Genomic DNA, 57,671 nt, shown 5'->3' with positions numbered 1-57,671 from the left:
AGCGGAATGTGAAAAAGAACACAGACGTTCGGATCCTGGCCGCCCTGGCGGAGGAGCTGGACGCCGTGGAGATTTTCGTGGGACTGCCGCGCACCATGAAGGGCGAAGAGCACGCCTCGGCCAGGATGGCCGCAGATTATGCACAACTGCTTGTCCGGGCTCTGCAGGGTGCCGGCTCCGACGTGCCCGTGCGGCTGATTGACGAGCGGCTCAGCACCGTGACCGCCCACCGCAACCTGCATGAAGCTGGCATGAGCAGCAGAAATCACCGTACAGTAGTTGATCAGGTTGCGGCGGCAGGTATTCTGCAACATGCGCTTGATATGCAAAAGGCCAGGGGAACGGAGGTCGGAAACCGCGTGTACGCGGAGTCTGCGCCGGGGCCGACCGGGGACGGCGCACAGACCGACCCGGCAGTACAGACGCACTCTTCAGAACATGGAAGGCTACAGTGAGCCCGGTCAACAGTGATGACTCCTCCGGTGACGCCCCTATTGGTGCTGACCGAGCGCTGACGCGCAAAGAAATCCGGGCCCGGGAAAAGCTCCTGGCGACGCAGGGACACAACGTGATCCCGCCGCAGGCTTTTGAGACCGGACAGGATGTTCCGACGCCGGCACCGGCACGGGCACCGGAGGGAGAGCTGCCGCAGGCCGCCCCGGAACTCCCCGAAGCAGCACCGACCGTGCACGAAGACGCTGCAGCTGAAGAGCCCGTGCACAACGAAGCCGTCCACGAAGTGCCCGTCCACGAAGAGCCCGTCCACGAAGAGCCCGTGCACGAAGAGCCCGTGCACGAAGAGCCCGTGCACAACGAAGCCGTCCACGAAGAGCCCCTGCACGAGGAAACAGTGCAGGACGTTCCCGCCGACGAAGAGCCCGTCCGCGACGACTTCACGCGGATGATCCCCATCCACTCAGAGCCCGTCCACGAAGACGCCGGCCACGGGAACGCCGTCTATGCGTCGGCAGGCCAGCTTGGCCACGACGCCCGCCACGACGCGGTTGCGCATGGCGCCGGCCCCCACGATGGCTATGCTCCTCACCCCCACGACGAGGCTCACCATGTTTACGACGACTCCGGCGAACACCTGGCACAGGGCCACCCGGACGCCGAATATCACAGCGAACCCGGCCACGAGCTGATGGCCGGAGCGGTCCGCTACGACAAGGTTCCGTCCAAGAAGGTCCGCCGCCGCCGCCGCTTCCTGGCCCTGGTGCTTACCCTGACGGTCTTCGTCGTCGCAATCGCCGTTGGCGCGCAGTTCCTCAAGCCCCTCCTGGGCATGGACACCGTGGCCGATTACCCGGGCCCGGGGACCGGCGACGTCACCATCACGGTCGCACCCGGCGCCGGGCCGAGGTCCGTGGCCACCGAGCTGCAGTCAAAGAAGGTCGTGGCGAACGCGGACACGTTCCTCAAGGAATTCACCGCTTCCGGCGGTGCCCTGAACCCCGGCACGTTCTCGATGCGCCAGGAAATGAAGAACTCCGATGCCGTGGACGTCCTGCTTAACAAGGACCAGGGCAAGGTCATGTACTTTGCGCTCAGCGCCGGGCTGCGGATCAGCGAATCCCTGCAGGCGATTTCCGAGGGCACCGGGATTTCGGTTCCGGAGCTGAAGGCGCTCAGCGATGCGCCCGCCCAGTTCGGCGTCCCGGCGAAGGCCAAGAACCTCGAGGGCTACCTGGCGCCGGGGGAGTACCGCTTCCCGTTGGGCACCTCCGCCAAGGACATTCTGCAGAAGCTCGTAGGCAACACCCTGGATGAACTCAAGGCCCAGGGGGTCACCGATGCCGCGAAACAGTACGACGTCGTGACGGTAGCGAGCATCGTGCAGGCCGAAGGCGGCCAGGCCGAATACGGTGACGTCGCCGGCGCCATCTACAACCGCCTCAAGCCGAACAACACCGAGACGAACGGGCTGATCCAGTCCGATGCCACGGTCACCTATGGCCTGGGCATCCGCAGCTTCCACATCGACGAGGTCCAGAAGGCTGACAAGTCGAACCGGTACAACACCTATGCCAACCAGGGGCTGCCCGTCGGGCCCATTGGCTCTCCCGGCAAGACGGCCATTGACGCCGCCGCCAAGCCCAAGACCAACAGCTACCTCTACTGGGTCACCATCAACCTGGACACCAAGGAGACCAAATTCTCCAAGACCCTGGCCGAACACAACGGATACGTGGAGCAGTACAACGCCTGGTGCGAGGCCAACCCGGGACGCTGCGTATGACGCTGCGGGCGGCCGTCCTCGGGCATCCCATCAGCCATTCGAAGTCGCCGGCGCTGCACCGCGCCGCCTACGCGCACCTGGGCGTGGACATCGCCTACTCCGCCATTGACGTGACAGAGGCCGACCTGCCGGATTTCATGCGGCAGGTCAGGGTTGAGGCGCGCGCTGACGGTTTCTGGCGCGGGCTCTCGGTCACGATGCCGCTGAAATCGGCCATGGTGGCGGAAGTGGACGAGGTCCGGGGAGTGGGGCGCGCACTCGGCGTCGTCAACACCGTTGCCTTCGAATCCGGCGGCGGCAGAGCTGACCACACGCGGTTGGTCGCCTACAACACGGACGTCGCCGGGATCGTCAATGCGCTCCGGCACGCGGGGGCCGCCCCGGCGCCCACCGCCGTGGTCCTCGGCGGCGGCGGGACCGCGGCTGCTGCCATCGCTGCGCTCAAAGAACTGGGCGCAGTGTCTGCCGAGGTGTTCGTGCGCGATCCCAGCCGCGCCGCCGAAGCCCGCGCGGCCTCCGCCGCCGTGGGGCTCCCCGTCCAGGTGCTTCCCCTCGCCGGTGCGGCCGCCGCCGTCGCCGCGGCCGACGTCGTCATCTCCACGCTGCCGCCCCGCGCGGCAGACCCGCTTGCCGTGGAACTGGCAGATGCGCTTGCCGCGGAACTGGCACAAGAGCCGCCAGCCCCGCCGGCAGAATCCGTGCCTCGGAACGATGCCGCCGGACGACGGCGGACAACACCCTCGGGCGGCTCGGGCCGCCCGGGCGTCCTCCTGGACGTCGCCTACGATCCGTGGCCCAGCCGGATCGCCGCGGTCTGGCAGGAAGCCGGCGGCACGGTGGTCCCGGGACTTGAAATGCTCATCTACCAGGCGGTGGAGCAGGTCCGGCACTTCACCGGACTGGGCGAGGCCCTCCCGGCCGGAGTCATAGATGTGATGTGTGACGCAGTCGGGGCGCCCCGACGGGTGTTCTAACCGCTCGACATGGCAGGATGGAATGTATGTTGCGTTGGTTGACTGCCGGAGAATCCCATGGCCCGGCACTGGTCGGAATAATTGAAGGCGTGCCCGCCGGTGTGGAACTCACCAGCGCCCACATCAGCGAGGCCCTGGCCCGCCGGCGGCTCGGCTACGGCCGCGGCGCCCGGATGAAATTCGAGCAGGACGTGGTCACGATCCTCGGCGGAGTCCGCCACGGCCTGACCCAGGGCGGCCCTGTCGCCGTCCAGGTCGGCAACACCGAATGGCCCAAATGGGAACAGATCATGTCCTCCGATCCCGTGGAGCCGGAAATCCTGGCCGACCAGGCCCGGAACGCCCCACTGACACGGCCCCGGCCCGGCCACGCCGACTTCACCGGAATGCAGAAATACGGCTTCGACGAGGCCCGCCCGGTCCTGGAGCGCGCCAGCGCCCGCGAGACGGCCACGAGGGTGGCGCTCGGCACGGTCGCCGCGGCGTTCCTCAAGCAGCTCGGAATCGAACTCGTCTCCCACACCGTGTCCATCGCCAGCGTTGCCGTGCCGGAAGGCCGGCCGCTGCCGGTCCCGGGCAACGTGATCGCCCTGGACGCCGATCCGCTGCGCTGCTTCGACCGCGAAACCTCGGACGCCATGGTGGCCGAGGTCGACGTCGCGCACAAGGAAGGCGAAACCCTCGGCGGCGTCGTGGAAGTGCTTGTCTACGGGCTCCCGCCGGGACTGGGCAGCTACGTCCACTGGGACCGGCGACTCGACTCGCGCCTGGCTGCGGCACTGATGGGCATCCAGGCCATCAAGGGCGTTGAGGTCGGCGACGGCTTCCGTACCGCGGCGCGCCGCGGCTCGGCCGCCCACGACGAGATCGTCAAGGACGCGGACGGCAAGATCATCCGCACATCAAACCGCGCGGGCGGGATCGAGGGCGGCATGAGCATCGGCGATGTCCTGCGCGTCCGTGCCGCCATGAAGCCGATCGCCACCGTGCCCCGCGCGCTCAAGACGGTCGACGTCAGCACGGGGGAGGCGGCCAAGGCCCACCACCAGCGCTCCGACGTCTGTGCCGTCCCCGCCGCCGGCGTCGTCGCCGAGGCCATGGTGGCCCTCGTGATCGCCGAAGCCGTCACCGAAAAATTCGGCGGTGACTCCGTACAGGAGACCGCCCGCAACATCAAGGGTTACCTGGACAGCATTCCGGCGTCCCTGGACTCGATCGGCCACTAGTGCCGGCCGGGAACACCGGCGGGCTCTCCGCCGCGGCAACGCACATTGGCCCGGTGGTGCTGATCGGACCGATGGCCGTGGGCAAATCGGCGATCGGACAGCAGCTCGCGCAGCACCTGGGGTGCGCCTTCGTGGACACCGACGCCCTCGTGGTGGCCCAGCACGGGACGATCGCCGAGATCTTCGCCAGCCGGGGCGAGCACGCCTTCCGTGAGCTTGAGGCGCGGGCCGTGGCGCAGGCCATTGAGGAAGCCCTGGGGAGCACCACCGTCATCTCGCTCGGCGGCGGCGCTGTCCTTGACTCCGGTACGCAGCAGCTCCTGGGCCGCTGTACCGTTGTTTACCTTGAGTGCGACGCCCAGACTGTGGCGGAACGCATCGCCAGAAATTCGGGCCGGCCGCTCCTGGCCGGCGACGCCATGGGCCGGTGGCGGACCTTGTTCGCCACCCGGCGGCCGGTCTACGAACGTCTCGCCGACCTCGTCCTCGATGTCCGGACCGGCAGCGTGCCGGAGCTGGCCCACCGGCTGGAAGATGCGCTGGGGGAGCACACCGTGTCGAAGACCGCGGCCGTGCCTACCCCGGCGGCGACAAAGGAAGTTGAATAGTGAGTACCGAATCAACCGTCATCAAAGTCACCGGACAAACGCCGGGTGAGAACTACGACGTCGTAGTGGGCCGTGGCCTCCTGGCAAGCCTGCCGGGCCTGCTGGGTGAACGCGTCAAGCGCGTCCTGGTCATCCACCCCCGGGCGCTTCGGCTTACCGGGGACACCGTCCGGGAAGAGCTGGCCGCCGCCGGTTTCACCGCACTGACCGCAGAAATCCCCGACGCCGAAGAGGGCAAGCACATCGAGGTCGCCTCCTTCTGCTGGCAGGTGCTGGGCCAGAACGACTTCACCCGCTCCGACGCCGTCGTCGCCGTCGGTGGGGGCGCCGTGACGGACCTGGCCGGCTTTGTCGCCGCGACCTGGCTGCGCGGCGTCAAGGTCATCCACATGCCCACGAGCCTGCTGGGCATGGTTGACGCCTCGGTCGGCGGCAAGACCGGCATCAACACCGCCGAGGGCAAGAACCTGGTGGGCGCGTTCCACCCGCCCGCCGGCGTCCTCGCGGACCTCGACACGCTGGAGACGCTGCCGAAGAACGAGATCATCTCCGGCATGGCTGAGGTCATCAAATGCGGCTTCATCGCCGACCCGGCCATCCTGGACCTGATCGAAAAGGACCCGTCCGCGGTCTCCGATCCCCGCTCGGACCTGTTGCGGGAACTGATTGAACGAGCCATCAGTGTTAAGGCCCGGGTAGTCTCCGAGGACCTGAAGGAAACCGGCCGGCGCGAGTTCCTGAACTACGGCCACACCCTGGGCCACGCGATCGAACTCGCCGAGCGCTACTCCTGGCGCCACGGCGCCGCCGTCTCCGTGGGCATGATGTTCGCCGCCGAACTCGCCCGCAGCGTGGGCCGGCTCAGCGACGCCGACGCCGACAGGCACCGCAGCATCCTCGAAAGCCTGGGGCTTCCCATCACGTACCGCCGCGACCGCTGGCAGGCCCTCCTGGACGGCATGCGGCGGGACAAAAAGTCCCGCGGTGACCTGCTGCGTTTCGTGGTGCTCGACGGCGTCGGCAGGCCCGGCATCCTCGACGTCCCGGACACGTCACTGCTGTTTGCCGCCTACCAGGAGATTGCCTCCTGATGAACATGATCAAGGGCGGCACCAGCGAGTGGCCGGACGCGGGATTGCCCGGGGTCCGGATCAACCCGCAGTCCCTGATGCCCCAGATCGTCAATGACGAGGTCCTGGCCGAGGCGTTGGCGGCCTCCACCGACCCCGGGGACCGGATCCTGGTCCGGCTCGTCGAAGGGCACGCGGGCGAAGCCGCCGAGCTCCTCGCCGAGGCGCGCTACAAGGACCCCGGCTCGCTCCGGCTGCGGATCTTCGAAGCGGACGTGCTCCGGGTTTCGAACCGGTTCGACCGGGCCGTTGAGGTGTTCCGCCAGCTCCTCGCCGAGACCCAGGGCACCCTGGAGGAGGCGGCCGTCCGCCAGCACCTCGGCCGGTCCTACTTCGCCGGCGGGAACGTTGGCGCCGCCGTCGAATCCTTCGCCAAGGCGCTGGATTTGCGCGTGGCCGGGTCCGCCGATGCGGCCCTGATCTACGCGTCCACGGTGGCGCTGCAGCGCGCGCGGGACGTGCTGGAACAGCAGTCCTGAGCCCCCGTCAGCCAGCTGTCCGCGGGAACCGGTAGAATAGATCTTGGATTTTTGACAAATACGCGTTGGCGGGCCGCTTGGCATGCCGGCCCGGCATAGAACGTCTGGCCGATAGCACCGGCCCGATGGAACCAGAGAGAAACTAAGAGGATACAGTGGCAACCACTAACGACATCAAGAACGGAACCGTCCTTAAGCTTGAGGGCCAGCTTTGGAACATCATCGAGTTCCAGCACGTCAAGCCCGGCAAGGGTGGCGCGTTCGTGCGCACCAAGATGCGCAACGTGATGTCCGGCAAGGTCGTCGACAAGACCTTCAATGCCGGACTGAAGATTGAGACCGCCACCGTGGACCGCCGCGACTACCAGTACCTGTACCAGGACGGCGCCGACTTCGTCTTCATGGACACCTCGGACTTCGACCAGCTCACCGTCTCGGCCGCCACCGTCGGCGACGCCACCAACTTCATGCTCGAAAACCAGATGGTCAACATCGCCATCCACGAGGGCAACCCGCTCTACATCGAGCTGCCCCCGAGCGTCGTCCTCGAGATCACCTACACCGAGCCGGGCCTGCAGGGCGACCGCTCCTCGGCCGGCACCAAGCCTGCCACCCTCGAAACCGGGTACGAGATCCAGGTGCCGCTGTTCGTCGAGAACAACACCAAGGTCAAGGTCGACACCCGCGACGGCAGCTACCTCGGCCGGGTCAACGACTAGTGAGTGCGCGCGGTAAGGCCCGGAACCGGGCCCTCGATGTGCTTTTTGAGGCCGAGCAGCGCTCTGCCTCGGCGTTCGACGTCCTGAAGTCCCGCCGCGAGCAGACCGACCAGATCGTCAACCCGTACACCCTCGAAATTGTCGAAGGCGTGGTGTCGCACCAGGTGGCCATCGACGAGTTCCTCGAGACCTATTCGCAGGGCTGGACCCTGGAGCGCATGCCCTCCGTGGACCGCATCATCCTGCGGATCGGCACCTGGGAACTGCTCTACAACGACGACGTCCCGGACGGCGTGGCAGTCAGCGAAGCTGTGGCCCTGGCCAAGACGCTCTCCACGGACGAGTCGCCGTCGTTCATCAACGGCCTGCTGGGCCGGTTGCAGCAGCTGAAGCCTTCGCTGCTGGCCTGAGACCCCGCACCGCAAAGAACCCCGCCCAGGACATCTTGGGCGGGGTTCTTTCGTTAGCCGACGGCGGCGGCCCGGAGCGCGGCGATCTCGGCGAGCTGGTGCTGCTCATCGCGTTGGTGCGCCGGCACGTCCCGGCCGCTGAGAATCCGTTGCCGGGTGAAGGCAAGCTGGGTGGCTGCATCGAGCAAAGACCTCATCTGTGCGCCCCGCCCGACGGACTTTGCCCAGCGCAGCGCAGAACGGCGGCCCGCGGCGGTGGCCAGCATTTCCACCTCGGCCGTGGTGAACCAGCCCGCGGCCGCGTATTCCATAAGCCGCTGGCGGGTGAGCCTGCGCTCCGCCACCCGCAGCAGCACGATGACCAGGACCGCCAGCACGAAGATCGGCACCTGCACCAGCAGATACTGGGCCAGGAAGTCCTGGCCCATGCTGTTCCAGCCGCTGTGCAGCAGCATCGCGGGGACGAGGCCGACGACGAACGCCAGCACGGACAGGCCGGTCCGCCCGCGGGTCGCGGCGAGGCCCATGATCAGGCCGGTGGTTCCCGTGAAGATTGCGTGGGCGAAGGGGGACATGACCCCGCGGAGGAAGAACACCACCGCGAGGTCCGTGCCGGGGTCGGACGATTCGGCGATGGCGCGGCCGAAGTAAAGGATGTTCTCGGTGAACGCGAAGCCTGCCGCGATGGTGAAGGCGAACACCACGCCGTCCACCGGTCCGTTGAAGTGCCTCGGGGCGAAGAGCAGGAGCACCAGCAGCCCCAGGGACTTGGCGAATTCCTCGACCACCGGCGCCTGGACCGTCACCGCGAACGTCGTATAGTCCAGTCCCGAGGCAGGTCCCGCCACCAATGAAAAATAGGGCTGGATCAGCATCGTCACCGCTATCGAGACGACAGCTCCCCAGGCAAAGGCGAAAAGCAGCAGCGGCTTGGGCTCAGGCTCCCAGCGGTCGATGAAGCGCACCGTCAGCAACACGGTGCCCAGCGGAATCAGGGAGGCGATGAAGCCAATGACAAAGCCCGAGATTCCGGTCCTTTCCAGGAGGAAGGGCAGGACCAGGAAGAGGCTGATGAACGCGAGGAATCCGCCGGCCAGCACGAGGCCAAGAACGCCGGCGGAACGGCGGCCGCCCGCGACCGCCGGAAGGACGGGAGGGAATGCCGGCTCGAACTGGCCGCGGCTGTTGGCAGGGGCCCTCCGGTAATCCGCCGGCTGGACGTGCCCCAGCCACGTCGGGTTGGCCTGCTGGGGCAGCGGCCGCTCACCGGAGGCGCCGGGGTGCTCATGCCCGTGGCGCGGCTCGTTCGTCGTCATGGAACCGAGCCTATGTCCGTGTGAGGTTAAACGCATTCCGGCGGCGACGGGGCGTCAGCCCCGCTGTGGTAATTTGAAAGAGCAAATAATCCTTTTTTAATTCCGTCCCGTGAGGCGGGGAAAGGGGAGACGAGCTTTGACTTCTGTGCCCTCAGCACCGGGTCCGGCGAAGGTGATGCTCACCCGGGTTGTCCTCAACCAGGCTGACATCGACCGCGCCCTCACTCGTATCGCCCATGAAATTCTCGAGGCCAACAAGGGCTCCCAGGACCTCGTCCTGCTGGGCATCCCGCGCCGGGGCTATCCCCTGGCCGTCCGCCTCGCCGCCAAGATCGCTGCCGCCGACCCCACCGTGGACGCCGCCGCGATAGTCGGCCAGCTCGATGTCACCATGTTCCGCGATGACCTCTCGCACCAGCCCACCAGGCCGCCGTACCCCACCCAGCTCCCGCGGACCGGGATCGACAACAAAGTTGTTGTGCTGATCGACGACGTCCTTTACTCCGGACGCACCATCCGGGCAGCCCTCGATGCCATCATCGACCTCGGCCGCCCGCGGATTGTCCGCCTGGCCGTGCTGATCGACCGCGGCCACCGGGAACTGCCCATCCGCGCGGACCACGTCGGCAAGAACCTGCCCACGTCCTCGTCCGAGAAGGTCCGCGTCCGCCTCGAGGAAACAGACTCTGTGGACGGCGCCCCCATCAATGAAGTGGTCATCGAGGCCACCGCATGAGGCACCTGCTCTCCACCGAAGACCTGAGCCTGCATGACGCCATCCGCATCCTGGACACCGCCGAGGAAATGTCGGCCGTGGGGGAGCGCGAAGTCAAAAAGCTCCCCGCCCTGCGCGGGCGCACCGTGGTCAACCTGTTCTTCGAGGACTCCACCCGCACCCGGATCTCCTTCGAAGCCGCCGCCAAGCGGCTCTCCGCCGACGTCATCAACTTCGCCGCGAAGGGCTCCTCCGTCTCAAAGGGCGAGTCACTCAAGGACACCGCCCAGACCCTCGCCGCGATGGGCGCCGACGCGGTGGTTATCCGGCACTGGGCCTCCGGCGCCCCGCACCGGCTCGCTGCGACCGACTGGATCGACGCCGCCGTCATCAACGCCGGCGACGGCACCCACGAACACCCCACCCAGGCGCTGCTGGACGCGTTCACCATGCGCCGGCACTGGTCGAAGCTCGCCGGCACGCCGTCGGCCGGGGCGGACCTCACAGGCATGCGCGTCGCCATCGCCGGCGACGTGCTGCACTCCCGGGTGGCCCGCTCCAACGTCTGGCTGCTGCGCACCCTCGGCGCCGAGGTCACGCTCGTCGCGCCGCCCACGCTGCTGCCCATCGGCGTCGAAAAATGGCCGTGCGCCGTCAGCTTCGACCTTGACGAGACCCTCGCGCAGGGAGTGGACGCCATGATGATGCTCCGGGTCCAGGGCGAACGGATGAATGCATCCTTCTTCCCGACCACCCGCGAGTACTCGCGCCGCTGGGGCTTCGACGACAACCGGCTCCGGGCCCTGGACAGCCTCGGGCTCAAGGACACCATCATCATGCACCCGGGTCCGATGAACCGCGGCCTGGAGATCTCCGCGGCCGCGGCCGACTCGCCCCGCTCCACCGTGCTGGCGCAGGTCCGCAACGGCGTCTCGATCCGCATGGCGGCGCTGTACCTGCTGCTTTCCGGGGAGAACCGCGAACCGGCCGCCGCACCTGTATCTGTATCTGCCGCAACCTCCCCCGCCGCCAATCCGAACCTGACTTATTCCCACCAGGAGAGCCACTGATGGCCGAACAGCAACAGCACGCAGACAACAGCGGCGCCTACCTCATCCGAGGCGCCGCGATCCTGGGCGGAGCAGCCGAGGACCTGCTGATCCGGGACGGCGTGATCGCCGCCCGCGGCCGGCAGTTGGACGCCGACAGCGCCGGGGTGAGGGACGCAACAGTAATTGACGCCACAGGCCTCATTGCGCTCCCGGGCATGGTGGACATCCACACCCATCTGCGCGAACCCGGCCGCGAAGACGCCGAAACCGTTGAAACCGGCACCCGCGCCGCCGCGCTGGGCGGCTACACGGCAGTCCACGCGATGGCCAACAGCACCCCGGTGGCGGACACCGCCGGCGTCGTCGAACAAGTCCTCACCCTTGGCCGGACCGCCGGCTGGGTGGACGTCCGCCCGGTGGGCGCCGTCACCGTGGGACTCGCGGGGGAGCAGCTCGCCGAACTCGGCGCCATGGCCGACTCCCGCGCGCACGTGCGGGTGTTCTCCGACGACGGCATCTGCGTGCACGATCCGGTGCTGATGCGCCGCGCACTCGAATACGTCAAGGCGTTCGACGGCGTCGTGGCCCAGCACGCCCAGGAACCCCGCCTCACCGCCGGCGCCCAGATGAACGAGGGCGAGGTCTCCGCCGTCCTGGGCCTGGCCGGCTGGCCGGCCGTCGCCGAAGAGAGCATCATCGCCCGGGACGTGCTGCTGGCCCAGCACGTCGGCTCCCGCCTGCACGTTTGCCACGTCTCCACGGCAGGGTCCGTGGAGATCATCCGCTGGGCCAAGTCCCGCGGCGTCAACGTCACGGCCGAGGTCACCCCGCACCACCTCTGGCTCACCGATGAGCTCGCCCGCAGCTACGACCCGGTCTACAAGGTCAACCCGCCGCTGCGCACCGACGCCGATGTCCAGGCCCTCCGCGCCGCCCTGGCCGACGGCACGATCGACGTCGTCGGCACCGACCACGCCCCGCACCCGAGCGAACACAAGGAATGCGAGTGGGCGCAGGCGGCCATGGGCATGACCGGGCTGGAAACCGCGCTGTCCGTGGTGCAGCACACCATGATCGAAACCGGCCTGATGGGCTGGGAAGACTTTGCCCGCGTGACCTCCACGGCGCCGGCCGCCATCGGCCGGGTCCAGGACCAGGGCCGCCCGCTCGAGGCCGGAGAGCCCGCCAACGTCATACTCGTGGACGCGGCTGCGCGCTGGACCGTGGACCCTTCTAAGATGGCAACCATGGGCCGTAACTCTCCGTTTGCCGGCCGGGAACTGCCAGGGAAGGTAGTGGCGACGTTCTTCAAGGGCCACCCGACCGTTCTCGACGGAAAACTCAACACCCCGTACCGGTGGCCGGTCGACGCCGTCGACGCCGGACCGGCGGGCCGCCGCCCATGACGGTCAAGGACCTTTCCCTGCTCTTCACCCTCGTCCTGATCGGCGTCGCGCTTACCCTCATCGCCGTCGGCTGGCGCAACCGCCTGCGCCGCCAGTCCGACGTCGAGCCCCTCCCCGAGGTTCCCGCCGGGCTTGGCGCCCCGCTGGCCGTCGGCGACGGCCAGTACGTCGCATCCACCACCGCCGGCGACTGGCTGGACCGGATCGCCGTGCACAACCTGGGCATCCGCACCAACGCCAAGCTCAGCGTGCACCCCGAAGGCGTCCTGTTCGAGCGCTCAGGCGCCGGCCCGGTGTTCATCCCGGCCGGACGCCTCACCGGTGTGCGGCAGGAAAGCGGCATGGCCGGAAAGTTCGTCGAGAAAGACGGCCTGCTGGTGCTCAGCTGGATGCTCGGATCCCACGAGCTGGACACCGGCTACCGGACCCGCCGTGCCGAGGACAAGGCCGTGCTCCTCAGCACCCTCCAAGATTTGATCTCCGCAGCCCCTCAGGCAGAAGCCGATAGTGGAAAGTAACAACGTGACGGACCCCAAAGTGACAGCAAACCCCACTGCACCCGCTGCAGCAGCATCCACCCCCGCAGTCCTCGTACTCGAGGACGGCCGGTTTTTCCGCGGCACCAGCTACGGCGCCACCGGAACGGCGCTCGGCGAGGCGGTCTTCGCGACCGGCATGACCGGCTACCAGGAGACCATCACCGACCCCTCCTACGCGCGCCAGCTCGTGGTCCAGACCGCGCCGCACATTGGAAACACGGGCGTCAACACCGACGACGCCGAGTCCCGCCGCATCTGGGTGGCCGGCTACATCGTCCGCGACGCCGCGCGCCGGCCCTCCAACTGGCGTTCCGAACGTTCCCTGGATGACGAGCTCGTCGAGCAGGGGATCGTCGGCATCCAGGGCGTCGACACCCGCGCCATCACCCGCCACCTGCGCGAACACAAGACCATGCGCGCCGGCATCTTTTCCGGCGACGCCGCCCGCGCCACGGACAAGGAACTTCTCGACGCCGTCCTGGCCAGCGCGCCGATGGAAGGCTCACGCCTCGCCGAGGAAGTCAGCGTGGACGCCGCGTACACGGTGGAGCCCAAGGACTTCGGCTGGGACGGCGAGCCGCGGTTCAGCATTGCCGCCATCGACTTGGGCATCAAGCGCATGACCCCGGTCCGCTTCGCCGAGCGCGGTGTCCGGGTGCACGTGCTGCCCGCCACGGCAACCCTCGCCGACGTCCAGGCCGTCAACCCCGACGGCTTCTTCATGTCCAACGGCCCCGGCGACCCGGCCACCGCGGACAACCAGGTGGCGCTGCTGCGCTCCGTGCTCGATGAGAAGATCCCGTACTTCGGCATCTGCTTCGGCAACCAGATCCTGGGCCGCGCCCTCGGATTCGGCACCTACAAGCTGCGCTACGGCCACCGCGGCCTCAACCAGCCCGTGATGGACCGCCGCACCGGCAAGGTCGAAATCACCTCGCAGAACCACGGGTTCGCCGTCGACGCCCCGCTCAACGGCGCCACCCAGGCCCCCGAGGAACGCTTCGGCCGGGTCGAGGTCAGCCACGTGAGCCTCAACGACGACGTCGTCGAAGGCCTCGCCTGCCTCGACATCCCGGCCTTCTCCGTGCAGTACCACCCCGAAGCTGCCGCCGGCCCGCACGACGCCGCCTACCTCTTCGACCGCTTCATCGAGCTGATGGCGGACGCTTCTTCAAAGACAGAGACAGGCACAAAAACTGCCACCGATTCCAAGACTGAGGACAAGAAGTAATGCCCAAGAGAACTGACCTCAAGAGCGTCATGGTCATCGGGTCCGGCCCGATCGTGATCGGCCAGGCGGCCGAATTCGATTACTCCGGCACCCAGGCACTGCGCGTCCTCAAGGAGGAAGGCCTGCGGGTCATCCTCGTCAACTCCAACCCGGCCACGATCATGACGGACCCCGAGTTCGCGGACGCCACTTACATCGAGCCGATCACCCCCGAAGTGGTGGAGAAGATCATCGCGAAGGAGCGCCCCGACGCGCTACTGCCGACCCTTGGCGGCCAGACGGCCCTCAACACGGCCATCGCCCTGGACAAGAATGGCGTCCTGGAGAAGTACAACGTTGAGCTGATCGGCGCCAACATTGCCGCGATCGAGCTCGGCGAGGACCGCGAGAAGTTCAAGGGCGTCGTGGAGCGCTGCGGCGCCGAGTCGGCCCGCAGCCACATCATCCACACCATGGACGAGGCACTCGCCGCAGCCGGGGACCTCGGCTACCCGATGGTCGTCCGGCCCTCCTTCACCATGGGCGGCCTCGGCTCCGGGCTGGCCTACGACGAGGGCGACCTGCGCCGGATCGTCGGCCAGGGCCTGCAGTACAGCCCCACGTCCGAGGTGCTGCTCGAGGAGAGCATCCTCGGGTGGAAGGAATACGAGCTCGAGATGATGCGGGACAAGAACGACAACGTCGTGGTGGTCTGCTCCATTGAGAACTTCGACCCGGTCGGCGTGCACACCGGCGACTCCATCACCGTCGCCCCCGCACTGACCCTGACCGACCGCGAATACCAGCGGCTGCGCGACATCTCGATCGCCGTCATCCGCGAGGTCGGCGTCGACACCGGCGGCTGCAACATCCAGTTCGCCGTCGAACCGGACACCGGCCGCGTCGTCGTGATCGAAATGAACCCGCGCGTCTCCCGCTCCTCCGCCCTCGCCTCCAAGGCCACCGGCTTCGCGATCGCCAAGATCGCCACCAAGCTGTCCCTCGGCTACACCCTGGACGAGATCCCGAACGACATCACCCAGAAGACCCCGGCGTCCTTCGAACCGACCTTGGACTACGTGGTGGTGAAGGTCCCGCGCTTCGCCTTCGAGAAGTTCCCGGCGGCGGACCCCACCCTGACCACCACCATGAAATCGGTGGGCGAGGCCATGGCCATGGGCCGGAACTTCACCGAGGCGCTGCAGAAGGCCCTGCGCTCCCTGGAGCAGAAGGGCTCCCAGCTGGACTTCAGCCACGTCCCGGAATGGGAAGTTGCTGAGCTGATCGAGAAGGCCAAGCGTCCCACCACCGACCGCCTGCACCAGGTCCAGCGCGCCCTGCTCGGCGGCGCCACCGTGGAACAGCTCTTCGAGGCCACCAAGATCGACCCCTGGTACCTGGACCAGCTCCAGCTGCTGAACGAGATCTCCCTCGAAATCCGGCAGGCCGCGGCACTGACTCCGGAGATGCTGACACGCGCCAAGCGCCACGGCTTCTCCGACGAGCAGATCGGTGCCCTGACCCACAACTCCGAGGACGTCGTCCGCGGCGTCCGGCAGGCCCTCGGCATCCGTCCCGTCTACAAGACCGTGGACACCTGCGCGGCCGAGTTCGCCGCCTACACCCCGTACCACTACTCCTCCTATGACGAGGAGGACGAGGTCGCGCTGCACGCCAAGCCGTCCATCATCATCCTCGGTTCCGGCCCCAACCGGATCGGCCAGGGCATCGAATTCGACTACTCCTGCGTCCACGCCTCGATGGCGCTGCGCAAGGCCGGCTACGAGACCGTCATGGTCAACTGCAACCCGGAAACTGTCTCCACGGACTACGACGTCTCCACCCGGCTCTACTTCGAGCCGCTCACCCTGGAGGACGTGCTCGAGGTCATCGCGGCCGAGGAGCGCACCGGCGGCGTCATGGGCGTCTTCGTCCAGCTCGGCGGCCAGACCCCGCTGAAACTGGCCCAGCAGCTCGCCGACGCCGGCGTGCCGATCCTCGGCACCTCGCCGGAGGCGATCGACCTCGCCGAACACCGCGGCGCCTTCTCCCGCGTACTTGACAAGGCCGGGCTCGTCTCGCCGAAGAACGGCACCGCAGTGTCCTTCGAGGACGCCAAGAAGATCGCCGACGAGATCGGCTACCCGGTCCTGGTCCGCCCGTCCTACGTCCTCGGCGGACGCGGCATGGAGATCGTCTACGACGAGCCCAACCTCTCCCGCTACATCGCCAACGCCACCGAAATCACCCCGGACCACCCGGTGCTGATCGACCGCTTCCTCGAGGACGCCGTCGAGATCGACGTCGACGCCCTCTACGACGGCACGGAGATGTACCTCGGCGGCATCATGGAACACATCGAGGAGGCCGGCATCCACTCCGGCGACTCGGCCTGCGTGCTGCCGCCCATTACCCTGGGCGGCAACGTGCTGGAACGGGTCCGGACTGCCACCCTGGCGATCGCCGAGGGCGTGGGCGTCCGCGGCCTGATCAACATCCAGTTCGCCCTGGCCTCCGACGTGCTCTACGTCCTCGAAGCCAACCCCCGCGCCTCACGCACCGTGCCGTTCGTCTCCAAGGCCACCGGTGTCCAGATGGCGAAGGCCGCGGCCCTGATCGGCACCGGCGTCACCATTAACCAGCTCCGCAGCGCCTACAAGATGCTGCCCGAGAGCGGCGACGGCTCCTCCCTGCCGCTGGACGCCCCGGTCTCGGTCAAGGAAGCCGTCCTGCCGTTCAGCCGCTTCCGCACCCCCGAGGGCAAGGTGGTCGACTCCCTGCTCGGCCCCGAAATGCGCTCCACGGGCGAGGTCATGGGCATCGACAAGCACTTCGATACGGCCTTCGCCAAGAGCCAGGCGGCCGCCAACAACGCGCTGCCCACCGAGGGCAAGATCTTCGTGTCGGTGGCGAACCGGGACAAGCGCTCGGTCATCATGGGCGTCAAGCGGCTCTCGGACCTCGGCTTCGAGATCGTCTCCACCGGCGGCACGGCCGACGTGCTGCGCCGCAACGGCATCCATGCCACCCCGGTCCGGAAGGTCGCCGAGGGCTCCAGCGCCGAGGGCGAAGGCACCATCGCGGACCTCATCATCGCCGGCGAGATCGACATGGTCTTCAACACCCCTTCCGGCGGCGAGGCCCGCAGCGACGGCTACGAACTGCGTGCCGCCGCGACGTCGATCGGCATCCCGTGCATCACCACCGTGGCCGAGTTCAACGCCGCCGTCCAGGCGATCGAGGCGCTGCGCACCTACGAATGGTCCGTCACGAGCCTGCAGGAGCACGCCGCGAACCTGAAGGCCCTGCAGGATGCCTGAGGCCTCCACCGCCGAAACGGCAAGCCGGGAGTCCTTCGGCTCCCGGCTGGGGCGGGCCATGGCGGACCGGGGCCCGCTGTGCGTCGGCATCGACCCGCACCCGGCACTTTTGCAGCGCTGGGGTCTGACTGACGACGCCGCCGGGCTGGAACGCTTCTCGCTGACCGTCCTGGAGGCCGTGGCCTCCCTCGCTGCCGCGGTGAAGCCGCAGGTGGCCCTGTACGAGCGGCACGGCTCGGCTGGAATCGCCGTACTCGAACGCACCTTGGCCGCGGCGGCGGAAGCCTCCGTGCTGAGCATTGCCGACGCCAAACGCGGGGACATCGGCTCCACCATGGCCGCCTACGCCGACGCCTGGCTGCGGGACGGCTCAGCCCTGGTCGCGGACTCGGTCACGCTGAGCCCGTATCTGGGCTTTGAGTCGCTCCGGCCCGCCCTGGACCTGGCGGCCGAGACCGGGCGCGGCGTGTTCGTCCTCGCGCTGACCTCGAACCCGGAAGGTGCCTCGGTCCAGCACGTCGGCGGGGCGGACTCCGTCGCGCGGCGGATCACGGAAGCGGCAGCGGCGGAGAACCGCCGCTACGACGGTTCCCTCGGTTCAGTGGGCCTCGTGGTCGGCGCCACGGTGGGCTCCGCCCTCACCACACTGGATCTCGACCTGGCGGCGGTCCGCGGGCCCATCCTTGCCCCCGGGCTGGGTGCCCAGGGCGCCACGGCCGCGGACCTGCGCCGCACCTTCGGTGCGGCCTACCCCCAGGTTCTGGGCACCTCGAGCCGGGACATCCTCGGCGCCGGACCGCAGCTGCAGTCCCTCCGCGATGCCGCACGGCGCACCCTCGACGAACTCCTCGCCGCCTAGCGGCAGCCGCCCAGCCGGCCCGGGACCGGCGCTGCCGGACCCGGGCCGCGGGCTGTCCCGTTCGGGGACTGAGTTGTCCCGCTCTGAGTTTCCCGTCCTGAGGTTTCCCGTCCTGAGTTTTCCCGTACCGGGGCAAGCAGATTTCCATTGATTTCTGCCGCCGCCAGACTGTAGGTTCGGGGCAAGAGCATGAGTGCCCCGTCCCGCCATGCAGGGAGGACTTCCAGTGAGTTTGAGACCCCTCACTCCGCAGGAGCGTTCCGACGCCCTCCGCAAGGCCGCTGCCGCAAGGGCCACCAGGGCCGAGGCAAAGGAGCACCTCAAAACGGGAGAACTAAGCATCGCCAACGTCATCAGCGCCGCCGAAACCGACGACGCCATTGCCCGCATGAGAATCGTGGAGCTGCTCGAAGCCCTGCCCGGGATCGGCCGGGTCCGGGCGGCGGCCATCATGGACCAGCTTGGCATCGCGCAATCCCGGCGGGTCCGCGGCCTGGGAATCCACCAGCGCCGCGCGCTGGTAGATTTTATTGACGACAAATAGCCCGGTCCGCCGAGCTGCCACCACCGCCCAAAGGAATATGTGACCAAGAAACCGGGACTGACAGTCCTCGCCGGCCCGACGGCTGTTGGCAAAGGCACCGTGTCCACCTATATCCGCGATAACTATCCTGAGGTGTGGCTGTCCGTTTCGGCTACCACCCGGGCTCCGCGGCCCGGGGAAATCGACGGAGTGCACTACTACTTCAAGTCGAAGGAAGAGTTCGAGTCCCTGGTGGCTGCAGGCGAATTGCTCGAATGGGCCGTGGTGCATGGGCAGAATACCTACGGCACCCTGAAGAGCACGGTCAACCAGGCCATCGCCGAGGGCCGCCCGGTGCTGCTGGAAATCGATCTGCAGGGAGCACGCCAAGTACGGCAGGCCGTTCCGGATGCGCAGTTCGTGTTCCTTGCGCCGCCCAGCTGGGACGAATTGGTGCGCCGGCTTGTGGGCCGCGGCACGGAAAGTGCCGAGGAACAGCAGCGGCGGCTGGAAACCGGTAAAGTAGAGCTTGCTGCTGAACCGGAGTTCGACCACACCGTTATTAATGACGACGTTCGCCGGGCAGCGGACGAGCTTGTTTCACTCATGGGGCTGACCCCCCACCCGCGCTAGCCGCGGGAAGCCATCAGCCCGTTAGAATTTGGAGAATTCGTGTCCACGAACCTTGAAGGAATCATCAACCCGCCGATCGACGAGCTGCTGAAGGCCGCCGACTCGAAGTACGGACTGGTGATTTTTGGTGCCAAGCGCGCACGCCAGATCAACGCGTACTACGCCCAGCTGCACGAGGGCCTGTTTGAGTACGTGGGTCCGCTGGTCGACACCAAGCTGAACGAGAAGTCCCTGTCGATCGCGCTGCGCGAGATCAACGAAGGCAAGCTCGTCTCCACGCCGATCGAAGCGACAGAGTAATTCCCTCCGCGGGAAGAGCCAAGTAAACAGACTGCCTGTTGACGGAGATCACGTGCGCATAGTCCTCGGAGTCGGGGGAGGGATTGCCGCCTACAAGGTGGCATCGCTCCTCCGGCTTTTTACTGAAGCCGGGCATGACGTCACGGTCATCCCCACCGAGGCGGCCACCCGCTTCGTCGGCGTCGCCACGTGGGAGGCCCTGTCCGGGCACCCGGTGAGCAACAGCGTGTTCGACGCCGTCCACACGGTCAACCATGTCCGGCTCGGCCACGACGCCGAACTGATCGTCGTGGCCCCCGCCACGGCCGATCTCCTGGCCCGCGCAGCCACCGGACAGGCCGATGACCTCCTCACCAACACCCTGCTGATGGCCGGCGACTGCCCGGTGCTCATGGCCCCGGCCATGCACACCGAAATGTGGCAGCACCCCGCCACCGTAGCCAACGTCGAAACCCTGCGCAGCCGCGGCGTCACCGTGCTGGAACCCGCGATTGGCCGCCTGACCGGCGCCGACTCCGGTCCCGGCCGGTTGCCCGAGCCCGAGGCGATCTTCACCGCCGCACTGGCTCTCGCCGGGGCATCTGTTGCTGCGGCAGGGGCACTGGCCGACCCTGCCGCGGAGCAGGACGTGAACGCGGTCCTGGCCGCAGGTCCGTCAGCGGCACAGCCGGTGGTCCCGCCGTTGGCCGGGCTCACGGTGACCATCAGCGCCGGCGGCACCCGGGAACCGCTGGACCCCGTGCGGTTCCTCGGCAACCGCTCCTCGGGCAAGCAGGGCGTGGCCCTGGCCGCAGCCGCCCTCGAAGCCGGCGCCCGCGTCCGCCTGCTGGCCGCCCACATGGAGGTCCCGGCGCCCGCCGGTGTCGAGGTCGTCCAGGTCGAGACTGCCCTGGAACTGCGGAAGGCGGCGCTGCATGCGGCCGCCGACTCCGACGTCGTCATCATGGCCGCCGCCGTCGCGGACTTCCGCCCGGCGGACGTCTCCGGGACCAAGATCAAGAAGCGCGACGACGTCGCCGATCCGGTGATCAACCTGGTGCGCAACCCCGACATCCTGCGGGAACTCGTCGAGGTCCGCGACGCCGCGTCCCGGGATCAGCTGATCGTCGGCTTTGCCGCCGAGACCGGCGACGCCGGGGGCGACGTCCTCGAGTATGCCCGGGACAAGCTGCGCCGGAAGGCCTGTGACCTGCTGGTCGTCAACCAGGTGGGCCGGGACATGGTCTTTGGCGAAGACACGAACTCCGTAGTCATCCTTTCCCGCGACGGCTCCGAACCCCAAGAGGCGTCGGGTTCCAAATCCGACGTCGCCGCCGCTGTGATCGACCGGATCAGCGCCGAGCTGAGCCGGGCTGTACCGCCGGCGTAGCCCGGCGTAACCAACATCTCCTTAGCATGGGGACACACGCCGCCGGACGTCCGATTTCCAACCAGTAAGGTAGTTGAGTGACTTTACCGCTGCACATCCCCGCCTTCCACGGGTCCACGCCCGCCGCGCTCCGGCTCTTCACGTCCGAGTCGGTGACGGAGGGCCACCCCGACAAGATCTGTGATCAGATCAGCGATGCGATCCTTGACGCCCTGCTCGACAAAGATCCCGAGTCCCGGGTTGCCGTGGAGACGCTGGCCACCACCGGGCTGGTCCACGTCGCCGGTGAGGTCACCACGGACGCCTACGTCGAGATCCCGCAGATTGTCCGGGAGACCATCCTGGGCATCGGGTACGATTCTTCGGCCAACGGCTTCGACGGCGCCCGGTGCGGCGTCTCGGTATCCATCGGCCAGCAGTCCAACGACATCGCCGGTGGCGTGTTCAACTCGCTCGAAGCCCGCGAGGGACGCCAGGAGGACGACTACGACCTCCAGGGCGCCGGCGACCAGGGACTCATGTTCGGCTACGCCAGTGACGAGACGCCGTCCTACATGCCCGTGCCGATCTGGCTCGCCCACCGGCTCTCCGAGCGCCTGACCGAGGTCCGCAAGAACGGCGAACTCGCCTACCTGCGCCCGGACGGCAAGACCCAGGTCACGGTGGGCTACGACGTCGACCGGCCGGTCTCGGTCGAGACTGTCGTCATCTCCAGCCAGCACGCCGAAGGCACCAGCCTGGACCGGCTCCGGGCCGACCTCGCCGAGCATGTGGTGGGACCGGTCATGGCGCTGTCCAACCTGGACACCTCACGGACCCGCAACATCCTGAATCCCGCGGGCGCCTTTGTCATTGGCGGCCCCGTGGGCGACGCCGGCCTCACCGGCCGCAAGATCATCGTCGACACCTATGGCGGCATGGCCCGCCACGGTGGCGGCGCGTTCTCCGGCAAGGACCCGTCGAAGGTGGACCGCTCGGCCGCCTATGCCATGCGCTGGGTCGCCAAGAATGTGGTGGCCGCCGGCCTCGCCAAGCGCGCCGAAATCCAGATCGCCTACGCGATCGGACAGGCCCGCCCGGTGGGAACCTACGTTGAGACGTTCGGAACCGAAACCGTGGACCCGGCACGGATCAGCGCCGCGATCGCCGAGATCTTCGACCTGCGCCCCCGGGCCATTATCGACGCCCTCGACCTCAAGCGTCCGATCTACGCCAAGACCGCCGCCCACGGGCACTTCGGCCGCGAAGACCCGGACTTCACCTGGGAACGCCTGGACCGGGTGGACGAGCTGAAGGCGTTCTTCAACGCCTGAATTTCGGCCACGACGTTTGAGCCCGACTCGTCGGCGCGTTTTTGTCAGTCCTGTGTGATGCACTGTAGCCAGGCCACCCTCCAGTGGCCTGGCTACAGTGCATTTGGGAAAACAGTGCATTTGTCGAACGATCCCGAGGGAGGTGCGAGCCGTGAGTCCCAGTCCTGCCGGCGGCGCGCCCGGCGAACCCCAGCAGCTGTCCCTTCTCCAGGGCTTTCCCGCCTCCGCCGCGGAAGCCTCCGGACCCGCCCTCGCTGCGCAGCTGCCGGTGGCGCGGGTGCTGATCGAATCCTCGCTGCCACACCTGGACCGGCCCTTCGATTACAGCGTGCCTGCCGCCCTCGACGCCGAGGCCGTGCCCGGCGTCCGGGTCAAGGTCAAGTTCAACGGGCAGGAACTGGCCGGATACCTGCTGGAGCGCACGGCCGGGTCCGACGCCGGACACCCCCTCGTGCCGCTGCACAAAGTGCTCTCTCCCGTCCCAGTCCTGACCCCTGCGGTGGCCGAGCTCGCCGGCCGGATCGCCTCCCGTTACGCAGGAACGGTCAGCGACGTCCTGCGCGTTGCCGTTCCGCCCCGCATGGCCAAACTCGAAAAGGAATTCGCCCCGGACGGTCGGCTCGACCCCGCGCTGTTCGGTACTGAGATGTTCGGTCTTGCGACCGACGTGTCGCTTCCGTCCCCGGCCGCTGGCAGCGTCTGGGCCACGTACCGCAACGGTCCGGCGTTCCTCGCCCACCTCGCCGCGGGGGAGTCGCCCCGGGCCGTGCTGACCGCCCTCCAGGGGTACGGGCCCGGCGGCTGGCCGCGGATGATCGCGGAAGCGGTGGCCGCGGTCCGGATCTCCGGCCGCGGCGCCGTCGTGGTGGTGCCCGACTACCGGGACCTCGACCGCGTGGAGTCTGCCCTGCTGGAACTCCTCCCTGCCGGCGACGTCGCCCGGCTCACCGCGGACGACGGCCAGACGCCGCGCTACCGCAGTTTCCTGCGCGTCCTCAGCGGCGCGGCCGGGGTCGCCGTGGGCACGCGGTCCGCGGCCTACGCGCCGGTGCCGAACCTCGGGCTCGTGGTCTGCTGGGACGACGGCGACGACCTCCACATCGAGCAGCGCTCCCCGTACGCGCACTCCCGCGAAGTCCTCCTGCTCCGCGCGGGCCAGGAGGGGGCCGCGTGCCTGCTCGCGGCCCATTCACGCAGCACCGAAACGGAGCGGCTGGTCGCCTCCGGCTGGGCCCAGGCCGTGGAAGCGGAGCGGACCGTCGTCCGCCGGACGGTCCCGCGCGTCCTAAACACGGCCGACAGCTATGAACTCGAACATGACCCGCTTGCCCGCATCGCCCGCCTCCCCGCGGCGGCCTGGCGGGCCGCCAAGGAGGGCCTGGAACGCGGTCCGGTCCTGGTCCAGGTGGCCCGCGCCGGCTACGCCCCCTCGCTGGTGTGCGAAACCTGCCGGGAACCGGCGCGCTGCACCGCCTGCAGCGGGCCCCTGGCGATCGCCGGTCCGGGCGGGAGCAGCGCCGTGCCGCAATGCCGCTGGTGCTCGTCCCCGGCCCCGGCATGGCGGTGCGGCACGTGCAACGGTGCCAGGCTCCGGCGTGGCGCTACGGGAGCCCTGCGCACGGCGGAGGAGCTGGGCCGGGCGTTTCCGGGAAAACCGGTCATCACCTCCTCCGGAGACCAGATCAAGGCCACCGTTCCGGAGACGAAAGCCCTCGTGGTTGCCACCGTCGGTGCCGAGCCGGTCGCCACCGGCGGGTACGCCGCGGCCCTGCTGCTCGACGGCGACTCGCTGCTGCGCCGGGAAAACCTGAGGGCGGGGGAGGACGCAGTCCGCCGCTGGTTCAACGCGGCGGCCCTGGTGCGGCCGGCACCCGACGGCGGCCTGGTGGTCATTACCGCCGACGACGCCGCCGGGGTTGGTGCCCTGCTGCGGTGGGATCCGGCCGGGTACGCCAGCCGGGAACTGGCACTGCGGCAGGAGCTGCAGCTGCCGCCCGCCGTGCGGGTAGCCTCCGTCACCGGCGGAAGGACCGCCGTCGGACATTTCACGGAGGCCATCCAGCAGCGGCTGGCGGCGCAGGGAACCGTCCTCCGGACGGCCGGGCCCGCGCCCCTCATCCTGCCGGCGGCCGCGGAGGCCGGCCGCACGCCGCCGCGGGATTCTGCGCCGCGGGATTCCGGCGGGGAGGTCCGGACCCTGCTGTTCATCCCCTACGCCCAGGCCGCGGACGCCACGGCGGTCATGCGGGCCGTCAAGGCAGCAGCCGCAGCCAAGCGCAGCGACGACCCGGTGCAGCTGCGCCTGGACGGCGTGGACGTCCTCTAAAATTCCGCTGCGTCCTTGCGTCCTTGCGTTCCTGCGTCCTTGCGTCCTTGCGTCCTTGCGTCCTTGCGTCCTTGCGTCCTTGCGTTCCTGCGTCCCTGCGTTCCTGCGTTCCTGCGACCTCCTTGATGCCGAGGATACGGAAGCTGGGTCTGCATCATAAGAACACTCGCCATTTTCGACGTGTCGCCAACGGCCATTCGCCACAGCTGGCCGGAATGGCGGCTCCCATTGCGGCCCTCTGCGGCAAATGGGTGCTTCTCGACGCGCGGCCCCGGCGTCATCCCGGCCTCGATGCGGGTGCGGCGCGGAGTGGCCCTCCGCGCCGGCGACTTACAGCCGTCCCGGCTATTTCCGGTCGCGAGGGCGGCCCCGGAGCGCGACGGCCTCTTCGGCGACGGCCACGAGCCGCCGTGCCGACTCGTCCCAGCTGAAGTCACCGGCCCGCTCCACTGAGCGGCTTGAACGGGCCTTCCACAGTGCGGGGTCTTCGAGCTCGCGCACTGCCTCGGCAAACTCCGACGGCGAGTCGGGATGCACGTAGCTGACGGCGTCGTCGCCGACTTCCCGGAAGATCGGGATGTCGCTGGCGATCACAGGCGTGCCGTGCGACATGGCCTCGACGAGCGGCAGGCCATAGCCCTCGGCCCGGGACAGGCTGATCAGGGCGGTGGTGCGCGCCAGGAGGGCCTCGTACTCGGCGTCGGTCACGCCGTTGTGGAAGACGATGTTTGCGCCCTGCGGGGCCAGGGCCTCGAGCTCGGCCCGCCGCTCCGGGGTGATGCGGCTGAGCAGGTGGAGGGTCATGTCCGGGAGTTCCGCCATGCCGCGGACCATGGTTTCCACGTTCTTGTAGGGCATGAACGAACCCATGTAGAGCAGCGTCTTGTCGGCCCCCGCCCCGGGGTCGCGCGGTGTGTGGCGGTCCTGGGGGGCGTTGCCGACAATCCTGACGGGACGCCGGGTGAGCCGGTACTTCGATATCAGGGCCGCCGTGGTGGAGCTGATGGTTGCCACGATGTCCGCCCTGTTCAGCAGGAGCCGCTGGGGCCAGAAGGCCTTGTGGTAGAGGCGCCACAGGATCCGGACGGGGGCTGGCAGGAACCCGGGAGGGGTGGGGTGCTCGTAGTAGATGAGGTCGTGCAGGGTCAGCACCAGGGCGTACTTCCGGCCCCAGCTGCCCATGGTCTGCATGGGGCACACCACCACGTCCGCGCCGAGCTTGTTGACCCTTGCGGCCACGAAGAGCTCGGCCGGGGACAGCGGGCTGTTGATCACGGTGTACGGGACATCGGGCAGGAGCGCGAGCTGGCGGGGGTCGCTGATCAGCATCGAGACGTCGGCGATCTTGGCGGCCGCCGCGATCAGGCTGGCGCCGTAGCGGCTGATGCCGTCGTGCTGGTCCAGCCGGGTGAAGCGGGCATCAATGAGAATCTTCATGCGGCGTGGTCCTTTAGGAAGCGTCGGATGTAGCGGGCTGCCGGTTCAGGGGTTTCGTAGTGGATCAGGTGCCCGACGCCGGGAATGACTTCCAGCTTCCCGTCCGGAAGCCGCGCCGCGAGTTTGTGCTGGTCCGCCAGCATGGCGATCTCGTCCTTCTCTCCCGCGATCAGCAGCACGGGCAACGTCAGTTCGCCGGCCACCTCAGTGACGTTGCTGCCGACCGAGGCCTTGAAGGCCTCAAGCAGGCTGTCCCGGTCCGCGAACGAAGAGAAGTAGGCGCTGTGCTGGGCGTGCACGAACCGGCGGATGTCCTTGTCCCCGGTCTTGGCCATGGTCACGCTCATCACCCGCACGATCGCCTGGCTGCGCAGCAGGGCCAGTCCGGGCCGCTGGGGAAGGCGCGCCGCAGCCTCGTAGTACAGCACGGCAAGCTTCGTCATCAGGCCCTTGGGCCCTTCAAGGGCGGGCGCCGCGATGGGATTGACCAGGATCAGTTCGGCCACGGCGCCGGGATTGGCTGCCACGAAGTGGCTGGCGATGATCGAACCGAATGAATGTCCCAGCAGGACCGTATCCGCGCCCAGGCCCAGCGCGGCCATGAAATCGCCGAGGAAACTGCCGTAGGCACGAACGCTGTGCCCGGTCCCCTCGAAGGCTGCCGAGCTGCCGAAGCCCGGCAGGTCCGGCATGATCAGGCGCATGTCCGTCAGCTGGTCCGCTACCCGGAGCAGGCCGTGGTGGTCGCCGCGGAAACCGTGTACCACCAGGATGGTGCGGGTCTCAGGGGTGACGCGGACGGGTTCGTAGACCCAGTACGCGATCCTGGCGCCGTCAACCTCGACGGACGCGGCACGGGTGCGGGCGTCAAGTCCGCCGCTGAACAGGGGCGTGCGTGAGGACCCGGTATCCACTTGTTCCATTGGTTCGAATCCTATGCGACGTTGTCGGGGTGGGAGCCGGTCCGGAAACCGCGTTCGAGGCCGCCGATCTCCGACATGTCCAGCGGGGTGAGCTCAAAGTCGAAAACCTCAAAGTTTTCGCGGATCCGCCCGGACGAGCTGGCCTTGGGGATGGCGATGTTGCCAAGTTGCAGGTGCCAGCGGAGGATGATCTGCGCCGGGGTGCGGTCGTGTTCGGCGGCGAGGGCCAGGATCACGGGGTCCTTCAGCACCTGGCCGCGGCCCAGGGGGCTCCACGCCTCAGTACGGATGCCGTGGACCTCGTGCTGTTCCCGCAGTTCGTCCTGCTGCAGCCAGGGATGAAGCTCGATCTGGTTCACGGCGGGTACCACCTCCGCCGTTTCCAGGAGCCGGTCCAGATGCTGCGGCTGGAAGTTGGAGACGCCGATTGCACGGACCTTGCCCTCGCGGTACAGCGTCTCCAGGGCCCGGTATGTTTCCGGGAACAGGCCACGGCGCGCGCACGGCCAATGGATCAGGTAGAGGTCGATGTATTCCAGACCGAGGTTGGAGATGGAGGTGTCGAACGCCCGCATCGTGGCGTCGTAGCCGTGGTCGTCGTTCCAGACCTTCGTGGTGACGAAGAGGTCCTGGCGGGAAACGTAGGGTGCGGTTTCCCCGGGGCCTCCGCCCGTGCCCTCAAATCCGGACAGGGCACCGATTCCCTTGCCGACGCCGGTCTCGTTGCCGTACATGGCGGCGGTGTCGAAGTGCCGGTAGCCGGCCTCGACCGCCATGGTCACCAGGCTGGCGGCGTCGGCCGGGGGGACCTTGTACAGCCCGAATCCCAGCCGGTCGATCAATACGCCGTTGTTCAGGGTCAGCTGGGAGGAGAGTTTCATGACAATGACTTTACCTACTGGCGCTGGCGAGCGACGGACCGCGGCTGCCGGCGGCCGCATCGGTCGCCGTGCACCGCGGCCGCTCAGGACAGTCCGTCGAAGCGGACGAGCCGGCGGGCGCTGGCCTCATCCAGGATCAGGTCGGTGGCCAGTCCTGCCGCCAGGGCGCCCCGGAGCCCGTTGATTTTGGAGGCTCCGGACACGACGCAGATGCGGCGCCGCACCTGGCGGAGCTGGGCCAGGTCCGGGCCGGTGGACCGCTTGTTGAGCGTGATGCCGTCCGAGGACCCGTCCGCGCGAAAGAAAACCGTGGCAACATCACCCACCACATCGGAGTTCGCGAGGACGCTCAAGTCGTCTTCATCGAGGTAGCCGCCGGCGTAGACGTGGCTGGGATAGTCGGCGTCGACCGATCCGACACCAAAGATCGCGATGCTCATCCGGGCCTGCAGCTCCAGGATCCGCTGAACACTGCGCTCATTCCACATGGCCGTTTTGGTCGCAGCGTGGTCGAAGAAGGCCGGCACGGGAAACTGTTCCACCCGTGCACCGTAGGCGCTGCCGAACCGTCGCATGATGTCGGAGGCGTAGGTGATGCCGGTGGTCTGCATGTTGCCGGCGCCGTTGAGCTGGACGATCACGCTGTCGTGGGTGATCTTGCGGGTCAGGTGCCGGCTCACGGCGCTCAGGGTGGAGCCCCACGCGACGCCGATGATGGCGTTGGAGTCCACCAGCGGTCCGATCGTCCGGGCGGCCTGCATGGCCACCCGGTCCAGTGTTTCCGCCTCATTGAGGGTGTCCACCACCGGAACAACATGTACATCCACCTTGTATTCGGCGCGAATCATTCCCTCGAGTTCGGGCCCGGTGTCCAGCGGGCTGCGGATCTGGATCTGCACCAGACCCGAATCGCGTGCCGCCGCCAACAGCCGCGAAACCGTGGACCGGGACGTCCGGAGCTCGCGGGCAATGGCGTCCATGGTCAGGTCCTGGAGGTAATACAGCTGGGCCGCGCGGAGGGCGTCGGACTGGCGTGAATGCGTCATGAAATTTCCCGTCTGCACGTTTGTGCATAGTGCTTGACTCCATTTTCCATTAGTCCAAAGAATAGTGTTGAACGGCGCCGCGCCACGGGCGTGCCGCACAGAACCAAACCCAAGGGAGCAGTTTTGGGACAGAAGGACTCAGCCGGCACACCGGCGAACGATCGCGCCTCGGTGCAGAAGCTGCGGACGCGGCGGCACGCACAGGTTTTGATCATCGGCGGCGGCATCAACGGGGTGGGCACGTTCCGTGACCTGGCGCTGCAGGGCGTCGACGTGGCGCTCGTTGAGCGCGGCGATTACTGCCAGGGAGCCAGCGGCGCCTCCTCCCACATGATCCACGGCGGCATCCGGTACCTCGAAAACGGCGAGTTCCGCCTCGTCCAGGAGTCCGTGGTCGAACGCAACAGGCTCCTGCGGATCGCACCGCACTACGTCAAACCGCTGCAGACCACGATCCCGATCTTCAGCACCTTCTCCGGAGTCCTGGCCGCCCCGATGCGCTTCCTCACCCACAAGCAGGGCAAGCACACCGAGCGCGGAGCGTTCCTGATCAAGCTCGGCCTGAGCATGTACGACTTCTTCTCCCGCGACGGCGGCACGGTTCCGCGCCACCAGTTCCGCGGACGCAAGAGCGCCCTGGCCGAGCTGCCCCGCTTGCACCCCGGGATCAAATACGCGGCCACCTACTTTGACGCCTCGGTCCACAACCCCGAGCGCCTCACCCTGGATGTGCTCCAGGACGGTGAGAAGGCCGGCGGCGGCATGGCCCGGGCCAGCAACTACGTCTCGCTCGTCTCGACAGGCGCCACAGGCGGAACCGGCACCGCCAGCGCCACGGGCGGAACCGGAACCGGCACCACAGTCCAGCTGTGCGACGAGCTGACCGGCGAAGTGTTCGATTTCACCGCCGACGTCATCGTGAACACCACCGGCGCCTGGGTCGACCTGACCAACGAGGCGATGGGGGCGGCGTCGTCGTTCATGGGCGGAACCAAAGGTTCGCACATCGTGCTGGACCATCCGGAGCTGCTCGCGGCGTGCAACGGCCGGGAAATCTTCTTCGAACACACCGACGGCCGGATCGTGCTGATCTATCCGATGGGGGACCGCGTCCTGGTCGGCACCACCGACGTCGACGCCGACATGGCCCAGGACGCCGTCTGCACCGAGGCGGAAATCGACTACTTCTTTGACCTGATCGGCCACGTGTTCCCGGGCATCCCCGTGGACCGGGAACAGATTGTCTACACGTTCTCCGGTGTGCGCCCGCTTCCGAGGCATGACGCCACCCAGCCCGGGTTCGTCAGCCGGGACTACCGGATCGAACGCCGTGCGGCGGCGGGCGGGGCCGTCCTCAGCCTCGTGGGCGGCAAGTGGACCACGTTCCGGGCCCTCGCCGAGCACCTGAGCAACGACGTCCTGGCCGAACTCGGCATGGAACGGAAGGTCTCGACGGCGAAGCTCGCCATCGGCGGCGGCGCCGGGTTCCCTGACAGCGAGGACGGCATCCAGCGCTGGATCAAGGCCCACATGTCGGCCGGCCGCGACGCCGCCCGCGTTACCGGGCTGCTGACCCGCTACGGGACCCGCGCCGAGGAAGTCATCCGTTTCCTGGATGCGGACCGGGCAGGTGCGCCGGACAGGCTGCTGCACTCAACACGCGAACTCAGCACGCGTGAATTGGAGTTCATGGCGGCGCACGAGCAGGTCGGACACCTCGTGGACGTCCTCATCCGCCGCACCTCGTTGGCCTTCCGGGGACTCGTGACCGGGGAACTGCTGAACGAAGTTGCCGATATACTTTCGGGCCCGCTCGGCTGGGACGCGGCTCGCCGGGCCAAGGAGATCAGCCACACGCAGGAGGTGCTTCAGCGGTTCCACCGCGTCCAGGTCCACAGCCTGGTCGCCTGATACAGCTTGCGTGCCCGGGCAGGGAAGCCCGGGTGCAAGCACTGCGCGGTCCGCCCCGGCGGCCGGCGCAGTGGCTGGTCGGCAGCACCAACATGCTGCCGGCTCCACGGCCATTCAAACTCGCGAAGGGCCGACAACAGAAAATAGAGGAGTCAAAGATGTCTCTTGGAATAGTATTCCTGTCCGAAGTATTCGGAACCGCAATGCTGACCCTGCTGGGTTGCGGCGTTGTGGCCAACGTTGTGCTCAAAAGCACCAAGGGCAACAACGGCGGGTTCCTGATGGTGACCTGGGGGTGGGGCCTTGCCGTCTTCTCCGGTGTCTATGTTGCTTCCATCTCAGGTGCGCACCTGAACCCCGCGGTCACCCTTGGTCTGCTGCTCAACGGCAAGAGGTTGTACGCTCCCGGCGTTCCGGTTGACTTCGCCTCGACCCTGACGTACTTCGGCGGTGAACTGACCGGTGCCTTCCTGGGTGCCGTCGTCATGTGGGTGGCCTACCGGCAGCACTTTGACGTCGAGTCCGAGCCCGCCGGCAAGCTGGCCGTTTTCTCCACCGGCCCCGCGATCCGCTCCTATCCGTGGAACCTGGCCACCGAGATCATCGGCACCTTTGTCCTCGTGTTCGTCATCCTGACCTTCGGCGGGACACCTTCCGGGCTCGGCCCGCTGGCGGTCGCCCTGCTGGTTGTCGGCATCGGTGTTTCCCTCGGTGGTCCCACCGGGTACGCCATCAACCCGGCTCGTGACCTGGGCCCCCGCGTTGCGCACGCCCTGCTCCCCATCAAGGGCAAGGGGTCCTCCGACTGGAGCTACTCCTGGATCCCGGTCGTGGGACCCCTGATCGGTGGAGGCCTTGCCGGACTTGTGGCAGCCGTCGTGCCGATCATCCCCCCTGTACTCCCGCTCTAACCATTAGTTCAACTGCCACGCTAAAAAGACAAGGACGTCAATATGAACCAGTACGTAGTCGCCATCGACCAGGGCACCACGAGCACCCGAGCCATCGTGTTCGACCACAGCGGCAGCATCGTCTCCTCCGGCCAGATGGAGCATGAGCAGATCTTCCCCCAGCCCGGCTGGGTGGAGCACAACCCCGCTGAAATCTGGAACAACACCCGCGAAGTGATCGGCTCGGCCCTGTCCAAGGCGAACCTGACCCGGCACGACATCGCCGCCGTCGGCATCACCAACCAGCGCGAAACGGCGGTGGTGTGGGACAAGACCACCGGCGAGGCGATCTACAACGCCATCGTGTGGCAGGACACCCGCACCCAGCCGATCGTGGACGAACTCGCGAAGGACGGCGGCGTAGAACGCTTCAAGCAGAAGGTGGGCCTGCCACTGGCGACCTACTTCTCGGGCACCAAGATCAAGTGGATCCTTGACAACGTCGATGGTGCCCGGGCCAAGGCGGAGGCCGGCGACCTCGTCTTCGGCAACACCGACTGCTGGGTGCTCTGGAACCTGACCGGCGGGACCGACGGCGGAGTGCACGTCACCGACGTGACCAACGCCTCACGGACCATGTTCATGGACCTTGAGACGCTGTCATGGGACCAGGAGATTCTGGACGCGTTCGGCGTCCCGGCCTCCATGATGCCGGCTATCAAGTCCTCCTCCGAGGTCTACGGCACGGTGCACACCTCCCAGTTGCTGCGCGAGGTTCCTGTGGCCGGCATCCTGGGCGACCAGCAGGCGGCCACGTTCGGGCAGGCGGCGTTCGATGCCGGGGAAGCCAAGAACACCTACGGCACGGGCTGCTTCCTGATCTTCAACACGGCCGAGGAGATTATCCATTCCAAGAACGGGCTGCTGACCACCGTCGGCTACAAGCTCGGCGACGCGGCGCCGCACTACGCGCTGGAGGGCTCCATTGCCGTCACCGGTTCCTTGATCCAGTGGCTGCGGGACAACCTCGGCATGATCAGCAGCGCCCCGGAGGTCGAGACCCTCGCGGCCTCGGTTGAGGACAACGGCGGCGTGTACATTGTGCCGGCGTTCTCCGGCCTCTTTGCGCCGTACTGGCGCTCGGACGCCCGCGGCACCATTGTGGGCCTGACCCGATTTGTTACCAAGGCCCATATCGCCCGCGCGGCGCTGGAGGCCACCGCCTTCCAGACCCGTGAGGTCCTCGACGCCGTCAACGCCGACTCCGGCGTCCCGCTGACGGAGCTGAAGGTCGACGGCGGCATGGTCGCCAACGATGCCCTCATGCAGTTCCAGGCGGACATCCTCGGCGTGCCGGTCATTCGTCCGAAGGTGGTCGAGACGACCGCGCTGGGCGCAGCCTACGCGGCCGGCCTGGCGGTCGGATTCTGGAAGGACCTGGGCGAGTGCTCGGCCAACTGGGCCGAGGACAAGCGGTGGGAGCCGCAAATGGATCAGGCCGAGCGGGAACGCCAGATGCGCCTCTGGAAGAAGGCCGTCACCAAGTCCATGGACTGGGTTGACGACGACGTCCGGTAGGGGCGCACCCTGACCCGCCGACCGGGCACGGCTTCGGCGGACAATGAAGAGCTCCGGCCAGGGAAACCTAGCCGGAGCTCTTCGCTTTCCCGCGTCCGCCTCGTCCCTCAGGACACGGGCCGCGTTGACGTGGTGGTCACGACAGCACGCGGCGTCTTGGCGTAGACGTCCTTACTGACTGTGTAGCCCCTGCTGTCGAGCTCCAGGGCACGTTTGTTGATGAGAGCCAGTTCCGTGGTGTTCAGCTTCCTGATTTTGACCAGATCCATGAACTCCTGGTCCTCGCCGCCGACGGCCGTCACTTTGATGAGCCCGGTCCCGGCTGAGTAGAACTTGCGCTGGTGGCCCGCGCTTGGCGGATCCAGCGGGTTGAACTCATCGATCACCATGACATCGTTGTAGCAGCCCGTGGGGACACACACGCGCAGGTGCTTGTACTTGACGTCACCGCAGTCCAGGAAGTCCACGCTGGGGGCGTAGGCCTGGACGTAGGCAGGGGTATTCCGGTGCGGCTCGGCCTGCATCGCGATGCCGGCCTGGGCCTTGTCGATGCCGCTGATGAACGTGCTGGGCGCGCCGACAAGCTTGCCGTTTTCGTACTCCTCCGGATACTCGCCGAAGAGCCAGACCGTCCCCTTCGTCGTCTGGGCGAAGAAGGCGAGCTCGGACTCCACCAGTACGCCGTCGGAGTAGTCCCGGTCCCAAATCGCGATCGTCTTGACCCCGTCGATCACTTTGGTCAGACCCGTGACGGTGCTGACCACCTTGCGGGTGGTCGTTCCGTCCGGGGAGACTACCTTGCCGACGGTGGTGGACTGCATGCCGGGCTTAAGCGTCAGCCACTGGTTGTTGATCAGTGGCTTGGCCGGGAAGGCAGAGCGGTTGAAGGACAGCGCCGAGCCGGGGCCGCACAGTTCCTGAGAACTGGTGGCCGCCGGCGCGGCCGCCGATGCAGCGGTGGCCGCGGTCAGTGACGCCACCACCAGCAAGAGCGCGGAGCCGTAGGCGGTAAATCTCTTTGATCGTGGAGTCATCTGACTGGCCTCTCAGTAGGTGGTTGATGCTAGGCGGCTGGTACGGGTTCCGGCTCGCGGGGCCCGCGTTCGCGTGCCGGACCCTTCTTGGCGAACCGAAGGTAGAGCGATGGAACGACGAACAGGTTGACGAGTGTCGAAGTCACCAGCCCGCCCAGAATCACCACGGCCATGGGGTGCTCGATCTCATGGCCGGGCCGGTTGCCCAACATCACCAGCGGCACCAGTGCGAGTGCGGTGGCGAGTGTGGTCATCAGGATTGGAGACAAGCGTTCGGCAGCGCCGCGCAGGACCAGGTCCCGGCCGAACGGCACGCCCTCGAACTGCTCCAGATGCTGGCAGTGGTTGATGAGCAGGATGCCGTTGCGGGCGGCGATGCCCATCACTGTCAGGAACCCGACCAGCGACCCAAGGGACAGGATTCCGCCGCTCATGTGCGCGGCGATCACCCCGCCTACCAGGGCTACCGGCAGCGTCAGGATGCCGAGGGTGGCAAGCCGCCAGCTGTGGAATGCCGCCTGGAGCAAGAGGAACACCACAACCAGGGCGCCGATGGCGAAGAGGAGGAGCCGTTGTGAGGCGGCCTGCCGCTCTGCGTATTCGCCCAGGATGTCCGCGCTGTAACCGGTGGGGAACTCAACCGACTTGAGGTCGGATTCGAGTTTCTCCACGACTTTGGCAAGATCGCCTTCCTTGACGTTGGCGCTGACATCGAGTCGGCGGGACCCTTCCGAACGCTCTATCACGTTGGGAGTGGGCTTTACCGTGATCTTGGCGACGTCGGCCACCCGGATCTTCTGTCCGCTGGGAGTGTCCAGCGGGAGGTTCTCGATGCTTGTGACGCTGGTCCGGATCGCGGGAGGACTCCAGACCTGGACGTCGTAGGCTTTGCCGTCCCGATAGACGTCGCCGACCTCCTCACCGGACACCAGGGTGGCTGCGGCACGGCGGACGTCACCGGGCTTCAGGCCATAGCGGTTGGCGGCGTCCAGGTTCACCTCGACGTCCACCTGCGGAACATTCACCTGCAGGGCGACTTTGGCTCCAATTGCCCCCTCGATGCCCGCGAGGACCGTCTTGACCTTGTCCGCCTGCTTCTTCAGTGTGTCCAGGTCATCGCCGTATACACGGACGACGATCGAGTAGCCGGTGCCGGTGAGCACCTCGCGGACACGTTCCTTGAGGTAGGTCTGGACGTCCCGGTGGATGCCGGGGTATCCGTCCACGACCTGCTGGATGGAGGCCAGGGTTTTGTCATAATCGACCGAGGGGTCAACGCTGATCCAGTTCTCTCCAAAGTTGACGCCCACCACCTCATCGGCGGCGAACGCCTGACCGATGTGGGACCCGCAGTTGTTGACGCCTGGGATGGTCATCAGCTCCCGGCAGGCCAGTTGGCTCACGCGGACTTCCTCGGCATTGGACGTGCCGGGTTGGGTGACCCAGTGCATGAGGAAGTCGCGTTCCTTGAACGACGGCAACAGCGACTGACCCAGGAGCGGTGCCGCTATGATACCGACGACGCCGAGCGCCGCCACCGCGAGATAGCCCGGGAGCGGCCGCTTTACAATGGGCCGCAGAGCCTTGCCGTACCAGCGCTTGAGAACCCGGACCACCGGCGGATCCCGATCTTCCAGCTTGGCATTGCGCAGGAAGATGTACGCCATGGCCGGCGTGACCGTGAGGGCCACCAGCATGGACGCCATCACGGCCAGGGTGTAGGAGGTGGCCAGGGGGCGGAAGAAGGCGCCCGTCAGTCCGTCCAGGAAGAAGATCGGCACCGTGGCGGCGACGATAATCAAGGTGGCGTAAACGATGGGGCCGCGAACTTCCAGGGAAGCATTGACGACCACACGGGCGGTACTCTCGGTTCCGCCGCTGGCGCGGTGGTGCCGGAGCCGCCTGACGATGTTCTCGACGTCGATGATGGCATCGTCCACCACCACCCCGACGGCGATCACCAATCCCGCAAGCACCATCGTATTAATAGTGCCTCCGGTCCAGTACAGCACCAGGGCCGCTGCCATCAGCGACAACGGGATCGCCGTCACGCTGACCAGCGCCGTCCGCCATTGGAACAGGAAGACGCTCAGCACCAGGACCACCAGGAAGCAGCCCAGCAAAAGCGCGAGGCTCAGGTTGCCGAGGGACTCCTCGATGAACGAGGCGGGCCGGAACAGGGTTGTGTCGACTGCGATCCCGGTGAGGCCGGGCTGCAGTTCCTTGAGCGCTTCCTCAACCCCGCGCGTGACTTCGAGCGTGTTGCCCCACGGCAGCTTTTCGACAATCAGCATGAGTCCGGGGCCGCCGTTGATGACCGCGTCACCGATCAGTTGCTGGTGGTCCTCCACGACGGTTGCCACGTCGGCGAGCTTCAGGGGAGGCAGTCCCTCGCGTTCCTCCAGTGCCACTTGGGCAAGGTCCGCCGGGGACGTGATGGGTTGTACGTGCCTGATGGTCAAGCTCTGGCTCGGCGTTTCCAGCGCCCCGCCGGTGCCGATCAAGGCGCCGGGGGAGTACTTGAGCAGGCCGGCGTCCAGGGCGTCGGACGTGGAGTTCATGACGTTCTCCAGCGTGACGTTGTTGGCCGCCAGCTTGGCCGGATCAACCTGGACCTGCAGCATCTGAAGGCGTTCGCCCCAGATCGCCACGTTCGCGACGCCCGGCACCCGCAGGAGGTGCGCCCGGATATTCCAGTAGGAAACCATGGACATCTCGATCAGGGAGCGGGTCTCGGAGGACAGCCCGATCTTCATGACACGGCTGGTGGAGGACAGCGGCTGGAGCATCACCGGCGGCGCGGCCCAGGTAGGCAACGTCGGTATGACCGTTGCCATCCGCTCCGACACCAGTTGCCTGGCGGTGAGCAGATCGGTTCCTGGCTTGAACTCCATCACAATGGCGGACAGCTGCGACACAGACTTGGACCGCATCTGGTCCAGTCCGTCGATGCCGTTGAAGGCCTGCTCCATCGGGACCGTTACGAGTTCCTCGACTTCGGAGGCGGTGAGTCCCAGACACGCGGTCTGGACCTCGACACGGGGCGGGGCAAACTCCGGGAAAACATCCACCGAAGCACTGCTGAGTTGCGCGCCGCCCACGATCATGAGGGCAGCCGCCATCGCAATGATGATCGACCGGAACCTCAGACTTGCAGCGACAATCCGGCGCATGTCAGTGCGCCGTATCGAATTCAGCGCCGAAGAGTTCAGCCGCGCCTACCGTCACGATGGTGGTGCCGACCGCGGGGCCAGCCGAGGCCGTGACCAATCCGTCCTCCACCTTGGCTACAGTGACCGCCTGCCGCTGGTAGACCCGCGGGGCCGGGTTGGTGTACACCCAGGTTTTTCCGCTGGAGTCATAGAGCAGGGCTGCGTAGGGCACGACGACGTTGGTCCCCGTGCCGGCCTTAACGGTTTCGGTTTTCAGGTCGAGGCGTTCGATTCCCTTTTCGGTCAAGGTCAGTTTAGCGATGCCTGTTGCGGCATTCTTCTCCACCTTGGCGGGCTCGTTGGCCGCGACGACGGCGGGGGCCGCCGCCGTCGTCTGGGCACATGCGGGCAACGCGAACAGAAGTGCTGCGCATACAGCGGCCGCCAGGGGCAGGCGCCGCAGGGGCTGTTGGCTGGTCATTTTGCTTCCACCTTTTCCTGCGTAACGGGCTGGACGGGAACTTCGGCCTCGTAGACTTCCGCCCACTCTTCCGGGGCGGACTTGGGCCCGAACCAGAGTGCGAGCAGGGGGAGTACGAAGATCCCGATGAGAGTTGTAGTGATGAGTCCGCTGACAATGATCAGGGCCATTGGACCCAGGAGGGCCTCGCCTACGGCGCCGCCGAAGAATCCCGGCGGAATCAGGATCGCCATGGTGATCAGGGCGGCCTTCAAGATGGGCGATACCCGGTCCCGGGCCGCCATCATGATGACTTTGTCAGGGGATTCGTGCGGGGCAGCCCGCCACAGCTCATCCGTCCTGGCCGAGAGCAGCGTCGCGTTGCGGACGGCGACGGCCAGCACCGCGGCAAACGCCGTGAGCGCCAGCACCGTGATGGCGCCTCCCGCGATCCACGCTGCCACGGCGGACCCGGCCAGCGCGGCCGGCAGGGAAAGGAAGACGGCAAGCGCCAGCTTCCAGCTCCGCACGGCTGTCTGGAGAAGGAGCAGGATTGCCAGGAGGGCGGCCGCGCCGATCCACAGAACCAGGGCGTCCCCGGCGAGCTGCTCACTGTACTTTGTGGGGATTTCGGCGTGGTATTCCAGTGGGAACTGGATCTGCTCGATCGCCGTGTTGATATCGCGCTGGATATCCGCGAGCGGCCGTCCGCTGACCTCGGCCACGACGTCGATCCGGCGCGAGGTGTCATCGTGCAGGATCACGACTTCATTGGGAACGAGCCGGACGTCGGCGATCTGGCCCAGCTGGACCTGGCCGCCGCTTGGCGTGTCGAGCAGGAGTTCACGAATGCTGGTCAGGTCATCCCTGACACCCACCGCGCCCCGCACCACCACTTCAAAAACCTTCTGCTGTTCGAAGAGGTTGCCGACGACGATGCCTTGCATCAGGGCGGCAGCGGCGCGCCGTGCGTCGCCGGGTTTGATGCCGACCTTTTGCGCCGCCTCGAGGTTGACCTCGACTTCGACGATGGGCGTCATGGCGCTGGCATTGATCGTCGGGTTCTTCACGCCGTCGACCTTTTCGATGGCCTTGCGGACCTCTTCGGCTTTCTCGCGCAGGACCGGCAAGTCGGTTCCGTAAACGCGGACGGCGAATCCCGGATCCATGCTGCTGCGCTGTTCCCCGATCTTCTGCTGGGAGTAGTTCACCACGTTGTGGGCAATGCCCGGGTAGCCCTGGACGACCTCACGGACCGCCTGCTCCGTTTCGCTGAAGTTGGCGTCCGGTGTGATGGATACCCAGAGTTCGGCGGAGCTGTTCCCAACAACCTGGTCGGAGGAAATGGCGCGGCCGATATGCCCGCCCACTCCCGAAACACCCGGCAGGGTCCGCAGTTCATCGGACGCCTTCGACGCCACCCGGCGGACCTCGTCATTGGACGTGCCTGCCATCGAGTCCCACTGCACCAGGAGCGTCCGGTCCGGAATAGTGGGAACGACCGCCCGGTTTCCGACCAGCTGGGATGCGGCGGCCAGTCCGAGCAGTCCCACGACGGCGACGGCGACGATGCCGAGCGCGGTGCGGGAGCGACCGCCTTCGAGGGCCCGGTTGTAGTAGGACCTGGCCCGGGCAACAGTTGACGAGTCCGCCCGCCGGGGTTTCTCACCGGGAAGCAGGAGATACGCCAAGACCGGTGTCACGGACAAACCCACCAGCATTGAGGCGGCAAGCGCCAGCGCCAGGGACCAGAAGAGCGGCTGGAAGAACGCACCGCCGACTCCCGTAACGAACAGCGTCGGAACGAGCGCAAGGGCCATGATGAGGGACCCGTGGAACAGCGGTGTGCGGACACTGCGGACAAGCTGGACCATGCGGAACCTGATGGTGGCATCAGTCTCCGTCTCCGTGGTCCGCAACGGCCGGCGCCGCTGTGCCTGCACGTCCTCCACGATGTCACCCACAATCACGGAGACACCCAGGATGATGCCGGCCAGGATCGAGATATTCAGTGTGGAGTCGAGCAGGTAGAGCACCACTCCTGCCGCCATGACTGTCGTGGTGATGGCCACGAGGGCGATCACCGCGACACGCCAGGACCGGAAGAGGACCCAGAAGAGCAGGACGGCGATCAGGAGGCTCACGAGCAGCGCCACGCCGAGTCCATCCACGGCATCTTGCAGGAACGAGGCGGGCCGGAAGACGGACGTATCCATCTGGACTCCGGAAAGCCCAGGCTGCATGTCGTTCAGGGCGGCTTCGATGTCCTTGGTGACCTGCAGTGCGCTGGTTCCGGGGAACTTCTCCACGACCAGCAGGAGGCCTGCATCCTGGCCGACGACGGCGTCGCCGATCAGCGGCTGGTGGTCCTCCTTCACCTGGGCAATGTCACCGAGGAGCATGGGAGGTTGGGCGTCCTCGACACTGACCTTGGCCAGGTCCGCGGGCGTTCGGATGGGCAAGACGTGCTGGATGCCCAGACGCTGGCTCGGCGACTCCACGAACCCGCCCGTGCCGGGGGTTGACGCCTCAAGGAAGCTAAGCGGCGACACCCAGACTGCGTTGCCTGTGGTCTTGATGATCTGTTCGAGCGTGATCCCCTTGTCGCGCATTTGCGTGGGGGTCACCTCGACCTGGAGCTGCTGCTCGCGCTGTCCCCAAATGGAAACGTTGGCGACACCGGGAATGCCGATCAGCCGTGGCTTGATCTTCCACCGGGCCAGGACCGACATTTCGATCCCTGAGAGCTCCTTGGAGTTCATCCGGACCATGAGGACGCGGCTGGTTGACGACAGAGGCTGCATGATCAGTGGCGGCGCCGAGACGTTCGGCAGTGCGTGGGCCTGGGTCATGCGTTCGGCCACGAGCTGGCGCGCGCGCAGAAGGTCGGTGCCCGGCTCGAACACGAGCTCGATGGAGGAAAGGCCGGGAACGGACTTGGACCGGATTTCATCGAGCCACGCCACCCCGTTAAGGAGGTCGGCTTCCATCGGAGCGGTGATGAGCTGTTCGACTTCAGCAGCTGAGAGGCCCAAGGCCTCTGTCTGGATCTCGACGTGCGCGGGAGCAAACTCGGGCATGCTGTCGATGGCGACATTGGGGACGTTCACTACCCCGAAGGCAATGAGTCCGGCGGCCAAGGCGAGAACCAGGATACGGAACTGCATACTGAAACGGGTGATCCAGCCGAACATGGCTAGCTCTGTTCCAGGGAGCCGGCGTCGCGGGAGCCGCCAGCGGGGGTATTCGGCAGATGCACAGAAGAATAGCGCAAGTGATACATGATAGGCTCCTCAACCCGAGACCATTTGCGAATCCCCCCAAGAGATCCCATTTGCTGATCTTTACCGAATAGTGTTCCCATTTGAATCTTTTGGCAAGATCAAAATTTTTTGTCCTGGCCTAGGTTATTCACGGCATTCTCCCAGCCTAGAGCGGCATAATCCGCTTTCGGGGCGAACTTCGTGGAAATGTACGGACGTGCGCAAAACGCCACCCGAGTATTAGTGGTTTTTCTACTTGTTTTCCCGGGGAATGCTACCTGAATTTCCATTTTTGCTACCCGCCTGAGGCGTTCTGCAATTGGCAGTAAGTACCGCTGTTCCATAGGTATGGCATTTGTAACAATTTTGGAAATAACGGCCCGCGAAGGGCGACGGAGCGCGAGTCCACTGCGACTACCGGGCAGCATCGGGGCCGGCGGTTCAGCGCGAACCAGCCCGAGGGGCTAAAGTGGTCCTATGCGCGCCGTGCTCCTGCTTAGCTAGCCGCCCGGCATCCCGACGAGACCTCGATCCCGAAGAGTCCTCGGATTGCCGAGCGGCGGCCCCTCCATGTCGAGGGGCTTTTGTGTGTCCGGGGTACATTCCCGGACGCAACGCATGTAGTAGTAGCAGGAGTGCCACGTACGAACAGTATGGAGTCAGGGCCGGGCAGCCGGCCGTGACAGTGCAGACTTGATGGTGAACAGGCCTGGCGGCAGGCAGGCCTGAAGGTAGACAGGCTTGGGATAACAGGCCGCATAGAACAGAAGAGGCCAGCAGTGAGCGTTCAGCCGGAAACACAGACCGGATCACCAGCCGCCGCGGCGGAGGGGCCCGAGGAAGGTGCCTACAGCTTCGCGGCAATGGAAGCCAAATGGCCGCAGGTCTGGGAGGACCTGAAAGTCTTCACGCCGCTCGACGACGGCTCAAAGGAACGCCGCTACGTGCTGGACATGTTCCCGTATCCGTCCGGTGACCTTCACATGGGCCACGCCGAGGCATTCGCGATGGGCGACGTTGTGGCGCGCTACCTGCGCCAGCAGGGCTACGACGTGCTGCACCCGATCGGCTGGGACTCCTTCGGCCTGCCGGCAGAGAACGCAGCGATCAAGCGCAACGCGCACCCCAGCGAGTGGACGTACGCCAACATCGACACCCAGGCGGCGTCGTTCAAGCGTTACGCCATCTCAGCGGACTGGTCCCGCCGGCTGCACACCTCCGACCCGGAGTATTACCGCTGGACCCAGTGGCTGTTCAAGCGTTTCTACGAGCGTGGACTGGCCTACCGCAAGAATTCGCCGGTCAACTGGTGCCCCAAGGACCAGACTGTGCTGGCCAACGAACAGGTAGTCAATGGCGCCTGCGAGCGGTGTGGCACGCCCGTAACCAAGAAGTCCCTGAACCAGTGGTATTTCAAGATCACCGACTACGCCGACCGGCTGCTCGATGACATGGACGAACTGCGCGGGCACTGGCCCGAGCGCGTCCTGGCCATGCAGAAGAACTGGATCGGCCGCTCCGAGGGCGCCCACGTCAACTTCGTGATCGAAGCCGAGGGCGGCAAGGCCGCCAAGGATGTCACCGTCTTCACGACGCGTCCGGACACCCTCTACGGCGCCACCTTCTTCGTCGTCGCCGCCGACGCGCCGCTCGCCGTCGAACTGGTCACCGTCGAGCACGCCGCCGCCCTGGACGCCTACCGCGAACAGGTCAAGGCGCTGTCCGAGATCGAGCGCCAGTCCACCGAGCGCGAAAAGACCGGCGTCTTCACCGGGCGCTACGCGACCAACCCGCTCAACGGCGAGAAGCTGCCCGTCTGGGCCGCGGACTATGTCCTGGCCGACTATGGCACGGGCGCCATCATGGCCGTCCCGGCGCACGACCAGCGCGACCTCGACTTCGCCAAGACCTTTGACCTGCCCGTCCGGGCAGTACTGGACACCGGCGAGGAAGACCCCGCGGCCACGGGCATTGCCACCAGCGGCGAGGGGACCCTGATCAACTCCGGCGGCCTCGACGGGCTGCCGAAGGCCGAGGCCATCCCGGCGGCCATCGAGATCCTGCGTGAGCTGGGCACAGGCGAGAAGTTCGTGAACTTCCGCCTGCGTGACTGGCTGCTCAGCCGGCAGCGGTTCTGGGGCACCCCGATCCCCATCATCCACTGCCCGGCCTGCGGCGAGGTTCCCGTCCCCGACGACCAGCTGCCCGTGACACTGCCGGCGGATCTGCGCGGCGAAGACCTGTCCCCGAAGGGCACGTCTCCGCTGGCCGCGGTCGAAAGCTGGGTCAACATCGGGTGCCCCAACTGCCACGGCCCGGCCAAGCGGGATACGGACACCATGGACACCTTCGTGGATTCCTCCTGGTACTTCCTGCGCTTCGTCTCGCCGCAGTACACCGAAGGCCCGTTCGATCCGGAGAAGATCAACGACTGGATGCCGGTCGGCCAGTACGTGGGAGGCGTGGAGCACGCCATCCTGCACCTGCTCTATGCGCGGTTCTTCACCAAGGTCATCCACGATCTCGGCATGATCGAGGCCGACGAGCCGTTCAGTGCGCTGCTGAACCAGGGCCAGGTGCTCAATGGCGGCAAGGCCATGAGCAAGTCCCTGGGCAACGGCGTCGACCTCAGTGAGCAGCTGGACAAGTTCGGCGTGGACGCCGTACGCCTGACCATGATCTTCGCCTCCCCGCCGGAGGACGACGTCGATTGGGCGGACGTATCGCCGTCGGGCTCCGCGAAGTTCCTGGCCCGCGCCTGGCGCCTCGGCCAGGATGTATCGAGCGCACCCGGCGTCGACTTCGCCACCGGTGACCGTGCCCTGCGCACCGTCACGCACCGCACGATCGCCGATGCGCAGGCCCTGCTGAACCACAACAAGTTCAACGTGGTTGTGGCAAAGCTGATGGAACTGGTTAACGCAACCCGCAAATCCATAGATGCAGCCACGGGGGCCGGCGGCGCGGACCCCGCGGTCCGCGAAGCCGTGGAGGCCGTTGCCGTCATCCTGAGCCTGTTTGCGCCGTACACCGCCGAGGACCTGTGGAACGTTCTGGGACACCCAGCCTCGGTCGCCAACGCAGGCTGGCCCACGCACGACGACGCCTTGCTCGTAGAGGACACGGTCACCGCCGTCGTCCAGGTGCAGGGCAAGGTGCGGGACCGCCTGGAGGTGTCCCCGGACATCTCTGAGGAGGACCTGCGCGAACTGGCGCTGGCCTCGGAAAACGTCCAGCGCGCCCTTGACGGCCGTGCCCTTCGCACGGTGATCGTGCGGGCGCCTAAACTGGTCAACATCGTCCCGGCCTAGCTGGACGTACAAGCCTGCACTGGCCGCCGGCTGATACCGGCGGCCAGTGCAGGGAACGTGACATGCACCGCCCTGGCCGGAGAAAAAGTCCATGCGTCCCGACAGCAGGAGGTCCCTCGTGCCAGACCGCGAGCCGTCAGGCTGGCCATGGCTGCGCGAGCGGCTTGTTCGCCTTCGGCAGGGCCCCCGGGGCGGCGTCCCCGAAGCAGCTCCCGACGCCGTCGTGCAGGTTGCGGTGGTCACTGACTCTGCCGCCGCGCTGCCCGCGGACTGGATCCGGGCTTTCGCTGCCGACGGCGCGCTGACCGTGGTCCCGATGCCCGTCATGGTCGGCGCCGAAATCTACGGCGAGGGCGAGGACGACATTGCCGAGACGATTGCCGTGGCCCTCGCCAGCGGCAAGCCCGTCAAGACCTCGCGTCCGTCACCGGGGCAGTTTGAACACGCCTACCGGGCGGCCAGCGAGCGTGGCTTCCAGTCCGTGGTCTCGATCCACATCTCCGGTGCTCTGTCTGGGACTGCCGACGCCGCCCGTCTGGCAGCACAGCGGGTGGGCATCCCGGTAGAGGTCCTCGACTCCCGGACGGTGGGGATGGCGCAGGGGATGGGCGTGCAGGGCGCCGTCGTCGCGGCAGCGGACGGCAGGAATGCGGCCGGCGTGTTGGCTTTCGCGCAGGACCGGCTGGACCGCACCAAAGTGTATTTCTACGTTCCGAGCCTGGAACAGTTGCGCCGGGGCGGCCGGATAGGGGCCGCGGCCTCGCTCTGGGGCACCATGTTCTCCATCAAACCCATCCTGGCGGTTGAAGACGGCCGGATCATCCCGCTGGAAAAGGTCCGGTCCGCCGCGAAGGCCATCGCACGGCTGGAGGAAATCGTTGCCGCCGATGCCTCCACCCGCCCCGCCGGGCAGGCGCGGCTGGCTGTGCACCACTTCGGCAACCAGGCCGAGGCCGAGGAGCTTGCCCGGCGCCTGGCCGTGGCATTGCCGGCTTGTCCGCCTGCCCAGATCAGCGCACTGCCGGCCGTCCTGGCCGCCCACGCGGGGCTCGGTGTGCTGGCGGTGATTGTGGGGGAGGGAAGCACGCCCGGAAGTTCGAGCCCCAGCGGTGTCAGCGACGCCACTGCGACTGGCGGGGAACCGGCTGCCGGCGAGCCGGACGGCGGGGAGCCGGGCGCTGGCCGGGCAACCGCGCGCGCTGGCGACTAGCACCGGAGGCATCCCTGGTGGGCGAAAGGCTGGCCGGGAGCGGGCGCCGGAGGTAAAGTCACTCCACCGAACCCCAGCGAACCCGGAGGTCGCCATGGCAATGCAGGTGCACCACGTAGCCCAGTTCGATCGCGACGTTGCCGAAGAGGTGACCAAATGGCTGAAATACCTCAAGGGCCAAGTGACCAGCGTCCAATTCCTCACCACCACCGTGCCGGATCCCAAAGCCGCTGACAAATGGCGGGTGCAGTACGAGGCCTACATCACCTACCAGCAGTGAATTCCTGACGGAAGGTGCGTCTCACGGGGTAGGCGCGGGAGCCGGCGGATTCGTTGGCGCAGGGGCTGGAGCGGTCGTTGGTGCGGGCGCTGGTGCGCTAGTTGGTGCGGGCGCCGGTGCGCTAGTTGGTGCGGGCGCCGGTGCGCTAGTTGGTGCGGGCGCCGGTGCGCTAGTTGGTGCGGGCGCCGGTGCGCTAGTTGGTGCGGGCGGTGGCGCAGGGGCTGGAGCGGTAGTTGGCGTGGGGGCTGGCGGCGGCGTTGGCCCGGGGGCCGGCTGATTCGGCTTGATGGTGTAGCTGGGCTGCTTGCCCGAGCCGTTGACCCAAAGGGCTGCTTTCACCCTGTGGGCGCTGCCGGGCTCCAGCCACCAGAGCACCTGGACGTTGCAGTGGTAGACAATCGTGACATTGGCGACGGCGCCCGCGGGTGGCACCGAGTGAATCGACGTGGCGGCCGTCTGGGTGGTCCAGATGAAATTTTGGTCGGCCGTCATTCCTGCCGTGCCGTCAACCGTCACGTGCGCTATTCCGTACAGGCCGTGCTGCGGGCAGAAACTGCTGTCAAGGGAAAAGTTGACGATCTGGGTTGAGGTAGCTTGCGTCGTGTCTGCCACAGCAGGCGGGGCCGGCAGCATGGCGCCGCCAAGAGCCACGACCGCCGCTGGCCAAAACAACCACTTCATTGCACACCAGCTTTCGACGCCTGATGGTCACATCCAGGCGATCAGGGTTGCCCCCAGCCGGCAAAGTCTTCTCGATTGAGGATGCAGACGTTACCACCGGGTCCGAGTGGGCACCAGCGTAGGGAATACTTGCCCGTTGCTGCGAAAATACGCGTATTACTCAGGTATTTCCACATACGCCTGGTGCCGGATATCGGTGTGGGTGAGGGTTGCCTAGAGTCGCTTCCATGTCACGCCGGAACCCGGAAGCCGAATCCGCCACCGGAGTTAGGGTTGCCCGTGAACGCCTGGCGGCGACGCTCGGCGGTGCGGCGGATGCCGGAGACGCCGGGCATTCGCCGAAGGCCGGGAGTTCGGGGATGTCGTTGGACGCGCAACGGGCGGCGGAGCTGTCCTCGGGGCTGTTGGACGTGCCGGCGTCCGGCCTCCCCATCCCGTCCCTGGCCGCCGGGGTCGTCGGCGGTGCCGGCAGGCGCCGTGCCGGCGGTGACGGAACGCACTCCGAGGAGCTCCCCGGGCGCGGGCGCGTTGCAGGGGCGCCGCTGTCCACGGTGTTGCGGGCCAGGACCGGTCTGCGGGCGGCGGTTCTGCTGGGCGTCCTCGCCGCGGTGCTGGGCGGTTACTTCTGGTGGCAGGCTGGCACCGGCGGCGCGCAGGTGGTCGCGCTCAGCGAGCCCGCCCCGGCCGCGGAGGAGGCTGCCGATCCGGCAGCGGGCGAGACCGTCGCGCCGCCGGCAGAAGATGATGCCAGCACGGCGCCGAAAACCATCGAGGTCCATGTTGCCGGCGCGGTGCTCAGGCCGGGGGTGGTTCAGTTGCCCGCGGGGAGCCGGCTTTACGAAGCGATCCTGGCGGCAGGCGGGGCCACGGACACGGCGGATCAGGACCGGCTCAACCTGGCCGCCGTGTTGGAGGACGGCCAGAAGGTCCTGGTGCCCATCCGCGGCGAACCCGATCCGGCCGATGCGCCCACAGGCGGCTCGCCTGAGCCCGGTTCCGCCCCGGGTGGCACCACATCAGGCAGCGGTGGCGGAAAGATCAACATCAACACCGCCAGCCTCGAGGAACTGGGGACTCTCCCGCGCGTCGGTCCGGTCTTGGCGCAGCGCATCGTGGACTGGCGTCAGCAGCACGGGCGCTTCAAGAGCGCGCAGGAGCTCGACGCGGTTGACGGAATCGGTCCAAAGTTGCTCGAGGCCCTGCTCCCGTTGGTAGGCATCTGACATGGCGCGGGGGGACGCTGACGCGTCGCGGCATGCTGCGCAACATCGTGACGTGCCACAGCCTGACGTGCCACAGCGTGACGTGAGTCGGACCAGCCTGCGGGGTCTGGTGGCAGCAGCCCCGCGGAGCCGTTGGCAGCGCTACGTCGACGCGGCCGTCCATTCGCCGGCGCCCTCGGAACGCGATGCCCCGGTGGGCGGCGGCCGGGTTCGCGGGTCGGGCATGACCGCGCCCGCAGCCCACGGTCTACAGCCCGGTGGCAGCCCTTCTGCGAGCCAGAGGGCAAAGCGCCTCCCGGATTTCCCGGGGTGCCTTGGGCGCATTGGATGGCTCCCTCCCGGGCACCTCACCGGTCACATCACCGAAAGCCTGCTGTCCCGGGCCGCGCGCGACATTGCCTTGCCTCGACGCCTGACGGACCGGACACGGCGGACGGACCTTCGGCTGGTGCTGCCCACCCTCCTTGTTTGGGGGACCGCTGTGGCCGGAAACTCGTTGTCCCCTTCCGGACTGGCGGGACTCTGCACGGCACTGGCGGCGACCGCCGGAATCCTGCTCTTCTTGGCAGGACGCGGCAACCCCGGCCGCGCTGGGTTCGGCCGCGCTGGGTTCGGCCGTGCCCACGGCAGGAGCGCCAGGGTTCGGAGCGCCACGGATGTGCGCGAAGCCGCCCGGCACGGCCCCCGTCCCGGGCCGGTGGCTGCGCGCAGCCTTCGCGTCACTCTGGCTGTGGCGCTGGTGCTGTCCGTGGCGGCGGGCGCCCATGCCGCCGTCGAGGCGTCCCGGCGGCATGACGGCGCCATCGCCGAGGCCGTGGCCGCGCGCGCGGCTGTCGTCGCGGAACTGGAAATTGCGGGCGCCCCGCGGCGGCTTCGGGTTCCCGGGGCCGGCGGACTGGCGGACCGCTGGGCGGTCCCCGTCATGCTGAAGGCGATGACCTTCGGCGGCCAAAGGGTCGCCGGAGAAGCCCGGCTCGTCGTCATGGGTGGAACGGCGTGGGAACTCGCCGTTCCGGGCCAGCGCCTGCGCGCCACGGGCAGGCTCCGGCCGGCCGCGCCAGGGGAGCCGGACACAGGAATCCTTTCAGCCTCGTCCGCTCCAACGGTGTTGCGGGGACCCGGGCCCTGGCAGCAAGGTCCCGGTGAGCTGCGCCGTGCATTCACCGCCGCGGCGGCACGCTTCGGCGGCGATGCCGGCGGGCTGCTGCCCGGGATGGTCACCGGCGACACCAGCGCCCTGGACGCGGAATTGGAAGTCGCTATGAAGACGGTGGGCATGACGCACCTGACGGCCGTCAGCGGAGCGAACTGCAGCCTGATCCTGGGGACGTTGCTGCTCGCTGCCCGCACACTGCGCCTGCCGCGCACCGCAGCCGCCGCGGTCAGTCTCGCGGGGCTCGGGCTGTTTGTCCTCATGGTGGGACCGGATCCCAGTGTGCTGAGGGCCGCACTCATGGGCAGCATTGGTCTCGCGTCCGTGGCCTTTGGCCGGGCGGGGCGTGGACTCAGCCTGCTGTGCGTTGCCGTCATCGGCCTGCTGTTGGCACAGCCGGTCCTGGCCACCAGCTTCGGATTCCTGCTCTCGGTGCTGGCCACGCTTGGAATTGTGGTCACTGGACGTCGCATCATGGAGTGGCTGCCACCAGCGGTGCCGCGCTGGGCGGCAGCCGGGGTTGCCGTACCCCTGTCCGCCCAGCTGTTCTGCGCTCCGGCGATCGTGCTGTTGCAACCGCAGTTCGGCTTGTACGCCCTGCCCGCGAACGTGGCCGCTGCGGGACTCGTGGCGCCAGTGACACTCCTCGGCACGGCCGCTGCGGCGCTCCTGCCCGCAGTCCCTGCCGTTGCGCAGCTCCTGATGGCCGCTGCTGCCTTCTTCGCCGGCGCTGTGGCGGGTATCGCGCGGTGTTTCGCGGCCCTCCCGGGCGCTGCGCTGCCGTGGCCGGAAGGGGCCTTCGGCGCAGCCACCATGGGTGTCTTTTCCGCGACTGTGCTGGCAGCGGCGTGGCTGGCTCTGCACCCGGCGGTGGTTGTTCGGGCTGTCCTGGTGGCACATGCGAGGGTGGTTGCCGGGCTCGGAGGACGGTCGCCTTCGGAGGCACGGCCGCCCGCCGGGCAGGCCGTCCGGCGCGGCTTGGAGCACCGGTCCGGGCGTGGGACGCTTAGAGTCCGCAAATCAACTTCCGGGAGGAATCACGAGTGGCTGCTGCCCAGACCCAACGGCCCAGGACCTCGGCGTCGAACACCGCCACCTGGCGCGACGTGACACCGGCTGCCGTAGTCCTGGTCGGCGGCCCGGAAGACTACTTGGGCTCGCGTGCCATGGACCGTATCCGCGGGCAGGTTCGCGAGGCGGCGCCCGACGTCGAAATTACCCGGCTCAATGCCGGCAGCTACGTGGCGGGGTCGCTGGCTATGAACGTCAGCCCTTCACTGTTTGGCGAACAGAAGCTCATCGAGGTTGACGGGCTCGAGGCGATGAACGACGCCTTCCTGGCCGATGCCCTTAAATATGTGGCGCAGCCGGAACCGGACGCCGTCCTGGTGCTTCGCCACGGCGGGGGAGTCCGCGGCAAGAAGCTGCTGGACGCCATCAAGGCCGCGGGCTGGCCCGTCGTGGACTGCCAGCCGCTCAAAAAAGACGCCGAGAAGATCGCCTTCGTCACGGCCGAGTTCAAGACGGCTTCCCGTCGGATCGACCCCGACGCCGTGCACGCCCTCGTCAATGCGGTCGGCGCGCAGCTCGCGGAACTCGCCGCCGCCTGCAGCCAGCTAATCGCGGACGCCACCACCGGCGTGGACGCCGCCATGGTGGACAAATACTACGGCGGCCGGGTCGAGGCAACGGCCTTCAAGGTCGCCGACGCTGCGATGGCCGGCAACGGCCCTTTGGCCCTTTCCACGCTCCGCCACGCCCTGGCCACCGGCGCGGATCCCGTTCCGATCGTGGCGGCGCTGGCGTCCAAGCTGCGCTCCCTGGCCAAGGTGGCCGGCGCCCAGGGTTCGTCCTCGCAAATCGCAAAGCAACTCGGAATGCAACCCTGGCTCGTCGAACAGGCCCAGCGGGAAGTCCGGCGCTGGACACCCGACGGGCTGGTCCGCTCCATCCAGGTCACCGCCGAGGCCGACGCCCAGGTCAAGGGGCTCTCCCGGGATCCCGTCTATGCCGTGGAACATGCGGTAACGGTGATTGCCACCTCGGTCCGAAGTTCCTGACACCCGGGTTCTGACCCACCCGCACGGCGTCCGGTCAGACCCGGCCGCGGCCAGCCGGCGACGTGTCCGGATGAGAACGCAACGTGCGGCTTAACTGGATGTGGCCGGCACCCATGGGGTGCCGGCCACAATCATCAGTTCGAGTGAACTGGAAACCTTAGAGCGCGTTGACCTTCTTGGAGATGGCCGACTTGCGGTTTGCAGCGTTGTTCTTGTGGAGAACGCCCTTGCTGACAGCCTTGTCCAGCTTGCGGCTGGCAGAAAGCAGTGCAACAGCAGCAGCATCCTTGTCGGTGGACTCAACGGCGGTGTTGACGGCGCGGATGGCCGTCTTCAGCTCGGACTTGACTGCGTTGTTGCGCAGGCGAGCCTTTTCGTTGGTCAGGATGCGCTTCTTCTGGGACTTGATATTAGCCACGTGTGAACTCTCTTTTTCAATGCGGAAAATGGTCTAGAGGGCTTTCAGATTGGCCATTGACTGAGCGGCGTGGGGATACCTATGGCGACCAACCATCTGTGGCCGTCGACCTGCACGGACACACAGCTGTAAATAATAGCAGAGATGAACGTGCAGGCACGAGTACCCGTGGCAATCCGCCGCAGGACCCGGCGCCGGGCGGGTCAGTTCCAGCCGCGGCGCTCCCGCAGGGCCGCTGCGATGAGATTGAAGCGGCCTACGTCCAGGATCGCTCCTTCGCGCCGGATGTCATTGGCATTGATCTGCAGAATCCGGTCCAGCTTCGCTTCGCTGGGCCGCCACTGGCGGTCCCAGGGGCCCGTGCCGATGTCAACGTAGTCATCCGACCGGGGGGAATCGCCGTTGTGGTCCTTGCTCGTCAGCATCAGACCCAGCAGATACCGGCCGCTGGTGCCCACCAGCAGCACCGGACGGTCCTTGCCTCGGGAATAGTCCTCTTCATAGGGCACCCAGGTCCACACGATTTCGCCGGGCTCGGGCAGGCCGTTGGGTGCGGGGGCGTAGCGGACGGCCGCCCGGCCCCGGAAGTCGCCGGGATACGTCCCGGTCAGTCCGGCGGCCGGAGTGCCGCCCGTGCCGCCCGTGGCGCCCGGCCGTGTCTGACCCGGCCGCGCCTTCCCCGTCGGCTTGCCCGTCGGCTTGCCCGTCGGCTTCCCCGCAGGTTTTGACGCCGGGCCGCGGGTGGTGCCCGGCGCGGAGCCGCCGAGTTTGTCCAGGAAGCGGAGCGCGTCGCGGACCGCGTTGCTGATCGATCGTAAATTCCAAGCCATGGGGAAACCATACCGGCAACCCCCAGAGGGGAGAGGGCCGGGGGAGCGGGCGGGCGGGAGGAGGGGACGAGATAGGCGGGAGAGGAGAATCCACGGGGCGATGCAGAGTCCGCAACGCAATGCAGGGATGCACTGCCACCGGCCCGGACGTGGGAGACTATTAGGAACGACAAATGCGCCACGTCGCAGGATGGGAAACCAGCATCCGCGCCGATCCGTGGACAGCCAACCTTAATGCCAACAGTAAGGACCCTGCGTGTCTCCCATGGCCCGCACCGCCCCGGTGCCCGCCGCAACAGATCCGGCCATCATCCGGAACTTCTGCATCATTGCGCACATTGACCACGGCAAATCCACGCTGGCCGACCGGATGCTTCAATTCACCGGCGTCGTCCAGTCCCGTGACATGAAGGCCCAGTACCTGGACCGCATGGACATTGAGCGCGAACGCGGCATCACCATCAAATCCCAGGCCGTCCGCATGCCCTGGGAACTCGACGGCACCAGCTACGCGCTGAACATGATCGACACCCCCGGGCACGTTGACTTCACGTACGAGGTCTCCCGCTCGCTCGCGGCCTGCGAGGGCGCGATCCTGCTGGTGGACGCGGCCCAGGGCATCGAGGCCCAGACCCTCGCCAACCTCTACCTGGCGATGGAAAACAACCTCACGATCATCCCGGTCCTGAACAAGATCGACCTCCCGGCGGCCCAGCCGGAGAAGTACGCGGCGGAACTCGCCAACCTGATCGGCGGCGACCCCGACGACGTGCTCCGTGTCTCTGGCAAGACAGGCATGGGCGTCGAGGTCCTGCTGGACAAGATCGTCCGCGACCTGCCGGCACCCGTGGGCGACCCGAACGCCCCGGCCCGGGCCATGATCTTCGACTCGGTCTACGACACGTACCGCGGTGTGGTCACGTACGTCCGCGTGGTCGACGGCATGCTGCACCCCCGCGAACGCATCCAGATGATGTCCACCCGTGCCACGCATGAGCTCCTGGAGATCGGGGTGAGCTCCCCGGAGCCCACCCCCTCCAAGGGCCTCGGTGTCGGCGAAGTCGGCTACCTCATCACCGGCGTGAAGGACGTCCGCCTGTCCAAGGTGGGCGACACCGTCACCAACCTTGCCAAGCCGGCCACCGAATCCCTCCCCGGCTATGCGGACGCCAAGCCGATGGTCTTCTCCGGCCTGTACCCGCTGGACGGCACCGACTATCCGGTGCTCCGCGATGCGCTGGAGAAGCTGATGCTCAACGATGCCGCGCTGGTGTACGAGCCCGAGACGTCCGCCGCGCTGGGATTCGGCTTCCGGGTGGGATTCCTGGGCCTGCTGCACCTGGAAATCACCCGCGAACGGCTCGAACGCGAATACAACCTGGACCTGATTTCCACCGCCCCCAACGTGGAATACGAGGTGACGCTGGAGGACAAGAAGATTGTCCACGTCACGAACCCCAGCGAATACCCCACCGGAAAAATCGCCGAAGTCCGCGAGCCGATGGTGTCCGCCACCATCCTGGCGCCGAACGAGTTTGTCGGCGCCATCATGGAATTGTGCCAGAGCCGGCGCGGCGTCATGGGCGGCATGGACTACCTCTCCGAGGACCGGGTGGAAATCCGTTACCGCCTGCCGCTGGCCGAAATCGTCTTCGACTTCTTCGACATCCTCAAGTCCAAGACCCGCGGCTACGGGTCGCTGGACTGGAAGGCCGACGGCGAGCAGGTGGCCGACCTCGTCAAGGTGGACATCATGCTCCAGGGCGAGCAGGTTGATGCCTTCTCCGCCATCACGCACCGCGACAAGGCCTACGCCTACGGCGTGATGATGACCGGCAAACTGCGCGAACTCATTCCCCGCCAGCAGTTCGAGGTGCCCATCCAGGCCGCCATCGGTTCCAGGATCATCGCCCGCGAAAGCATCCGCGCCATCCGCAAGGACGTCCTTGCCAAGTGCTACGGCGGTGACATCACCCGAAAGCGCAAACTGCTGGAAAAGCAGAAGGAAGGCAAGAAGCGCATGAAGATGGTGGGCCGCGTCGAAGTACCGCAGGAAGCCTTCATCGCCGCGCTCACGACGGACGAGTCCAAGGACAAGGCCAAGAAGTAGCGGTGCTGGTAATGACTGTTGCTGCAGTGACGGCAGGCCGGGCCCGTGCCTAGCGTTCTTCCCCTGGGCGACCCGGCGCCGCCGGACGGGCTCCTGCCCGCCCAGGCGTGCCAGGGCGCCGATCAGCGTGCCTTCGGGCTGTACGTGCACATCCCGTTCTGCGCGGTCCGCTGCGGGTACTGCGACTTCAACACCTACACCGCCACCGAGTTGGGCGGCGGCGCCTCCCAGGACGCCTACGCCGCCACGGCGGTCGCGGAAGTGGAATTCGCCGCCGAGGCCCTGAATCGCAGCGGATTGCCCGCGCGCCCCCTCAGCACGGTCTTTTTCGGCGGCGGCACGCCCACGCTGCTGCCGGCCGAGGATCTGGCGCGCATACTCACGGCCGCGATCGGCGCCTGGGGCCTGCAGCCCGGCGCCGAGGTTTCCACCGAGGCAAACCCGGATTCCGTCACGCCCGAGTCACTGCAACTGCTCGCCGACGCCGGGTTCACCCGGGTGTCCTTTGGTATGCAGTCGGCCGTGCCGCACGTCCTGAAGGTCCTGGACCGCACCCACACGCCCAGCAGGGTGCCCGAAGTGGTGCGGTGGGCGCGGGACGCGGGGCTCGCGGTCAGCCTCGACCTCATTTATGGGACGCCGGGGGAGTCGCTGGATGACTGGCGCTTCTCACTGGAGACTGCACTGTCCTACGCCCCCGACCACATCAGCGCCTATGCCCTGATTGTGGAGGACGGCACCAAACTTGCGGCGCAGATCCGCCGCGGCGAAGTGCCGGAAATCGACGACGACGACCACGCGGCCAAGTACGAACTCGCCGACGAGCTGATTTCCGCGGCCGGGCTCGCCTGGTACGAGGTCAGCAACTGGTCCCGCACCCCCGAACAGGCCTGCCGGCACAACCTCGCCTACTGGCGGGGGGACGACTGGTGGGGCATCGGACCCGGGGCGCACTCCCACGTCGGAGGCGTGCGGTGGTGGAACGTCAAGCACCCCACCGCCTACGCCAACCGCCTCGGCGCCGGGGTCTCGCCCGCCGCCGGACGCGAAACGCTGGACCCCGAAACCCGCAACGTGGAACGCGTCATGCTCGAGGCCCGGCTGAACTCCGGACTCGACATCCCCAGCCTCGGCGGCCTCGGGGACACGGGCAGGCACGCCGTCGCGGGGCTGATTGCCGACGGCCTCGTGGACCCCGCGGCCGCTTTCAAGGGCCGGCTCATCCTTACGCTCAAGGGCCGGCTGCTGGCCGACGCCGTGGTCCGCAGGATCCTGCCGGACTGAACGGCCGCACCTAACCGTGCGGCCCGACTAAGCTGCCGCACACAACGATGAAGCCGCACAAGAAGAGCCGGCCGCTACCCCTGGTGGGAAGCGGCCGGCTCTTCTTGCTTGGGTCCGGGCTGGGCTATTTGATCCAGCGCAGGTTGAACTCGTACCGGTGCGGCTGGCCACGGTTGACGTGGATGCCTGCCGCCACCGAGAAGCACGTCACGGCGATCCAGATCACGGTGGCGAGCACGGCGAAGAGGTTGCCCACCACGGGAATGAACACCAGCAGATTGGCGAGCACCGCGGCGATGGTCGGCGGCAACGTGAAATTGAGGGCTTCCTTGGATTCCTGCGCCGTGAACGGGCCGCGGTCCTTGAAGATGAGGTAGATCAGCAGCGACGGAACGCAGCCTAGGATGCCGCCGAAGTGGGCCAGCGTGGCCCATTGCCGGTCCTCGCTGGCCGTCAGCGGCAGCGCATTTGCCGGAACGCCATGGTACGGGGGCTGACCTTGGCCGGCCTGGTTGCCCGTGTGTTCGCGTGCGTTATCTGCCACGGTATAGCCCTTCGGATTGCGGTGATGCGTTGCTGCCTGGGTTGTGCCTGGAATAGCCGGAACCGCGCTGGGTGCGCGGCCGCCGTTCCAAGAATACTTGCTCGGGCGCGGAAATGGAGATCAGGGAGTGTCCGCCGCGGCGGACTAGGGCACGGTGAGGAAGTCAATGACCTCTTCCACGCGGCCCAGCAGGGACGCCTCCAGATCCGCATAGCTGCGGACAGCCCCCAGAAGTTTCTGCCAGCCGAGGCCGATGTCCTCCTTCGTGGAGTGTGGCCACCCGAATGCCATGAGGATGCCGGTCTTCCAGTCGACGCCGCGCGGGATCACGGGCCACTGCTCAATACCCAGGACCGCGGGCCGGATGGCCTGCCACACGTCGACGTAGGGGTGGCCCACAATCAGGACGTTGCCGGCGGCGCCCGGTGACGCCATGACGGCGTCGGCGATCCGTGACTCCTTGGAGTCGGCCACCAAGTGGTCAACGAGCACGCCGAGGCGGCGGCCCGGGCCCGGCCCGAACTCCGCCACGGCGGCCGCGAGGTCGTCAATGCCGTGCAGCGGTTCGACGACGATGCCCTCCACACGGAGGTCATCGCCCCAGACCTTCTCCACCAGTTCGGCGTCGTGCTTTCCTTCCACCCAGATGCGGCTGGCCTTGGCCACCTGTGCGCGGTGCCCCGCCACCCGCACCGAACCCGACGCCGTGCGGCCGGCACCGGCGGCCGGCGCCGCCTTCTTCGGGGCCGGCGGCATCAGCCGGATCGGCTGGCCGTCCAACAGGAAGCCAAAGCCGAGGCGGAAGGAACGGGACTTGCCCCGCCGGTCCTCCAACGCCACCACGTGCATGCCGCCGGATTTTTCCACCCGGGTCACGGCACCCACCCAGCCGGACTGGACCTCCTCGAGGACCATCCCGCGTTCCACCGGGACTTCCGGCAACTGGGTCTTGGCGGGGGCGGACAGGTCCTGGGGTCCCCAGTTCTGGTACGACATCTCTACACGCTTACTTTGCACTCGGAATGTACGGCGGTCGGTGGAACTCTCCGGGGCCGGAACCGGACCGCGACGGCGCGGCAACGGCAGCGGCTGCCACGGTCTCGGCACCGACGTGACGGGAATCGCGATCGCGAGGGCCACGCCTGGAGCGAATCCAATGCTAACAACGCGGCGACTCATATTAGACTGGTTAGCACTTAGGCATGTCGAGTGCTAACCCTTGTCCCGAAGAGGGCCGTCTCAGTATTACTTCTGGGTACTGCTTCTGGGCGCGAACCGGACAACGCGGGCGGCACCGACTGCGGGACAGTCGATTGGAGGTGGAGC

The 57,671-nt window shown here is 67.2% G+C and carries 46 protein-coding genes (1 of these 46 cut by a window edge); 33 read left to right on the top strand and 13 right to left on the bottom strand.

The features are described from left to right. The 9 genes from ruvX to nusB form a co-directional block, all read left to right on the top strand. On the top strand, positions 1–455 hold the 3' portion of the coding sequence (ruvX, locus tag MRBLAR12_RS03685) for a Holliday junction resolvase RuvX (protein ID WP_414645457.1). It extends 160 nt beyond the left edge of the window; the window shows 455 of its 615 coding nt (coding positions 161–615); its start codon lies off the left edge, out of view; it ends in the stop codon at positions 453–455. Then, positions 452–2,239: an endolytic transglycosylase MltG gene (gene mltG / locus MRBLAR12_RS03680; protein ID WP_364743566.1), complete on the top strand. Its 1,788-nt coding sequence runs from the start codon at positions 452–454 to the stop codon at positions 2,237–2,239. Before ruvX ends, mltG begins: the two co-directional genes overlap by 4 nt. Then, a complete protein-coding gene (locus MRBLAR12_RS03675) occupies positions 2,236–3,213 on the top strand; it encodes a shikimate dehydrogenase family protein (RefSeq protein ID WP_229994577.1) in 978 nt (325 codons plus the stop codon). Before mltG ends, MRBLAR12_RS03675 begins: the two co-directional genes overlap by 4 nt. Before the next feature lie 26 nt (positions 3,214–3,239). Continuing rightward, positions 3,240–4,439 (top strand): chorismate synthase, encoded by a 1,200-nt coding sequence (gene aroC, locus MRBLAR12_RS03670; RefSeq protein WP_229994576.1) that lies wholly within the window; start codon positions 3,240–3,242, stop codon positions 4,437–4,439. Further along, positions 4,439–5,047 (top strand): shikimate kinase, encoded by a 609-nt coding sequence (locus MRBLAR12_RS03665; protein WP_290369380.1) that lies wholly within the window; start codon positions 4,439–4,441, stop codon positions 5,045–5,047. Before aroC ends, MRBLAR12_RS03665 begins: the two co-directional genes overlap by 1 nt. After that, positions 5,047–6,138 (top strand): 3-dehydroquinate synthase, encoded by a 1,092-nt coding sequence (gene aroB, locus MRBLAR12_RS03660; RefSeq protein ID WP_229994575.1) that lies wholly within the window; start codon positions 5,047–5,049, stop codon positions 6,136–6,138. Before MRBLAR12_RS03665 ends, aroB begins: the two co-directional genes overlap by 1 nt. Then, complete coding sequence (locus tag MRBLAR12_RS03655; RefSeq protein ID WP_229994574.1) at positions 6,138–6,656, top strand: tetratricopeptide repeat protein; 519 nt, start codon at positions 6,138–6,140, stop codon at positions 6,654–6,656. Before aroB ends, MRBLAR12_RS03655 begins: the two co-directional genes overlap by 1 nt. Before the next feature lie 155 nt (positions 6,657–6,811). After that, positions 6,812–7,375, top strand: coding sequence for an elongation factor P (gene efp / locus MRBLAR12_RS03650; RefSeq protein ID WP_018773146.1), 564 nt, complete (start codon positions 6,812–6,814; stop codon positions 7,373–7,375). After that, positions 7,375–7,785, top strand: coding sequence for a transcription antitermination factor NusB (nusB, locus tag MRBLAR12_RS03645; RefSeq protein ID WP_018773145.1), 411 nt, complete (start codon positions 7,375–7,377; stop codon positions 7,783–7,785). Before efp ends, nusB begins: the two co-directional genes overlap by 1 nt. Before the next feature lie 53 nt (positions 7,786–7,838). Here the strand turns inward: nusB and MRBLAR12_RS03640 are convergent, their stop codons facing one another. Further along, a complete protein-coding gene (locus tag MRBLAR12_RS03640) occupies positions 7,839–9,101 on the bottom strand; it encodes a PrsW family intramembrane metalloprotease (protein WP_364743561.1) in 1,263 nt (420 codons plus the stop codon). Positions 9,102–9,237: 136 nt separating this feature from the next. Here MRBLAR12_RS03640 and pyrR point away from each other — a divergent pair, with 136 nt between their 5' ends. The 13 genes from pyrR (at position 9,238) to MRBLAR12_RS03575 (ending at position 24,666) form a co-directional block, all read left to right on the top strand. Next, the gene (gene pyrR, locus MRBLAR12_RS03635) at positions 9,238–9,837 is read left to right on the top strand and encodes a bifunctional pyr operon transcriptional regulator/uracil phosphoribosyltransferase PyrR (RefSeq protein WP_290369379.1); all 600 of its coding nucleotides are present in this window, start codon (positions 9,238–9,240) and stop codon (positions 9,835–9,837) included. Beyond that, positions 9,834–10,886 (top strand): aspartate carbamoyltransferase catalytic subunit, encoded by a 1,053-nt coding sequence (locus tag MRBLAR12_RS03630; protein WP_229994572.1) that lies wholly within the window; start codon positions 9,834–9,836, stop codon positions 10,884–10,886. Before pyrR ends, MRBLAR12_RS03630 begins: the two co-directional genes overlap by 4 nt. Next, a complete protein-coding gene (locus MRBLAR12_RS03625; RefSeq protein ID WP_364743558.1) occupies positions 10,886–12,274 on the top strand; it encodes a dihydroorotase in 1,389 nt (462 codons plus the stop codon). The genes MRBLAR12_RS03630 and MRBLAR12_RS03625 overlap by 1 nt, the downstream gene beginning before the upstream one ends. Beyond that, entirely contained in the window at positions 12,271–12,792 is a 522-nt protein-coding gene (locus MRBLAR12_RS03620) for a hypothetical protein (RefSeq protein WP_364743556.1), read from the top strand. Before MRBLAR12_RS03625 ends, MRBLAR12_RS03620 begins: the two co-directional genes overlap by 4 nt. A gap of 19 nt (positions 12,793–12,811) precedes the next feature. Then, positions 12,812–14,044 (top strand): glutamine-hydrolyzing carbamoyl-phosphate synthase small subunit, encoded by a 1,233-nt coding sequence (gene carA, locus MRBLAR12_RS03615; RefSeq protein ID WP_229994588.1) that lies wholly within the window; start codon positions 12,812–12,814, stop codon positions 14,042–14,044. Next, on the top strand, positions 14,044–17,343 hold the full coding sequence (carB, locus tag MRBLAR12_RS03610; protein WP_364743554.1) for a carbamoyl-phosphate synthase large subunit: 3,300 nt from the start codon (positions 14,044–14,046) through the stop codon (positions 17,341–17,343). Before carA ends, carB begins: the two co-directional genes overlap by 1 nt. Beyond that, positions 17,336–18,202 carry an orotidine-5'-phosphate decarboxylase gene (pyrF, locus tag MRBLAR12_RS03605; protein WP_364743552.1) on the top strand — a complete coding sequence of 289 codons (867 nt, stop codon included), beginning with the start codon at positions 17,336–17,338 and terminating at the stop codon, positions 18,200–18,202. Before carB ends, pyrF begins: the two co-directional genes overlap by 8 nt. 226 nt (positions 18,203–18,428) lie before the next feature. Further along, a complete protein-coding gene (gene mihF / locus MRBLAR12_RS03600; RefSeq protein WP_364743550.1) occupies positions 18,429–18,746 on the top strand; it encodes an integration host factor, actinobacterial type in 318 nt (105 codons plus the stop codon). A 39-nt stretch (positions 18,747–18,785) separates the two neighbouring features. Next, positions 18,786–19,358: a guanylate kinase gene (gene gmk, locus MRBLAR12_RS03595; protein ID WP_229994567.1), complete on the top strand. Its 573-nt coding sequence runs from the start codon at positions 18,786–18,788 to the stop codon at positions 19,356–19,358. A gap of 39 nt (positions 19,359–19,397) precedes the next feature. Then, on the top strand, positions 19,398–19,658 hold the full coding sequence (gene rpoZ / locus MRBLAR12_RS03590) for a DNA-directed RNA polymerase subunit omega (protein ID WP_229994566.1): 261 nt from the start codon (positions 19,398–19,400) through the stop codon (positions 19,656–19,658). Positions 19,659–19,710: 52 nt separating this feature from the next. Then, positions 19,711–21,027 carry a bifunctional phosphopantothenoylcysteine decarboxylase/phosphopantothenate synthase gene (locus MRBLAR12_RS03585; protein WP_364743547.1) on the top strand — a complete coding sequence of 439 codons (1,317 nt, stop codon included), beginning with the start codon at positions 19,711–19,713 and terminating at the stop codon, positions 21,025–21,027. 77 nt (positions 21,028–21,104) lie between these two features. Further along, positions 21,105–22,340, top strand: coding sequence for a methionine adenosyltransferase (gene metK / locus MRBLAR12_RS03580; RefSeq protein WP_364743545.1), 1,236 nt, complete (start codon positions 21,105–21,107; stop codon positions 22,338–22,340). A 151-nt stretch (positions 22,341–22,491) separates the two neighbouring features. Beyond that, positions 22,492–24,666, top strand: a complete 2,175-nt coding sequence (locus MRBLAR12_RS03575; protein ID WP_364743543.1) for a primosomal protein N' — start codon at positions 22,492–22,494, stop codon at positions 24,664–24,666. Positions 24,667–25,011: 345 nt separating this feature from the next. Here MRBLAR12_RS03575 and MRBLAR12_RS03570 read toward each other — a convergent pair whose 3' ends face one another. The 4 genes from MRBLAR12_RS03570 to MRBLAR12_RS03555 all read right to left on the bottom strand — a co-directional run bounded on the left by MRBLAR12_RS03570 (position 25,012) and on the right by MRBLAR12_RS03555 (position 28,953). After that, positions 25,012–26,103: a glycosyltransferase family 4 protein gene (locus MRBLAR12_RS03570; protein WP_364743541.1), complete on the bottom strand. Its 1,092-nt coding sequence runs from the start codon at positions 26,101–26,103 to the stop codon at positions 25,012–25,014. Then, complete coding sequence (locus MRBLAR12_RS03565; protein ID WP_364743539.1) at positions 26,100–27,026, bottom strand: alpha/beta fold hydrolase; 927 nt, start codon at positions 27,024–27,026, stop codon at positions 26,100–26,102. Before MRBLAR12_RS03565 ends, MRBLAR12_RS03570 begins: the two co-directional genes overlap by 4 nt. Before the next feature lie 11 nt (positions 27,027–27,037). Further along, positions 27,038–27,907 (bottom strand): aldo/keto reductase, encoded by an 870-nt coding sequence (locus MRBLAR12_RS03560; RefSeq protein WP_364743538.1) that lies wholly within the window; start codon positions 27,905–27,907, stop codon positions 27,038–27,040. An 83-nt stretch (positions 27,908–27,990) separates the two neighbouring features. After that, positions 27,991–28,953 carry a sugar-binding transcriptional regulator gene (locus MRBLAR12_RS03555; RefSeq protein WP_229995423.1) on the bottom strand — a complete coding sequence of 321 codons (963 nt, stop codon included), beginning with the start codon at positions 28,951–28,953 and terminating at the stop codon, positions 27,991–27,993. Positions 28,954–29,076: 123 nt separating this feature from the next. Between MRBLAR12_RS03555 and MRBLAR12_RS03550 the strand changes: the two genes are divergently transcribed. From MRBLAR12_RS03550 to glpK, 3 genes are all read left to right on the top strand, one after another. Next, on the top strand, positions 29,077–30,864 hold the full coding sequence (locus MRBLAR12_RS03550; protein WP_414645450.1) for a glycerol-3-phosphate dehydrogenase/oxidase: 1,788 nt from the start codon (positions 29,077–29,079) through the stop codon (positions 30,862–30,864). A gap of 158 nt (positions 30,865–31,022) precedes the next feature. Further along, on the top strand, positions 31,023–31,775 hold the full coding sequence (locus MRBLAR12_RS03545; protein ID WP_229995422.1) for an MIP/aquaporin family protein: 753 nt from the start codon (positions 31,023–31,025) through the stop codon (positions 31,773–31,775). Between the two features lie 42 nt (positions 31,776–31,817). After that, positions 31,818–33,332, top strand: coding sequence for a glycerol kinase GlpK (glpK, locus tag MRBLAR12_RS03540; protein WP_229995421.1), 1,515 nt, complete (start codon positions 31,818–31,820; stop codon positions 33,330–33,332). Between the two features lie 107 nt (positions 33,333–33,439). On the opposite strand, the gene MRBLAR12_RS03535 is transcribed toward glpK, so the two are convergent. The 4 genes from MRBLAR12_RS03535 to MRBLAR12_RS03520 are packed head-to-tail and all read right to left on the bottom strand — an operon-like array spanning position 33,440 to position 41,145. Continuing rightward, on the bottom strand, positions 33,440–34,366 hold the full coding sequence (locus MRBLAR12_RS03535; protein ID WP_364743537.1) for a hypothetical protein: 927 nt from the start codon (positions 34,364–34,366) through the stop codon (positions 33,440–33,442). A gap of 29 nt (positions 34,367–34,395) precedes the next feature. After that, positions 34,396–37,539 (bottom strand): efflux RND transporter permease subunit, encoded by a 3,144-nt coding sequence (locus MRBLAR12_RS03530; protein WP_290369396.1) that lies wholly within the window; start codon positions 37,537–37,539, stop codon positions 34,396–34,398. Position 37,540: 1 nt separating this feature from the next. Continuing rightward, entirely contained in the window at positions 37,541–37,999 is a 459-nt protein-coding gene (locus MRBLAR12_RS03525; protein WP_229995418.1) for a hypothetical protein, read from the bottom strand. Next, positions 37,996–41,145 carry an efflux RND transporter permease subunit gene (locus MRBLAR12_RS03520; protein ID WP_229995417.1) on the bottom strand — a complete coding sequence of 1,050 codons (3,150 nt, stop codon included), beginning with the start codon at positions 41,143–41,145 and terminating at the stop codon, positions 37,996–37,998. Before MRBLAR12_RS03520 ends, MRBLAR12_RS03525 begins: the two co-directional genes overlap by 4 nt. An 875-nt stretch (positions 41,146–42,020) precedes the next feature. On the opposite strand from MRBLAR12_RS03520, the gene leuS reads away from it, so the two are divergent. The 6 genes from leuS (at position 42,021) to holA (ending at position 51,159) form a co-directional block, all read left to right on the top strand. Then, positions 42,021–44,552, top strand: coding sequence for a leucine--tRNA ligase (leuS, locus tag MRBLAR12_RS03515; protein ID WP_364743534.1), 2,532 nt, complete (start codon positions 42,021–42,023; stop codon positions 44,550–44,552). Positions 44,553–44,670: 118 nt separating this feature from the next. Beyond that, positions 44,671–45,762 (top strand): DegV family protein, encoded by a 1,092-nt coding sequence (locus MRBLAR12_RS03510; RefSeq protein WP_364743532.1) that lies wholly within the window; start codon positions 44,671–44,673, stop codon positions 45,760–45,762. A 94-nt stretch (positions 45,763–45,856) separates the two neighbouring features. Next, positions 45,857–46,042 carry a hypothetical protein gene (locus MRBLAR12_RS03505; RefSeq protein ID WP_090581036.1) on the top strand — a complete coding sequence of 62 codons (186 nt, stop codon included), beginning with the start codon at positions 45,857–45,859 and terminating at the stop codon, positions 46,040–46,042. A 908-nt stretch (positions 46,043–46,950) separates the two neighbouring features. Beyond that, positions 46,951–47,946, top strand: coding sequence for a helix-hairpin-helix domain-containing protein (locus MRBLAR12_RS03500; protein ID WP_229996093.1), 996 nt, complete (start codon positions 46,951–46,953; stop codon positions 47,944–47,946). 82 nt (positions 47,947–48,028) lie between these two features. Continuing rightward, complete coding sequence (locus MRBLAR12_RS03495) at positions 48,029–50,209, top strand: ComEC/Rec2 family competence protein (RefSeq protein ID WP_364743530.1); 2,181 nt, start codon at positions 48,029–48,031, stop codon at positions 50,207–50,209. After that, on the top strand, positions 50,143–51,159 hold the full coding sequence (gene holA / locus MRBLAR12_RS03490; RefSeq protein ID WP_229996095.1) for a DNA polymerase III subunit delta: 1,017 nt from the start codon (positions 50,143–50,145) through the stop codon (positions 51,157–51,159). The genes MRBLAR12_RS03495 and holA overlap by 67 nt, the downstream gene beginning before the upstream one ends. A gap of 157 nt (positions 51,160–51,316) precedes the next feature. Here the strand turns inward: holA and rpsT are convergent, their stop codons facing one another. Together rpsT and MRBLAR12_RS03480 are read right to left on the bottom strand one after the other, a co-directional pair. Then, positions 51,317–51,577: a 30S ribosomal protein S20 gene (rpsT, locus tag MRBLAR12_RS03485; protein WP_018773112.1), complete on the bottom strand. Its 261-nt coding sequence runs from the start codon at positions 51,575–51,577 to the stop codon at positions 51,317–51,319. Between the two features lie 203 nt (positions 51,578–51,780). Beyond that, on the bottom strand, positions 51,781–52,407 hold the full coding sequence (locus MRBLAR12_RS03480; RefSeq protein ID WP_364743527.1) for a type II toxin-antitoxin system PemK/MazF family toxin: 627 nt from the start codon (positions 52,405–52,407) through the stop codon (positions 51,781–51,783). Between the two features lie 256 nt (positions 52,408–52,663). On the opposite strand from MRBLAR12_RS03480, the gene lepA reads away from it, so the two are divergent. Both lepA and hemW read left to right on the top strand, forming a co-directional pair. Continuing rightward, on the top strand, positions 52,664–54,517 hold the full coding sequence (gene lepA, locus MRBLAR12_RS03475) for a translation elongation factor 4 (RefSeq protein ID WP_229993353.1): 1,854 nt from the start codon (positions 52,664–52,666) through the stop codon (positions 54,515–54,517). Between the two features lie 45 nt (positions 54,518–54,562). Then, entirely contained in the window at positions 54,563–55,801 is a 1,239-nt protein-coding gene (hemW, locus tag MRBLAR12_RS03470) for a radical SAM family heme chaperone HemW (RefSeq protein ID WP_229993352.1), read from the top strand. Between the two features lie 124 nt (positions 55,802–55,925). Here the strand turns inward: hemW and MRBLAR12_RS03465 are convergent, their stop codons facing one another. Further along, positions 55,926–56,345: a DUF4870 domain-containing protein gene (locus MRBLAR12_RS03465; RefSeq protein WP_229993351.1), complete on the bottom strand. Its 420-nt coding sequence runs from the start codon at positions 56,343–56,345 to the stop codon at positions 55,926–55,928. Between the two features lie 144 nt (positions 56,346–56,489). Beyond that, positions 56,490–57,341 (bottom strand): DUF3097 domain-containing protein, encoded by an 852-nt coding sequence (locus tag MRBLAR12_RS03460; protein ID WP_229993350.1) that lies wholly within the window; start codon positions 57,339–57,341, stop codon positions 56,490–56,492. Between the last annotated feature and the right edge of the window lie 330 nt (positions 57,342–57,671).

This window comes from Arthrobacter sp. LAR12-1-1.1 (genome assembly GCF_040676555.1).
In the GTDB taxonomy this organism is placed as follows: domain Bacteria; phylum Actinomycetota; class Actinomycetes; order Actinomycetales; family Micrococcaceae; genus Arthrobacter.
This window is presented reverse-complemented; position numbering and strand designations above follow the sequence as displayed.

Coding starts and splice junctions, on each gene's coding strand:
- MRBLAR12_RS03675 (WP_229994577.1), top strand. CDS start 2,236: ATGACGCTGCGGGCGGCCGTCCTCGGGCATCCCATCAGCCATTCGAAG.
- aroC (WP_229994576.1), top strand. CDS start 3,240: ATGTTGCGTTGGTTGACTGCCGGAGAATCCCATGGCCCGGCACTGGTC.
- MRBLAR12_RS03655 (WP_229994574.1), top strand. CDS start 6,138: ATGAACATGATCAAGGGCGGCACCAGCGAGTGGCCGGACGCGGGATTG.
- MRBLAR12_RS03640 (WP_364743561.1), bottom strand. CDS start 9,101: ATGACGACGAACGAGCCGCGCCACGGGCATGAGCACCCCGGCGCCTCC.
- MRBLAR12_RS03630 (WP_229994572.1), top strand. CDS start 9,834: ATGAGGCACCTGCTCTCCACCGAAGACCTGAGCCTGCATGACGCCATC.
- MRBLAR12_RS03625 (WP_364743558.1), top strand. CDS start 10,886: ATGGCCGAACAGCAACAGCACGCAGACAACAGCGGCGCCTACCTCATC.
- MRBLAR12_RS03620 (WP_364743556.1), top strand. CDS start 12,271: ATGACGGTCAAGGACCTTTCCCTGCTCTTCACCCTCGTCCTGATCGGC.
- carB (WP_364743554.1), top strand. CDS start 14,044: ATGCCCAAGAGAACTGACCTCAAGAGCGTCATGGTCATCGGGTCCGGC.
- pyrF (WP_364743552.1), top strand. CDS start 17,336: ATGCCTGAGGCCTCCACCGCCGAAACGGCAAGCCGGGAGTCCTTCGGC.
- MRBLAR12_RS03570 (WP_364743541.1), bottom strand. CDS start 26,103: ATGAAGATTCTCATTGATGCCCGCTTCACCCGGCTGGACCAGCACGAC.
- MRBLAR12_RS03565 (WP_364743539.1), bottom strand. CDS start 27,026: ATGGAACAAGTGGATACCGGGTCCTCACGCACGCCCCTGTTCAGCGGC.
- MRBLAR12_RS03560 (WP_364743538.1), bottom strand. CDS start 27,907: ATGAAACTCTCCTCCCAGCTGACCCTGAACAACGGCGTATTGATCGAC.
- MRBLAR12_RS03555 (WP_229995423.1), bottom strand. CDS start 28,953: ATGACGCATTCACGCCAGTCCGACGCCCTCCGCGCGGCCCAGCTGTAT.
- MRBLAR12_RS03545 (WP_229995422.1), top strand. CDS start 31,023: ATGTCTCTTGGAATAGTATTCCTGTCCGAAGTATTCGGAACCGCAATG.
- glpK (WP_229995421.1), top strand. CDS start 31,818: ATGAACCAGTACGTAGTCGCCATCGACCAGGGCACCACGAGCACCCGA.
- MRBLAR12_RS03535 (WP_364743537.1), bottom strand. CDS start 34,366: ATGACTCCACGATCAAAGAGATTTACCGCCTACGGCTCCGCGCTCTTG.
- MRBLAR12_RS03530 (WP_290369396.1), bottom strand. CDS start 37,539: ATGCGCCGGATTGTCGCTGCAAGTCTGAGGTTCCGGTCGATCATCATT.
- MRBLAR12_RS03525 (WP_229995418.1), bottom strand. CDS start 37,999: ATGACCAGCCAACAGCCCCTGCGGCGCCTGCCCCTGGCGGCCGCTGTA.
- MRBLAR12_RS03520 (WP_229995417.1), bottom strand. CDS start 41,145: ATGCAGTTCCGTATCCTGGTTCTCGCCTTGGCCGCCGGACTCATTGCC.
- MRBLAR12_RS03505 (WP_090581036.1), top strand. CDS start 45,857: ATGGCAATGCAGGTGCACCACGTAGCCCAGTTCGATCGCGACGTTGCC.
- MRBLAR12_RS03500 (WP_229996093.1), top strand. CDS start 46,951: ATGTCACGCCGGAACCCGGAAGCCGAATCCGCCACCGGAGTTAGGGTT.
- MRBLAR12_RS03480 (WP_364743527.1), bottom strand. CDS start 52,407: ATGGCTTGGAATTTACGATCGATCAGCAACGCGGTCCGCGACGCGCTC.
- MRBLAR12_RS03460 (WP_229993350.1), bottom strand. CDS start 57,341: ATGTCGTACCAGAACTGGGGACCCCAGGACCTGTCCGCCCCCGCCAAG.